The following is a 57,671-nucleotide window of genomic DNA, read 5'->3' as shown; positions in this document are numbered from 1 at the left end:
TCTGTCGGCGTGATATTTGCCAAATATCCGTGCCATTCTGGGTCATTGATCTCAACGACGCCATCGGCAACTTGCCTTACTGCAAGGCCTGCGGCTTCTGCGATCATACGGTAGCCCATGAAAGCCCCGGTCCGCACCGATCCGTAATCACCGCCGCTGACCGAATGTCGAATGCCCGAATCAATGCCCCAAAACTCGATGCCGTCAGGTATCGCGACACTTTCGCCAACCTCCGCCGGCTGGCAAACCATCGACAAAAACCTTCCCGCTTCTCCCGCCGCCGAGGTCATTTGATCCATGATACCGCACGGTGCCCCGACAACCAGATTCTCTACCTTCTGACAGAGTATAGCGAGTTCGCGTGCGTCGATCTCCAGATCAAATGCCGCCGCGATCGCCGTCATCGACACAACCTCGATCGCTGCCGATGAGCTAACACCCTTTCCCTCAGGTACTTTTGAATCGAGCAAGATGCTCAGTCCGCCGCGAAAACCCAAACCTTTTTCCCGCATCAGCACCACGAACGCACCCGCAATATAAGCGGCCCAACTATCCGACGGCTCGCGGCGAAAATACTCTCTCGCCGCGGCGTATTCGATGCACTCGCCGTTCGAAATTAGATCGCCGAGCGGCATCTGAAATTCGTGTGTTCGCGTCGTATCGCTGCCGAGGCTCCTGATCCGCACGAAAGGCTCATCAATTTTTTGAATTCCCGCAAACGCTGCCTCGGCTATGGGCATTTCAAGAACCTTCGAACCCGAATAGTCCGCAATGCCGCCCATCACATCGAGCCTTCCCGGAGAACGGGAGATGACGACCTCATTTCCGAAATCGAAAAACGCTCGATTCGCCTTCAGCGTTTCGATAAAGGCTTCGAGATCGGTCGAGCGTTCAATTTTTGCAGTAGTCGTCAACATCTATCAATTTCCGCCTGCAAATGTTTCTCGATCTGCACACGAATGCCTTCATTCGCATAGCCAACCCAGGCGACATCCGGTTCAACCGCGAGTCTAGCCCGCAGGGACTCTCCACGTTCATCGGTGACGATCACGCCAAGTTCACAGGCGATCAACTCAGTACACAGATCGTACGGATGGCAGCAAAGCCCTAGATTCATGCCTTCTTTTTCGAACAATGGTCGCAGATCGGCAACGAACCGGTCGTGTCCCGCCATGAGCTCATAAATCTGGCCGCCGGTCGAGATGTATTGATCTTCAAAGCACTGAGCTTTACCGGGCTGGACCTCGCCGAGTGCCGCCCTTACCACATTCTCGTAAATCTCCGTCGCCTCAACACCGACACCAGGAATGAATCGAGAGATCGTAGCGAAACCATGAGCGATCGATCTATTTACCGACGGTTTAAGCGTCACTTCGCTCGTCTCACCGCTGATCCTGTTGAATCGCTCTGCGTTTGCACCTTGCCCACGAAATGCCCATATCGTGTCGGAAAGGTACTGTTTTACGAGCGGAATTTCGGTCTGTATCGCAAATTCGATGTCGGCGAGATTCGTTTCCTCGCCTTTGTTTGGGGCGACCCCGGTCAATATCCACCCACTGCGCTTTTGGAACATCAAACCGCGTGTTCCGTCGATCGGATCAACGATTATTCGCCATTTCGCATCGGATTCTGCCGCTCCGTGAGGCAAAATGATTTCACCTGTTTCCAAACCTTCAGCGATTAGAACAACCGGCGTTTTCGACGCTATCTCTTTTTCGATGAACTCGACGATCAACTCCTCGCTGACCTGATCGACGGCATAGATCGTGTCGCCTTCTTCCTCACGAGCGACAGCGGCCATGCTTTCGATGGCCGTTTGCTCACAAGCGTCAACGACGACGGTCCGGATCCGTTCGTGCAGCCGCTTTAGTATTGGCAAGAAATCGCCGAGCTCCATATTTAACCGATTAACTAGCTTTGTAATGAACTGCCGGCAACGCACGAAGCTCAGCCGCCTTTTCCTCGGGTGAAGTGTCGCTCAAAAAATTACCTCCGCCGATCTCAGGGCCGGCAAGATATTTGAGTAAATTTGGCTTTCGCAGCGGTGGATGAAATTCGATATGAAAATGAAATCCACGATGATCGCCGCCGTCGGTTGGGGCATTATGCAGCGGCATAACATAGGGAAATGGCATTTTCCAGAGGTTGTCGTAACGAACCAACACCGCTTTCAACGCCTCCGCAAAATCCGCGACTTCGCGTTCGTTAAGTTCCGCAACACTGCGGCATGGCCGTTTCGGGGCGACGTAAACCTCGTATGCATAGCGAGCAAAATACGGCAGAAAACCGATCGCCGTTTCATTCTCAAATATCACGCGTCGTCCGTCTTTTTGTTCAGAGTCTATGATATCAGCAAAAAGCACGCGGCCGGTTTCCTTGAGATGTCGATCGGCAGCTTTCGCTTCAGTATCGATCGTCTTAAATACAAAATTCGTTCCGTATATCTGCCCGTGCGGATGTGGATTGGAAACGCCGACCGCTTCGCCCTTATTCTCGAATATCAGAACATGATCGATCTCGTTGCGGCTGCCAAGATCGCGGTATTCCCGCTGCCAAGCAGCGATAACTTCTTCAACCGCAGTCTTGTCCATCTCAGCGAGCGAAAGGCCGTGATTCGGGCTATAACAGATCACACGAGCAAGGCCGTTCGCAGGGCGATTTTTATAAATGCCAACCGGCTTGTCCGGCTCCATCGGAGCATTTTGGCCGACGCTTGGCAGGTCGTTATCGAATACAAATACACCCTTATAATCGTCATTATGAACGCCGCCGACACGCTCGTTTCTGGGGCACAGATAGCAATTTTCGACGTATTCCGGAGTATGCTTCTCGCGGCCCTCAAGCATCTCACCGCTCCACGGCCGGTTCTGCCGATGAGCCGCGACGATCACCCATTCTTCCCGAAGCGGATGCCAACGCTCTTCCCAAATTCCAGTTTTGGCTTTTTCTACCATTAAACAGAGCCTCGAACAGGGCAATAAGAAATGGAACACAGATAAATCGGATCGGGCGGATCAACACGGATACGAATGAAAAAACTTTCGGGTGGATCCGCGTAAATCCGTCGTAACCGTTTCATCCGCGTTCTATTGAGCGTCGCCCACTGGACTACGTCGCGATACGTGCCGCTTGCCGCTGTCTCAAAAGCTGATCCGTAACCACACCGATCAAAATAACCGCGCCCATCACGGCGAAATTTAGCGAACTCGGGATGCCCAACAGATTGACCAGGTTTTGCAGCACTTGCAGCAAAGCTGTGCCGATCAGAATTCCGATGATCGAGCCTTCGCCGCCACGCAAGCTACAGCCGCCAAGGACCGCCGCGGCAATTCCATAAAGCTCGTAGAAGTTACCGTGCGACGACGGTGAGACCGAGTTCGTGTAGAACGCGAGCAAGATACCGGCGATCGACGTCAGAAATGCACACAGGATATATGCACTCGCGACCACCATGTTCGAATTAATTCCCGAATATCTCGCCGCTGTCTCATTTCGCCCGACAGCAAACAGATAGCGGCCAAATATCGACCTGTGCAGCACGACCCACGCAACAATACTGATGCCGATAAGAATTATGAACGGCGTCGGAACCCCAAAAACGCTACCGGTCGCCATACTCTGCAGCGTTTCAAATCCGCTCGCGGCGCCAAACCCCTTCGTCTCGTCGCTCGCGACAAATCTCGCGAGTCCGCGATAAAACAGGAGTCCGCAGAGCGTCACGATGAACGGCTGAATTTTGACCTTAGTAATGAGAAAACCGTTGAAAACACCAAGCATAGTCGTGATCGCGATCACCAGAAGTACCGCCGCGATCGCCGGCAGATGCCATTCGACGAGAAAGATAGAGAGCAGAACGCCGAGCAACGCGAACACCGAACCGACCGACAGGTCAATACCGCCCGTGATGACCACAAGGCCGAGTCCGATACTGAAAATACCGTAGATCCCGATCAGCCGGGCCAGATTCTGCAAATTCACACCCGATATAAAACTCGGATTCAAGATCGCGAGCACAATACAAAGCACGACAAGCAGTACAAATGTTCCTAGTTCTTTTCTCATCTCTTTTCAATGACTGGAGCGGCAAGCACCCCTGCTTGCCAGCGGTGAATACCCACTAAATTGGATCGCAGAACAATTTAGCTTAAAGATTTAGATTGCGGAGGCCGCAGCGTGGCAAGCAAGGGTGCTTGCCGCTCCAGTCCTACGCATGCCCAACGGCAAGTCGCATTATCGCTTCTTCACTCGCATCTTCGCGATCGAGAATTCCGGTGATCGAGCCTTCGTGCATGACGGCAACCCGGTCACTTTCGCCGATGACCTCTTCCATATCGCTTGAGATCATGACGATCGCAACGCCGCTTTTGGCGAGGTCACGCATTAGTTGATAGATCTCGGATTTAGCTCCGACGTCGATGCCGCGAGTCGGCTCGTCGAATATTAAGAGCTTCGGCTCGAGCGACAGCCATTTCGCCAGTACAACCTTTTGCTGGTTTCCGCCGCTTAGGTTCGCGGCTTTTGATTCGACCGACGGAGCCTTCACGTTCAGCCGCTCACACATCTCTTTTGCCTTGGTTGTTTCCGCCGCCTTGCTCACCAATCCGCTCGACGAATACCGCGATAGCGCGGGCAGCGTGATATTCTCGCGAATTGGAATATCCAATATCAGCCCCGAATTACGACGATCCTCCGGGATCAGAAAAATACCATTCCGAATAGCATCATTCGCCGACGAAATGCGAATCACCTTGTCGTCGATATGCACCGTACCCGAAACCGGAACATCCACCCCAAATATCGCCTGTGCCGCATCCGAACGCCCAGCCCCAACCAAACCCGCAAATCCTAAGATCTCGCCTTTCCTCACCTCGAACGAGATCGCGTTATTAGGATAACGCCGCGTTCTGAGGTTTTTGACACTGATCGATTCGCTCGTCTCGTTCGAGTTTTGCGCGCGATTGTGCCTTTCGATGTCGCGCCCGACCATCATTTTGACGATGGCGTCGTGGCTGATCTCATCGCGTTCCAGAACACCGGCGTTTTTGCCGTCTCGCAGAACGACCACGCGGTCGGCGATCTCCTTTATTTCACCCAGACGGTGCGAGATGTAAATAATGCTGACGCCCTGGTTTCGCAGGTCTTTGATCACTTCAAGCAGCCGCTCTGTCTCGGTTAGTGTAAGGCTCGAGGTCGGCTCGTCCATGATCAGGATTCGGGCGTTGAGCGATAGGGCTTTCGCCAATTCGACCATTTGCTGCTGGGCGATGGAGAGTTCGCGTAATGGCGTTTTGCCGGGGATGTCGAGGCCGAGACGCTTCAGAAAAACCTCGGCATCGGCATTGAGTTTTGCGCGGTCGACCAGAAATCCAAACTGCTTCGGCTCGCGGCCGAGATAGACGTTTTCGGCGGCGGTGAGGTTGTCGAGTACGTTCAATTCCTGATGTACGAAGCCGATACCATGCAGGCTCGCATCCGAAACCGACCTGATCGCAACCTCTTTACCATCAACAAATATCTTCCCGTCGTCGGGCTGATAAACACCGCCAAGGATCTTCATCAGCGTCGATTTGCCCGCACCGTTCTCGCCCGCCAAAGCCACAACCTCGCCCGGGCGAACCGAAAAATCAACGCCCCCAAGCGCGATCACGCCCGGAAAGCGTTTGCCGATACCCTGCATCTCTAGAATCGGTTTGGCCATAGTCTAATTAAACAACGGATCAACGCAGATTAGCACGCATTAGGACAAGATTTCTCCTAAATAATGAGTTTTTTAATGGATTTTGATTTCCGTGTTGATCCGCGTCAATCCGTTGTTTAGATTTCTCCAATCACGCCCAATAATTCCGATCGAGCGAACGATAATTTATCGCCTCACTGATATGCCCGGGCTGGATGTTTTCGCTGCCCTCGAGATCGGCGATCGTGCGTGAGACCTTTAGAATTCGGTCGTGAGCACGTGCCGAGAGCCCTTGCCGTGACATCGCTCGCTCTAATAACTCTTCGCTCTGAGCATCGAGTTCGCAAAACTTGCGGATCTGTTTTGGTGACATTGCGGAATTTGAATAAACGCCATCGCCACCGAGCCTTGCGATCTGGATCTCGCGCGCCGCGTTCACACGTTCCCTGATCGTCGCCGAACTGTCGCATTCCTCGACATTTTTTCCGCGAAGCTCGTTGAACTTCACCGCCGGAACATCGATATGAATGTCGATCCTGTCCATCAGCGGCCCGGAGATCTTGCCAACGTAACGCTGGATCTGCATCGGCGAACATTTGCATTCGCGCGAAGACCCGAAATACCCACACGGGCAAGGATTCATCGACGCCACAAGCGTGAAATTCGAAGGAAATGTGAGCGAAGTCGCCGCCCGCGAGATCGTCACCGTCTTGTCTTCCATCGGCTGTCGTAGGACTTCGAGGACGCTGCGGTCAAATTCGGGCAGCTCGTCGAGAAACAAAACGCCGAGGTGAGCCAGCGAAACGTCGCCAGGTTTCGGTATAGAGCCTCCTCCGATCAGCCCGGCCTGCGAAACCGTGTGATGCGGCGATTTGAACGGCCGTTCGACTATCAAGCCCGATTTTCCGGTAAGTCCCGCCACCGAATGGATCTTCGTGATCTCGATCGCCTCTTCGAATTCCAGCGGCGGCAATATCGTCGGCAAACGCTTCGCGAGCATCGTCTTGCCCGATCCCGGCGGGCCGATGAACAGGATGTTATGTCCACCCGCACTGGCAATTTCCAATGCCCGCTTCGCTGACTGCTGGCCTCGGACCTCATTAAAATCAGCGGCGTATTTATTCTCACGCGATTTTAATTCAGAGAGGTCGAGTTTCAACGGCTGTATCCGCGTGGGTTTTCCCGTCATCAGATCGTGAGAAAGATCCGCGGCCATTCGCAGGTCTTTTATAGGATAGACATTGATACCGCTGACAACCGCCGCCTCAGGAGCGTTTTCCTCCGGCAGAAATATATGTTTAATGCCCGCCTCACGAGCCTTCAGCGTTATTGATAAAGCCCCGCGAACGGGACGAACACGTCCATCGAGAGAGAGCTCCCCGACACTCAAAATGCCCTCAACGCTCTCGATCGCCAGATCGCCGTTCGCCCCGAGTATTCCCAAAGCCATCGGAAGATCGAAGGCCGCTCCTTCTTTCTTAACATCGGCCGGAGCGAGATTGATCGTTGTCTTGTGAAAAGGAAAAAAGTACTTGCTGTTGGTTATCGCCGCCCGTACACGTTCTTTCGACTCGCGGATGGCCGTATCCGGAAGACCAACGATAGAGAAAGGCGGGATAACATCGCCCTCATTCTTAACCGGCTGCAGATTCACCTCGATATCGACGATCAACGCATCGATACCATAAACGCACGCCGATTGCGACAGGAAGAGCATAGTTGAGCAAATTGGAACAACCGAAGTCTATCCTATTTGCGCCGAAAAATAAAAACAATATCGCCCGGCGACTTCAATTTTGGTGCAGGGTTCTAATACGAAAAGAGACCGCTGGCTGTTTCCAAACAACCTAACGCGCTTGCCACACGTCAAACAGTATTACTATCGGAAAGAGTTGATTTCACTCTCGCAACCAGCATCGTTTGGCGGATAAAATATATGATCAGGAAACTCGGCGTTTTGGCGTTTGCATTGTTATTTGTTTTTGGGCTTTCAGCGGAGCTATCGTTTGCGCAGATCGCAGTGACAGCGGATCACGTGGCTGAGAGTTCGCTGAATGCGGTGGTGACGATTCAGCTGGCGGCTGACGGGCAGTCGAATGCGGTCGGGTCGGGGCTGATCGTCCGCTCGGATGGATATATTTTGGTGCCCTTTAGCCTCGTTCGCGGATCACGCGAGATACAGGTGCGGCTTCGCAATGGCGAGACGTATGACAAGGCCGAGATAGTCTCGACGGACGAGCGGCGAAACATCGCTATTCTCCGTATCAATGCAGTTGGTTTGAGCTACATCCCGAGCGGCACGACCGAAGAGTCACAGGTTGGCTCAAAAATGTTTGTCGTCGCGAGTCCAACCGGGCAGTCCGTTGTTAAGGCCGATCTCATGCTGAATTCCGTCCAGATGGCCGATTCCGTGCAGGGAGCGGGCAAAGGCTATCGGCTGCTGCAATTTGGTTCGATCGACGGCGTTAATCCTGCGGGCGGGCTTCTGCTCGATGGATTTGGACGTTCGCTGGGGATTGTCACGACGACACCGGACGTAAAAGGCGGGAACATCGCCGTTCCGCTCTCAAGCATTATCGGGATGATCCGCTCTGTGCCGGTCAATAATGTGGGGACGACCGCTGTGTCCACGTCGACTTACCCGGCGGCACCGGCTCCAACGCCATACACGATCCCGCAAAGTTCGGTTCTCGTGCCTCAACGCGGTGTCACACCATTAACGGCCAAGGGCCCGGGCTCCGCGGTCGTCAAACCGGCGACGGTTCCAGAGATCCTCGCCCTGTCAAAGACGATATATGTCACCAGTGGAACCGTATCGTTCAAGTCCGATCAGCTTGTCAACGAGCTGAACAAACGCAAAGAGATACCCGAATGGGGCCTGTCGTTCGTTGACGAACGAGATCTCGCCGATCTCGTACTTGAGATAGATCATGTCTTGCTGACGTGGAAGTACACATTCAAGATATACAGCCAACGCCTCGGCACGATCGTCGCCACGGGAAGTGTAGTCATCCTCGACGGCAACATCGGTGCACCCCCAATGGCCGAGCGAGTGATCGAAAAACTAAAAACCGCCCGCGGCCCCGAGAAGGCCGCTCCTAAAGTAGAACCGGAAGTGAAGACCAAGACCGAAAAATGAGAATTCTTCTGACTGGAGCTGCATGCATCCATGCTTGCCACACCGAGGGTTCCTCGGTGTTACGGTGGTGATTATTTCTCAAGTTGGTCGAAACAGCGGCGCGTAAGCAGTTTGCAACTGTTGGCAAGCAGGGATGCTTGCCACTCCAGTCCTTCGGAGAGCAAGCCTCCAGTTTGCATTTTCACTCACAATCCGGTCTAATACTTGTTTGCTCCTGGCAGCAAAATTTTCGCCGAAAGGAGGTGAGCAAATAAATGGCATATATTAACGTGAACAATAACGAATCTATCGAATCAGCATTACGCAGGTTCAAGAGAAAGGTTATCAGCGAAGAGATCATCAAGGATCTCAAGAAGCACGCTCACTTCATCCCGCCGGGTCAGAAGGCAAAGCTAAAATCGGTAAACGCCCGCAAGCGTAACCGCCGACGTTTCCGTCAGCAGCGTCCGATGGGTAACGGTACGGGCACCGGCACCGGAGCATCGCGTCCGCCGATGGGACAAGGCAACAGATAGTTAATAGCTAAAAGTGATCAGTTAAAAGGTGAAAAAGTACGGCATACGTGCATTCTTTTTCACCTTTTGGCTTTTTCGCTCTTCACTATTAACTTTTCACTTTTAGTTTTTAACTTCTCATGACCCGACCACGCATACTTTTAACCAACGACGACGGCTATCATGCGGATGGCATTTTGGCTCTTGAGGCGGCTCTGAGCGAGGTCGGTGACGTTTACGTTGTAGCTCCGGAATCTGAGATGAGTGGAGCTTCGCACAGCCTTACCCTTTCGCGGCCATTAAGGATCAGGCATCGCGGGGCACGGCATTGGACGGTTGACGGGACGCCAACCGATTGCGTCACGCTCGCCCTAAATCAGATCCTGCCAAAGGACGAATTACCGCACATTTGCTGTTCAGGTATCAATCATGGCGGAAATCTGGGTGACGACGCAACCTATTCAGGCACCGTCGCCGGTGCGATGGAAGCGACGATCCTTGGTGTCGCCGGGCTCGCATTCAGTCTTGTGGTGTACCGCGAGCAGGATTTCACCGAATCTGCGAAGATCGCCGCCGAGATCACCCGAAAGGCTCTCGCTGACGGAATTCCAAAAGGCACTCTGCTCAACGTCAATGTACCAAAAGGCGTTCCGAGGGGCATCCGCGTTACGAAACAGGGCTTCAAAGATGCTCGGCCCCACATTACCGAACACCTAGATCCGCGCGGAAAGCAATATTATTGGATCGGTGAGCTTCGCGACGGCTTTCACGCTGAGGGCGGAACGGATTTTGAAGCGATCGATGAGGGCTACGTCTCCGTCACGCCGATGAGAAGCGACCTGACAAACCACGCAGCTCTTGAAACTCTGCAATACTGGAACACGAACTAATGAACGCGGCTTCGAGGCCAAATCTGACTGACGAGATGACCATGCAGCGGCTTCGCATGGTCGATAAACTTCGCGACGAATACCACATCGCGGATGAACGCGTTCTCGAGGTCATGGCAAATTTACCGCGTCACCTTTTCGTTCCCGAAGCGATAAAATCACAGGCATATCGCGACAACGCCCTCCCGATCGCCGGCGGCCAGACTATCTCGCAGCCGTATATCGTCGCTCGAATGACGAGTCTTTTGGAACTTACTGGTTCCGAAAAAGTGCTCGAGATCGGCGCTGGTTCCGGCTATCAGACCGCGATCCTGGCTTCGCTCGCCCGCAAGGTCTTTTCGATCGAACGCCTGCACAATCTCGCCGCCGAATCCAACCAACGATTGCAAACGCTTGGATTCAGAAACTTTACGCTCAAAGCCGGCGACGGCACCAGCGGCTGGGACGCCTATATGCCGTACGATGCGATACTTGTCGCCGCCGGCGGCCCGGAGATCCCTGAACCGCTCGTCAAGCAGCTCAAGGTCGGCGGCAAACTCGTCATTCCGGTCGGCGAAGATCGAAAATCGCAAATGCTCATCCGCGTCACGCGAACTGAAACAGGCTCGACAGTCGAGAACTTCGGCCCGTGCGCCTTTGTCCCCCTAATTGGGGAATTTGGCTGGAATGGCTAAACTATAAGCCTTTGGTCTTCACTCGTTGGTTTTTCTGACAACTGACAACCGACAACTTCTTTATGGACTCAATCGTCGAATTTCTTTACACCTTAAAAGATTTTCTCAATCCAAAATTCCTGATCGACTATATGCTGAATCTGCTCGGCGTGTACGTCTATTTCGGTTTGTTTTTTATTATCTTCGCCGAGACAGGGCTTGCGGTCGGCTTCTTTCTGCCGGGCGACTCGCTGCTTGTCGTTTCAGGCCTCTTCGCTGCTGCCGGCAAGTTGAATGTTTTGCTTGTGATGCTGGCCTTCTTTCTCGGTTCAGTGATCGGCGACAGCACCGGTTACTGGACCGGCCGGGTAATGGGCAAAACTCTCTTTAACCGCGAAGAATCATGGGTCTTCAAGCCAAGCCGGGTTGAAAAAGCTCATCACTTCTTCGAGAAATACGGCCCCAAGACGGTGATCCTCGCGAGATTTGTTCCGATCGTACGCACGTTCGCCCCGATCGTAGTTGGTGCTGCCGAGATGCCGTACAGGCAATTCCTTCCCTACAGCATCTTTGGCGGATTGCTTTGGATCGGCAGCATGGTGCTTGCTGGTTACTTCCTCGGCGGTGTCGTGGAACGGGCCCTGAACATCAAGCTCGAAGATCATATCGAAAAAGTCGTCATCGTCGTCGTCGTCCTTTCACTGCTACCGCCGATCATAGAGTTTCTTAAACATAAATTTGGTAAAAGGCCTGACTTAGTGGACGAGATAGTTGAGGTCGTTGAGGATGACAAACCGGCCGCGTAAACCACGTTCGAAGTCGCGGCTTTAGCTGGCATAACCGCAGCGAATACCCACCTAAAGGTGGAACTTTGAACTCCGTTTGACTAAACCACCCGTGTGACCTACACTCAAACATTGATCGACGGGGCGTAGCGCAGTCTGGTAGCGCGCACGGTTCGGGACCGTGAGGTCGGAGGTTCGAATCCTCTCGCCCCGACCACTTATAAGAAAGGCAGCAAATCAAGCGGTTTGCTGTTTTTTTGTTTTTAGCCATGGATAACCAGAAACAAGACATCACCATTAGAACCGCCGCCGAAGGCGATGCCGTCCTGATCTCCGTACTCGCTTCGACGACCTTTTACGAAGCGTATTTCGAGCAGGATGAACCGGGTGACCTGGCGGGCTACATTCACGATTCATTCGAGATCGCCGTACTCGAAGCAGAGATCGCCGATCCGGCATCCCGCTTTTACATCGTTCTGCGTAATGGGAAAGCCGTCGGCTACGCGAAGCTCATAACCGGTTCGACGCACGCGAGTATCACTTCGCCAGATCCGGTTGAGTTAAAGCGGATCTACCTGCTTGAACGTGTTTGGGGCACCGGACTGGGCGAGATATTGCTGGAACACTGCATTAAGACGGCCAAAGAACTTGGCGCAGGGTCCATCTGGCTGGGAGTATGGGAAGAAAATCAGCGAGGGCAAAGTTTCTATAAAAAGCACGGCTTCGTGCAGACCGGAACGCTGGAGTTCCCATACGGAGATTCTGTTGGAATTAATCTCGTAATGGAAAAGCCGCTATAAACGTTTCCGTAGGCACAAAAGCCGTGTAGCAGAGGAATTTAGAATCTGTATCTAAACTGTGCGTTAAAGCTCCGTCCCGTACCATCTATTCCCCAGCTTGGATTTCGGTACGCTCGATCGAATATATTCTCAACCGACCAGAAGAATCCTGCCCTGTCGTTGATAGTGATGCCGCCGCGTATATTTGCGGTCACATAACCAGGCAAATACGTGTAAAGCGGCACTACCGTGTTGTCGTTGACGACCAGAACGCCGTTAATAGTGGCTCCGATCGGCAGCAGGCGATTCTGCACCTGAAGCTGAGTCTCGTTGGTCGCACGCAGAATTCCGCCGGCTGACGTACATCCGGTCGTACCCGGCGAGGTCAGGCCGTTGACGCACGCGCCGCGGCGGAAATAGTTCTGGATTTGGGCCCGCGAACGCGGAGCAGCAGTTCGGCGATCCGACAGGTCAAGGCTCGAAAGTCGATCCTGACGGTCGGCAAGCGTTGAGTAGCCTTCAACCCAGAATCGCGAATGGTTATAGCGAAGGCTGACAAACGCTGTCGGCGGCGGTGTTCCGCCCTCGATGTTTGGCGGCAGGCCAGTGGCCTTGTCGGCTGCTTTGATATAAGTGTAGTTACCTTTGAGGATCAGATCGCGGCGTAGTCTCGCTTCTGCTTCGTATTCCACGCCCCAGATCTTTGCTGCCGTAAAATTGGTACGAACGAGAACCGGAGCGGTGGACGCAGCGACAAACACAGTGCCGTTGGGGGTTTGGCTCGTGATCAACTCGCCGCCGAGCGATTTACCAACCGCTCCCTGCGGCAGAATTAAAGCCTGTTTAGTGATCGCGTCGACGATATCGAGACGGAAGAACGTCAATTCCGTATCGAACCGCTTATGCTGATAACGGAAGCTGAGGTCGTAGCTGTTGCTCTTTTCCGAACGCTGTTTTTCAACCGGCAATCCGGTCGAAATAGCCGAGGCACTGGCGGTTGTTCCGATCGTGCCGCCCAATTCTGAAGCTGAAAGATGATCTACCTCAAAGCCGTCTCCAGTCAGCCCAAGTGTTCCGAGATCGGTCATGCTCGGGTAGCGAAAACCACGGGCAACGTTGAACGCCACCCGGAAATGATCCGACGCCCGAACGACCGCACCGATGCGGCCCGATAGGTCCGCCGTCTTAAGATCATCATCCGCCCACAAACGCTTGCCGGAAACGATCGGCGATTCTTTTGAATTAACGTCATAGTGCATCCCGCTGTAACGCAAGGCACCCGTGACGCGAAAACGGTCAGGAACGACTTCCCACTGATCCTGAACGAAAATACCCTGTGAATCGAAAGTCGCTTCATCCGGTATGCGGGGACGCGAGATCGTGACGACATTAGTCACCGGGTTAACTATGTATGCCGGCGAATTCAGCCTTTCGGCATAAGCATCTCCGCCGATCAGCATCGTATTTCGGCCCCATTTCTTGTCGACAAAAAAGCTGGCACCATAGGTCGATGTGCGTTCGTATTGGTGCGTAATGTCGCCGTTTGGGTTTCCCTGGCCGCCTTGATTTACGCGTTCCTCGCGCTGGCTGTTGTAGGACGCGGTGAACGAAAAATTATCGAACGGTGCAAAACCCTGCTTTACGTACCGGATATAGCCAAAATCAAGCATCAAATTTCGCAGATCGGCAATTAGATTGCCGTCGCCGCCAAGTAGTTGATCAAAACGCTTGCCGTTGTCCTGCTGGCTTCGTTGATAGTGGAATATGATCTGCTGGTCGTCACGCGGTGCAAAATTCATGCGGATCGCACCGCCATATTGGTTAAAGCCGGTTCCCGGACTGCGATCGTAAAGTGTAGTCGACGGCAAGCCGAGAAAGCGGAGAACAGCCGAGTGAGTATCATTGCCGCCGGCAGTGCGAACATCGCCGATCTTGCGTCCGGCCAGGCTGACATACCCGCCAAAGCGGCGCGTGCCGTAGCTGAGCAATCCTGACGAACCGTAACCTTTGTCAGCCGAGCTGAAAACCGGGGTGAATTCACCGTGCCACTCCGGTGTTGCCGTGCCGAAACCTGGCGATTTGGTGACCAGATTGACCGTTCCCGCAAGCGAATCGGAACCGTATTGTGCACCAGTCGGCCCGCGAAGCACCTCTATCGATTGCAGATTGGTCGGCTCATTGAGATTCAAAAAGGTGTTGATGCCGCCGCGCTGTGCTCCATTTGTGTACCGCACGCCGTCAACGAAATTGACCACGTTTTTACCCGTCAGGCCGCGAATAACGATCGCACCGATCGTCGGGCTCGTTCGCTGATAATTCAGCCCCGCTTCCTCTTCGCCCGCTTGCGCTAGAACTGAAGTCGCTCGCTCGAGGATCGCCTCGGGATCAATGACATTGATCGCCTGCGGAATATCCGCGGCATTTGCCTGCTGGCCGATCTCAGCCGTTACCGAAACGCGGCTCTCGCCGACCTCAAGCGAAATAACCAGGCCGCTGATCCCCGAAGCTGCGACCGCAAGAGACTGCTCGGCGATCGCAAAACCGTTTGCAATAATGCTCAGCCTATAATCTGCAGGGGGCAGAGTCGAGAATGCAAATTCTCCGGAGCGATCAGTGACAGTCGTCCGGCTCACTCGGGCTTGAGCACTGCGCATCGTAACGATCGCACCGGCAACGACGTCGCCATTCTGATCCTTGACCGTTCCCGCGACATTCTGAGCGTTCGCCGATACAATCGACGCCAGTCCTAAAAGAAATGCCAACAAGAATGGCTGAAAATACTTATTCATAAATGTTTGCGATCCAGGTCCGCTCATTCGAGCAAGCCTGGAGAACGATCTGATTTTGCTTTGCTTAAATCCGAAGAATGAACAGTCTATAGGCAGAGTCTTATTACTACCACTAGTCGTAGAGTGGTAGTAAAAAGAAAACAAAAATAAGCCACTCAGCGGCTAATCGATCTGATATGTCGCAACGCTGGTCGGGGTTTCGAAACATCGAACCTTGTAAACGCTGACGCGATCGTCGGCGATGCGGGAGTTTAGATATTCCAGGAAATAACGGGCAAGATTCTCGGCCGAAGGATTAAGCTCTTCGTCAAAGGGCGGAAGTTCGTTGATATTCCGGTGATCGAGATACTTCACGATCTCGTCCGCCGCGGATTTGAGATCACCGAAATCGATCAGCAGGCCTATATTATTCAGCTCCGAACCACGGGCAAAGATCTCGATCTTATAATTATGCCCGTGCAAATTCTCACACTTTCCCTTGTACCCACGCAGTTGGTGGGCAGAGGAGAAATTGCGTTCGATCATTACTTCAAAAAATCCAGCCATACTTTGCCTAAATCATATCGCACGTTCGTCCGCTTGCTGAAATATCGCCGCGACGACCTCAACATCACCCGTTATCCGCATCCTCGGCAGGCTTTGCAGAAAGTCGCGGCCGTAGCCTTTCGTTCGCAAACGCGGATCGAGAATCGCAATGACGCCGCGGTCTGTTTTGCTTCTGATCAATCGGCCAATTCCCTGTTTTAGCGTGATCACGGCCTGCGGGACGCTGTAGTCGAAGAAAGAGCGGCCGCCGTTTTCGTCGATGTGCTTGCTGCGTGCCTGAACGAGCGGATCGCTTGGGACGGCAAAGGGCAGTTTGTCGATGATCACGCACGAAAGCTGATCGCCACGAACGTCGACGCCCTGCCAGAAGCTCGAAGTTGCAAACAAAACCGCATTCGGCGTCGCTCTAAATCGATCGATCAGCCCTGTTTTAGACATCGTTCCCTGCAAAAAGCATGGATAACCGACGCGTGACGAAACTAGTTCATACAACGCGGTCATTGACGAATTGCTCGTGCATAAAACAAAAGCGTGGCCGCTCGTAACCTGCAGAATTCTTATGATCTCAGCCGCCGCCATTTGCGTAAAATCCGGCGAACGCGGGTCGGGCATCGCCTTTGGCAAATAAAGTATCGCCTGATTTTCGTAATCGAACGACGACGGAGCTTCGAGCGAGTTCGTCTTGCCCGGGGCGAGGCCGAGGCGGTCGCGGATGAAATTGAAACTGCCGTTTGCCGACAGCGTCGCCGAGGTCAGAATGCACGTATCCACCTTATCGAACAGCTTTTCCTGCAAAAGCGTCGAAACGTCGACCGGCGAAGCCTGCAGATAAACGCCTCGACCGCGGCGTTCGAGCCAGTAAACAAAGTTTCGGTCTGCCTGTTTTACGATAAACCCGAGATCGAATCGCATCTGCCGAATACGTTTAACGACACTGTCTGCCTCAGGTAGTTTGTCGGCATAAACATCAACATCCGCTTCGAGACGTCCAAGCGAATCATCGAGCGCGTAATAAGCCTCGCCGAGCGGCGTTGCGATCTCACCACCATTCACACCCCTCGTATTAAATGCGTCCGGAAGCAGCGGAAAGCGGCCTTCCTGTCCGCGAGCCTGCGAGAGCCGTGACCAGAACATCTCGGAAAGGCCCGCGATCTTCGCGGAGACCTTCATTATCGCTGCGTTGAATATCGCATCATTTATCGGCAGCGAAGCCGCGTCGTGAACCAGTTCATCAACGCGAAAATTCGACACCTGAAACCCGAAGTAGTCCGCCGCGATGTCCTCGATCAGGTGAGCTTCGTCAAATATCACGGCTCCATAATCCGGCAAAACCTTGCCGAACTGATTGCCGCGAACGTTCAGATCGGCGAAAAACAGATGGTGATTAACGATCACAATGTCTGCCTTGTCCGCTCCGGCACGCATCCGCGTGATAAAACACGGTTCGTAATCGGGGCATTTCTGGCCGAGACAGGTTTCGGCTTTGGCGTTGACGCGGTTCCAGAATGGAAGATTCTCAGGCAGAAACGTCAGCTCGGCGCGGTCGCCGGTTTGGGTTTCGCGTGACCAATCGACCACCTCGCGAAAGCTTTCGACCTCGCCGACGCCGTCGAGGATCGGCTGATCGCCGCTTTTGTGCAGGCGATAGAGGCACGCGTAGTTCGAACGGCCTTTCATGTACGCCGCTGAGAATTTCTTCGGAAATATCTTCTGCAGCAGCGGAATGTCTTTCTCCATCAACTGCTCCTGAAGGTTCTTTGTGCCGGTCGAGATGATGATGCGTTTGTGGGTGCGGATCGATTCGTTGATGGCGGGAATGAGATACGCGAGCGTTTTTCCCGTTCCGGTTCCAGCTTCGACGATGAGGTGTTTTTTGTCGATGAACGACTTGGCGATCGCCTCAGCCATGCGGACCTGGCCTTCGCGATATTCGTAACCGTCATGAAAACGCGCTATCGGGCCATCCGGCCCGAAGACCGAACTGCCTAGCTCTACGCTTTCTTCCTGAGGTTTCTCACCCGCCATTTTTTTGACTCGCAAACGCCGCGAATCTATAATCTTAATGTTTTTATTGATTTAATTCGAAACCAAGCCCGGTTTTTCGCATCTTAAGAAGCAGTATTTTTTTAAGGGGATATTTAATGTCACGTAGTTTTGATTCGGGGACCGGACGTAAGTTTTTGTTCGTAATTGTACTCGCCGCCATTGTCGCGGCCATTTTTCTTTTGCCCCGAACGCCCACGCAAGCCGCAAAAAACCGTGTCGACCGGACTGAAAGCCATCAGGACGGAATAACGAATTACGATATCCGCACCGATAAACACGCGGTCGAAACGATCGCATCCTTCCGAAGCTCTGCCGGTAAGAATGCTCCGGAGATCGCCGACGCGCGCGACGCGATGGTTCGCGGCGAGGAAAAGCTCAAGCAAAGCGTGCCGACCCTAAAGGTCGAATACAATCGCGACCTTCAGATCCCCGAGGTCATCGCACCCGACGTGAAACAAGGCCGAGCCTTTCTAACGAAAGCGGCCGTCGGAAACCGCGCCGAGGCTCTACGATCTTTCCTTAATGCTAACGGCGACCTCGTAGGTGCTCGCGGAACGGCGCTCGATCAGCTCAAAGTTTTTTCAGACTACACAAACCCTGACGGCAACCTCTCGTATGTCGAATTCGACCAGGAGATCAACGGAATTCCCGTCTTCCGCGGCCAGGTTAAGGCTGGATTCACGCAGAAAGGCGAGATCATCCGAGTTATCAATAACTTCGCTCCGGGCCTTGATGAGAATGTACTCTCGACCGATTTCGGCGATCCGGCAGAAGCATTAAAAGCCGCCGCAGGACACATCAATAACGCAAAATACTCGCAAAGCCTGTTAGCACCTCTTGCCGAAATTTCGACGGCGTACAAGGTGATATTCGGCAAAGGCGATCTGGCCCCGACGGCCGAAAAGGTCTACTTCCCGACCGAGCCCGGCGTTGCTGTTCCGGCCTGGCGAGTACTGATCTGGCAGAGCGTAAATTCGTTCTACGTGATCGTCGATGCCCAAACCGGCACGATGCTCTGGCGAAAAAATATCACGGAGGATCAATCGCAGGCCGCGACGTACAACGTCTATGCCAATCCGAACGCGATGATCAATGTTGCGGATAACCCGTTCCCGATGACGCCGGGCACTTCGTCGCCGAACGGAATGCAGGGCTCAGCGATCTCACGCACCGCAGTCACGCGGATCGGTAACGAAGCTCCCTATACATTCAACAACCTCGGCTGGATAACCGACGGCAATAATACGCTCGACGGTAACAACGTCCAGGCGGGCCTCGACCGCGAGCTTCCGAATGACGGTTCGCTTAACGCCAATGCCATCGATCCGGGCAGTATTCCTGCAGGCTCGCCGAACCGCGTTTTCAATTTCCCTATCAATCCCGGCGTTCCGACCAATCCGTCTCTCAACACAGGCGACGCTCCGCTGCCCGACGGGCAAAACCCGCAGATCTGCCTCGAAGAGGGTACGAACGCCGTTCCGACCGACTTTCAAAAAGCCGTCGTTACTCAGCTTTTTTACATCTCGAATGTTTTTCATGACGAGACCTATCGCCTCGGATTTACCGAGGCGGCCCGCAATTTTCAGAACGATAATTTTGGCCGCGGCGGCCTTGCAGGTGACCGCATCTCGGCTCAGGCTCAGGATTGCAGCGGCATAAACAATGCAAATTTCACAACGCCCGCCGACGGAGCCCGGCCGCAGATGCAGATGTACCTCTGGCAGGCACCCAATCCGGATATCGACGGATCGCTCGATGCGGACGTGATCGTTCACGAGCTGACGCACGGACTGTCGAACCGGCTCCACGGCAACGGCGATGGCCTGCAGCTCGATATTGCCCGCGGAATGGGCGAAGGCTGGTCCGATTTTTACGCACACTGCCTGCTTAGCGAACCGACCGACCCGATCGACGGCATCTACACGATCGGAGCCTACGACACCTATCTTTACAGCAGCGTCGGCTTTAACAACTACTACTACGGCATCCGCCGCTTTCCCAAGGCTGTCATGTCCGCCGTGGGCGGCCCGCTGAATAGGCCGCACAATCCGCTGACGTTTCGTGACATAGATGCGACCACATCCGACCTTTCGGACGGTGCATTTAACCCGAGATTCAACACAACTGCGGATCAGGTTCATGCCATCGGCGAGGTTTGGAGCTCTGCCCTGTGGGAAATACGCGCCCGTATGATCCAGCGTCTCGGCTGGGCGGACGGCAATCGGCGAATTCTGCAGTTCGTCACCGACGGGATGAAGCTCGCTCCGCTCGGCCCGACGCCGCTCTCGGAACGCGATGCGATGATCGCTGCCATCTACGCGAGCGGGACCGAGGCCGATCTCGCCGACGCGTGGGCCGGATTTGCCCTTCGCGGGTTCGGTGCAAATGCGAGCATTCAGGCTCTCGGCGGCATCAGCACGGGCGGCAGCGGCCAGGTCCGCGTTACAGAATCATTCGATCTGCCTAACTTGAGTGTAGTTTTGACCTCGGTCACCGATTCTCAGGCGGGCGACGGTGACGGTTACCCGGAGCCGGGCGAGCGAGTTACGCTCAACCTGACCGTCACGAATTCGACCGGACGAACCGCCACGAATGTTTCCATGCGGATCGGCACCGATCCAACATCTGCGATCGGTGATCTAACAGGCAGGGCGAGTTCCTTTGCGGGTCTCGGCTATACCATCCCAAGCGGCACCGCCTGCGGGACCACGATCCCGGTAAACATCGAATTCAACAGCAGCCTCGGAGCGTTTACCTTCACCCGCAACATCTTCGTGGGTAAGCCCGCAGCGACGACGGCGTCGGAAAACTTTGACGGCGTAACATCCCCTTCACTGCCGAATGGATGGACTGCCGTCGCCGTTTCCGGCGGCGTGAATTTTGTAAATTCAACGATCACGCCCGATTCCGCTCCGAACGTCATGTATGCCCGAAATCCGACCACGGTCGGCGGCGGAACCGACCTGACCGGGCCGCCGATCTCGGTTACGTCTTCGGCCGCAACGGTAACGTTTCGAAACAGTTACAATACCGAAGCAGGATGGGACGGCGGCGTTCTTGAGATCTCGATCCAGGGCAGCGAATATCAAGACTTTCTAACGGCGGGCGGCACCTTCACCCAGAATGGCTACAACCGCTCGCTCGGCGGCGGCCGCAACAACCCGATCGCCAGCCGGCAAGGCTGGTCGGGAAATTCGAACGGATATCTAACGACGATCGCCCAGTTCCCGGCCGCCGCAAACGGCAAGATCGTCCAGCTTCGCTGGCGGTTTGGGGCCGATGATAACACCGCTGGAACGGGAACAGATCCCGGCTGGCGGATCGATAACGTCTCACTTTCGGGCGCCGGATTTGTGACGAGCTTTGTCTGCGCTTTGAACGCTCCGCCGGTTTCGATATCAGGCCGCGTCCTAACGCCGAACGGCATTGCCCTCAGAAACGCCGTCGTCATCCTGACCGATCAGCAATCGGTGCAGCGAAGATTCACGACCGGGTCTTTCGGGATTTTCAGTTTCGATCAGATCCAGGTTGGCCAAACGTACACCGTCAGCGTCGGCTCAAAACGCTATCGCTTTGCCCCGCAGATCCTGAATATAACCGGAGCGGTGACAAATCTGGATCTTGTCGGGCTCGAATAAGGCTTTTGGATCTTGCATTTCGGATCTTGGATCTTGGCTCTTGGATTTTGGATTTAGATTTTGGGCGTCGGTCTTTGGTCTTTGGTCTTGGTTTTCGGGCGTGGGTCTTGGGCCGCCTACTGCCTTCTGCCAACCGCCTGCTGCCACGGCCGCTGCCACGGCCAACTGTTAAACACTGTTTACGATTTCGATTGACTTTGCCGCTCTTGAGCAATATCCTTTCATTAGATCAATTTGCCAGACTTTTCGGCCTTCGCGGGCGTCAAAATTGTAGTATTTGGTCTTTATTATTAAGGGGTTTAATGGGTATGAAGATGGCTCTTGGCAGGACGGCTGTAGTAAAACTGCCGGTAATCGCATTTTTCGTGTGTCTTTTCGCTATCCTGTCGCTGGTCGGCAGCCGGCAAAGAGCGGCCGCTTCAGCATTCGGGCCGACGCCGACCCATACTAACGCCCCGGGCGAAGCCAATTGCACAGCCTGCCACGGAGATTTCGCTCTCAACAGTGGTGAAGGTATGGTCGAGATCACCGGCGTCCCGGCGACATACACGAGCGGCCAGCAGTTCAACATTGTGGTTACGGCGACCCAAGCCGATGCGGTTATCTACGGGTTCCAGTTCACAGCGATCGACAGCAACGGCCAGAAGATCGGCACATACGACATTCCGGCCGCAAGCGAAAACCGGATCCAGCTTTTGCAGGGCCTTGTCGGAGAAAATATGCTCCGCGAGTACATGGAGCACACATCCGGCGGGCTCACCAACGGCCAGTTCGGCTCTAATTCGTGGGCATTTACCTGGACAGCACCTGCGACATCTGCGGGCCGCGTAGATTTTTACGCAACCGCGAACTGTGCCAACAGCGACGGAAACACGGGCGGCGATTATATCTACTCGACCACCAAGTCAACGCTTCCGTCCGCAGCAACGCCAGTTTCGATCAGCGGCAAGGTAACAACGCCTTCAGGCCTGCCGCTGCGCAACACGAAAGTGATCATCACCGACCCGATGGGCGTTCAAACACCCGCGATAACAAGCTCATTCGGACTATACAGCTTCACCAACGTCCCGAGCGGCGCGAACTACACCCTCAGCGTCCAATCAAAACGCTACCGCTTCGCACCCAAGATCCTCACCCCGGCCGGAAATCTGACGAATGTCGATTTCATAGGGCTTGAATAATGCAAAAGCCCGTTAGCAACGGCAATTCCTTTCAATGCAAAAGCCCGCGCGCCAACAAGGGCGATTCATTCAAGACGGATACTCAGAAAGCCCGAAATATTAAAGTTGAACGTTTCGCCCTTGCTCACGCGCGGGCTTTTGCACCGACAAGTAACGCGTTCGAATGGTAAGGCTGCTTTGCACCCAAAAACGTTCGACCAATCTCGCATTTACCTCTACCAATCCGCACATTTTGGCCCGACAAACCCGCTTATTCCTTTGACCAATCAGGCCACTTTTCACATTTTCATGCAATGAACAGGGCGTTTTGTTTAAAGTGTGAAACGTTTCACACTTTTGATCGGCTAAATTCGTCCTCAGATAAAATTACACATTTTATTTCCCCCAAAAATTAACCGCGAGCTTCGCCCCGGGCAAGCGGGACGCTCGCGCTCCAGTCAAAAAAAGGCTGCCCTTGCGGACAGCCTTTTGGAAGGAAACAATTACTCGTTATGCGATCATTCTTTTGGTTTGATCGGCGAAGCTGGGCCTTCAGGAACTGCAAGGCCTGGTGACTGGAGGACGATCGGACCTGGTGTAGGAACCGGTGTCGGAGCCGAGTTCGACGCAGGATTGCCCATCGGCACTGGCTGCGAGATCACCGGTCCTCTCGGAGCGGTTCCGCTCTGGATCTGTGCGTTGTAGTCAGGACGCGTGATCCGCGGCGTAATGAAGAAGAGGATCTCGTTGGTGTTACGCTGAACGCCTTTTCTCTTGAACAGGTTACCAAGCAGCGGGATGCTAGCGAGACCCGGCGTGCGGTCCTGGCTTTCGCGTTCGTCGTCAAACAGAACGCCGCCGACAACCGTCGTACCGCCATCGGGAACGGTGACCTGTGTGGTCATGCTCTGCGTATTGATGGCTGGAGCAGCTCCGGCTGCGATCTGGGCAGTCGAGCTGTTTTCGGCAACCACGTTCAAGATAACTGTTCCCAGATCGGTGATCTGCGGTGTGATAGCTAAGCGAAGCGGCACATCGATGTATTCCGTCGTGGCAACCACGGCGGATCCGCTACCGGAATTCGGCTGGATGGTCGTGATCGGGATCTGAGTGCTGTTCTTGATCTCCGCCGGACGGTTGTTGAGAGCGGTCACACGCGGCGTCGCGATCACCTTCACCTGACCCTTCTTTTCACCGGCCGTGATCAGAGCACTGAGCTGAGCGGTTCCGAAGATACCGGTTGTCAGGCCGATCGCCGTGTTGGCGATATTGGACATAAGATCGTTATTGATCGAGCCGATCGGCAATCCGCCTGGGATCGGCAGGGTCGTCGTCGCACCCGGAAGTGTTCCGATCGAACCGCCGCTTCCTCTGCCGCCGGTCACGAGGCCTGCAAGCTGCACGCCGATATCACGGCTGAAGCTGCGCGAAGCGACAACGATACGTGCTTCTATCTCGACCTGCGGTTCTGGCTGGTCGAGAATAGCGATGAGCTGTTTGACGGCTGCCAGGTTTACCGGAACGTCCGTGATGATAAGCGAGTTGCTTCGCGAATCTATTTCGATCGAACCGCGACGAGACAGTCTTCGCTTAATGATCGGCAGCAATCCGTCGCCGCCGGACATACTTCCTGAGGCTCCGGACGCACCACCGCCTGCGTTTCCGCTGTCGGTTACGGTTCCACTGGTCGTGGTTCCAACCTTTAGAGATCCCGATGCCGTCGCATAGTTCAAGCGAATGAGTTCCGTCTGAAGCGGCGAAGTGTCGATCTGATTATTCTGACGCTCGCGGAGAAGTGCTCCTTCGCTTGCCAGGACTGTTCCGGAAGCAACGCGAAGAATGTTCCCGTTGACCTGAACGCCCAGTTCCTGAGCCTGCAGGATCGAATCGAGAGCTATGTTCCACGGAACATCTTTCACCTTTACCGTGACCGGCGTTTCCTTGACCGATTTGTCGATCACGAAATTGATGCCGTACTGGTCGGTGATGTAATTGAGTATTTCCCGGACATCGGCATTTACAACGTTGAGATCAATGACCTCGCCCTTGAATCCCGGGTCGCCGTACATTTTACCCTGGTTCTGCGGATCAACTTTTTGAGCCGAGATCGATAAGGCAAATGCTGTGACTAGAACTAATGCGGTAACGATCTTGGTGACCGTAACGCGTGTGTTGATAAGAGAATTCATTGTTTCCTCCGTAACTGGATCAAATCGTTTCTTTTGTGCAAGAAATCGAAACTTAAGTGGGACTTGGGAAAATTATTTTTTATTCTTCGCTACCTTGGCCGGTTTCTTCGCGATCTTGGTTGGCTCTTTCGGCGCTTCGGGCTGCGAGTTCATTTCATCGACCGGCGAGAGAAATGGGTTAGATGGTTTGACCGGCTTGGCATCCTTTCCGCTCGCTGTCGTGTTGCTGGCGGTTTCGGCCGGCTTATCCACCGGCGGCGGAGCGGCAGCAGTGGTCTCGGCCTTTGCTCCGAACTGCCTCAGTCCTTTGTTCTCGACCGACGCGATGAACTTTCCTTCGGCGACCTTGGTCACCTTCTTAAAGACAAGGCGGTTCTCATCGACAGCGACAAGCTGCCCGTCGAAGAATTTCTCGCCCGGATAGATCGTGTAAGAGAGCTTGATGGGCGTTGCTTCGACGATCGCAGCGTAGCCGCGAGGCGTTTTGAAGATACCTGTCACCGCCATTTCATTGAGCGTCAAAACGCTCGTGACCTTTGGCATCGGTGCTCCGTTTGCAGCAGCAGTCTCGCGAAGACGCTTGAAATACTCAATGCGTGCCTCGACCGACGGCGGTGCGTAGGGAATGACCGGCTTTTCGACCTTCACAGGTTTTGGCTTTGGCGGCACGACAACCTTTGGCTTCATAAATCCGGGCTTCTGGAACGGATCACGCTGAGCTGCGACCTCTGAAAAGGTTCCGCTCATGACCACGAACGCTGCGGCGCACGCGGCAAAGCTGACAAAGCGTTTTAATGTCGATGTGTTCATCATGGCTTTTTCTCTTGGGTTGGGTAGTAAAAACTATTTAGCTGGAGCTGCTGCAGGCGGGGCACCCTGAACTGCGGGAGGACGTGGACCGGCTGGTGCGGCGGCACCGGGAGCGGCTGGCTGTCCGGCCGGCGGCGGAACACTCGGTGCACCAGGTGCTCCCGGAGGGCCTGCCGGTTTAGGATTCAGATCGTTCGGGCCTGCGTAATAGGCTGTAAGCAGGAACTGAGCATGTATCGTCTTGGCATCTGTCTGCTTTGGCAGCTGATTGATCTTAAAATCGGTGATCGAGACGATTCTCGGCAGTTTTGCCATCGCGTCAAAGAAAGAACGCAGGTTGGTAAAGTTACTGTCCACCTCGACCTCGACAGGCTTAGCCATGATACCGTCCTGATTTCCCTCATCGCGAGGGTTAAATCGCATAACGGTCAGGCGGGAACTGTTAGCGGTGTCCTGCAAGCCCTGGAGAACATTGGTCAGTTCACGCTGTTCAGGCAAAAGCACCTTGAGTTCTTCATATTCCTCGGCCTTGCTGGCGTACAGAGCACGGAACTCATTGATACGCTGGGTCGCAACGCGTGCCGTCTCGTTCTTGGCCGTCAATGCCGCAACTTCGTCCGACAGCTTTGCTGTTTCAGCTCTCGTTTCGCTCGTGTAGAAATACCACACGCTCGTGTAGAGCAACGCCGCAACGGTGACGTGCAACATCAACTGGAAGTGCCACTTTAGATTTGTGATTTTCTCTAACATTTCGTTTTCCCTTTTATATTTGCTTGGTCAACCGATCAATTCTTTGCGACCTGAGGCGGACCGGCGGGCTGTCCAGCCGCAGTGGCCGGGCCCGAGGCAGAAGCGGTCGTCGGAGCGGTGCCATTGTTGGCTCCCGCCGCCTTTTCAGGCGTGTAAGCGGTGCGGATCTTGAATTGTACGATCGCTACTTTCGGACGTTCACCCGTGTCGCCGGGCTTCATCACGGCATTTTCGTTGGTGATCTCATTGCGGGTCGTCTCGATATTCAAGTTGGTAAAGAGTCCGTTCGAAAATTCGAGACTTCGGCCGAATTGCGTGACCTGAGATTCGTCAGGCGAGCTGCCGGAAACAACGATACCGTCCTTTCCCTGCTCGATGCTCTCGAGATAGAGCCCCGGGAACATCGCGATCCTTTCTCGCATCGCGTCCAGCACCGCCTGCGGGCCGGCCTGCGAGGCTCGCAGCTTTTTGATCGCTTCGATGCGGGCATCAATGCCGGCGATCTTGCCTTCGAGCTCTTTCTGTTCGTTCATCACGACTTCGAGTTCGGCAGCGATCGTCTTTTGTTCGGCGAGTTGACGCTCAGCTTCAGTTTTGGCCATTTGCGAACTGATCACATCCCAGCCAATAACGGCCGCAAGGAGAACAAACACGACCACGGACGTCAGAGCAAGGCGTGAAGCCGGGCTTGAGACCTTGCGATCGACAGCAACGATGGCTCCGTTTTGTCTTTCAGTAACAGAATTTAGTAGGTTGATCTTGATCATTGTTGTTACACTCCCCTAACTGCCAAACCGACGGCCACAGCCATTTCGGGCACGATCTCTCTAAGGTAGTCCGGGTCAAATTTCTTGCCATCGACCTTGATGTTTCGGAACGGATCGAGGATCTCGACCGGCAATTCAAGACGGTGCGAAAGTTCCTCGGCCAAACCGGTCAGCTTAGAACCGCCGCCGGAGATGAGGATCTTCTGCACGACTGTCTCGTTATCCTCGGTCGTTGCACGGTAAAAATCGAATGTTTTCTGAATTTCCATCGCGACGATCTCCGTCACGTTATTCATGAGCGGCTCGATAGATTTTTCTTCGATCCCGTCGACAGCGTCGACAACGCCGCGTTTGACGGCTTCAGCCTGTTGAAAATTCAGTCCGAGGCTTCTCTGAAGCACATCGGTGAACTGACTGCCGCCAACTGTGATGTCACGCGTAAAGAGCGAACGCGTTCCCTTAACGATGTTTACGTTCATCGTGGAAGCACCTATATTAAGGAGCGTCACGACCTGGTCGTCGGTCGGGTTGTAGTTGACTTCGTAGCAGTTCTGGAGAGCAAATGTGTCAACGTCGATCACAACCGGTGTTTTACCGGCCAGCTGGATCGCTTGTTTGATATTGTCGATGCGCTCGCGTTTGCAGGCTGCGATCAAAACATGTGTCGAGTCAGGCGTTTCGGCGGTCACCTGATAGTCCAGGCTGACGTCGGCGAGATCATAAGGGATATGCTCTTCAGCGTGCCAGTCGATAGATTCTTCTAGTTCTTCGCGGGTCATCGGCGGCAGAACGATGTTCTTCAGGATGACCGAGTGGCCGCTGACGCCGGTAACGACATTCGTCGCGGTAACCTGATGGTTATTACAAAGGCTCTGGATAACGTCCGAAACGACGTTCAGCTCCATGATCTGACCGTCGATGATCGTGTCGCCGGGCAGATTTTCAAAGCCAAGGCTCACCAAATTCAAATTGTTCAGCTTGCCTTCAAGCTCGACCATCTTTATCGAACTGGAACCGATGTCCAAACCGGCAATGCTTTTCTTTTTACCGAACATTATTTTTCTTGCTCCTTGTTAGCATCCGTCCGGATGCTTTCTTACCCGAAAAGTTTTCTTATTTTCCCACCCGCATCTGCGATCTTATTTCGAGGATTTTGCCACCAGCCGTTAGACCGAAAAGTAAGGAAGTTCGCTTCAAGGCAGGTCAACTCTGAGATGTGTGTCAAAACCGCATTTGTCGGATGTTTCGGTCACGAACCGTGACTCGCGTGGAACCTAACTTCAGAAAACTTTGCCGCTTCTGGTGGCGAAGGTGAGACGGTGGATATGCCGTCACTCTATAAAATTTACAGTAACGCTCAACGTCTGTCAACAATTTTTTACGTTGTTTAACGCAGAATGATAGGAATGTATTCAGCCTGATCGATAGCCATCGATCAAATTGAACGATTTATGATTTGGAATTGGTCAAACTAATGTCTGCGGCTCGCTATCGGAGGTAGCCGCCGAGAGTCCAAACGGTGGCGATGATCACTATCGATCCGACGATATCGAGCAGTATTCCGTAGCGCACCATCTTCATCAACGGAATATAGCCCGAGCCGTAAACGATCGCATTACACGGCGTCGAGACCGGAAGCATAAATCCGAGGCTCGCGGCAAGCGTCGCTCCAAGTGCCGGGATGAAAGGGTCAGCATTCTGCGATTGGGCGATAGCGATGACCACAGGAACCACCATATTGGCGGAGGCGGTGTTCGATGTCGTCTCGGACACAATGACCGCAACGAGGACGGATGCAACGAGCAGCCCGAAACCACCTGAAAAAGGAAGGATCTCCGTAAGGCCGCGTCCGACCGCCTCGGCAAGACCCGTCTGAAACGAGAGAACACCAAGCGCAAATCCGCCGCCGTACAAAAATATAACGCCCCAGTCTATCTTCACCGCATCGGCCCAACTAATAGCTTTTTCCCCGGTTTCATCGCCGGAAAGAACGAAAAGCAGCATTGCCCCGATGAGAGCACCGACCGATTCCGGTAAACGGCTGTTAAGCACCTTATACTGCGCGCTCTGTTCGCCCATCACGAGCGCGATAATGCCGGGAACGATCCAAAGAATGACCGTTACACCAAATGCTATCGCTACCGATCGCTGCCCGCGCGTCCACGGGCCGAGTTTATCGCGTTCGGCCGCCAGCATTTCGCTGCTGCCTGAGATGACCTTCACACCTGCCGGCGCGAGCTTGTTTAAGTAGAACCAAAGAAACAAAAATAGAATGACGACAACCGGCACGCCGATCTGCATCCAGTTGAAGAACGAAATATCCGTTCCGCCGAGGCTCCTGATAAAGCCGATGCCAATAACATTCGGCGGCGTTCCAATTGGTGTCGCCACCCCGCCGATCGACGCCGAGAATGAGGTCATCAACATCAGAGCGGTCGCGTAGCTGGGGTTGATCTTAATACCCGTCTCTTTTTCCTGCCGTTTTAAGAAAGAGATAATTGACAGGCCGATCGCGAACATCATTGCCGTGGTGGCCGTATTCGACATCCAGCCGGACATGAACGCGGTCACCGCTCCGAATGCGAACAAGATGCGCGACGGACGACCGCCAATGACCTTCCACGACAAAACGGTGAAAGCTACGCGCTTGTCCAAATGCCGGACAAAAAGCGCCCGTGCGAGAATGAACGACCCGATAAACAGAAAGATAAGCGGATCAGCGAAAGGAGCAAAAACCGTCTTAGCATCCGCTACCTGAAAAACAACCGCCGCCGCCGCTCCCAGCAAGGCCGTCGCCGTCATTGGCAGCGTCTCGCACAACCAAAGTACGATCACCGCTGCCATGATCGCCGCAAGGCGGTGTGCCTCAGGTTTCAGATCGTGAAACGGGAAAAAAAAGATAGCCAGGAAAACAGCCGGCGCTAGAAAATATCCGGCACGCTTTCGATAAGCCTCAAATTTAGCCTCGCCTGCACTGATCGTCTCAGGCGGCTCGAATGATTCTTCTATTGCTGGCATAGATCGTTGTCAGTGTTCGTTGGCTTTTCGTATCGTTGTCTTAGCGTTGTCGCATCATCTATGGGCTTGCTGAGGATCTACAACGGACGGCTTACCCTTGAGTTCCATTTTCGCCACCGATTCCAGATGCACCTCGTCCGGCCCATCCGCGAGCCTTAGGCTGCGCGCATATATCCAAGCCTGAGTCAGCGGATAATCCTGGCACACACCTCCTCCGCCGTGAACTTGTATGGCACGGTCGATGACCTTTAATGCCATCTTTGGGGCGACGGCCTTGATCATAGCGATTTCGCGGCGGGCGGCTTTGCTGCCAGCGGTATCCATCAGCCAGGCAGTGCGGAGAACGAGAAGGCGTGCTTGATCGATAGCACAGCGGGCCTCCGCGATCCATTGTCGGACGACGCCTTGGTCAGCGACAGGTTTGCCAAATGCAACCCGTTTTTTTGCACGCTGACACATCAACTCGAGCGATCGCTCGGCCACACCGATCAAACGCATACAGTGATGAACACGCCCCGGCCCGAGCCTTCCCTGTGCGATCTCAAAACCGCGTCCCTCGCCGAGCAGGATGTTCGACTTCGGAACGCGTACATTAATAAATGATATTTGCGAATGCCCGTTCGGTGCGTCGTCGAACCCGAAAACCTGCAAATTCCGCTGAACGATGACACCCGGCGTGTCCATCGGAACAAGTATCATCGACTGCTGTAAATGCTTCGGGGCGGTTTCGTCGGTCTTGCCCATAAAGATCGACAGCTTGCACCGTGTGTCACCGCCGCCGGTCGACCACCACTTCTCGCCGTTCAGAACATAGTCGTCACCGTCGCTGACGATCGAAGCCTGAATATTCGTCGCATCCGACGAAGCCACATCCGGCTCGGTCATTGAGAAACACGAGCGTATCTCACCATTCAAAAGCGGCGTCAGCCATTTCGCCTTCTGATCATCGGTGCCATATAAATGAAGCACCTCCATATTTCCCGTGTCCGGCGCCGAGCAGTTAAAAACCTCGCTCGCCCACGTCACGCGGCCCATGATCTCCGCCAACGGAGCGTATTCCAGATTCGTCAACCCTGACTCACTCGGCAAAAACAAATTCCAAAGCCCCGCTGCCTTTGCCTTGTCCTTCAACTTCTCGATCAACTCCGACGGAGCCCAGCGGTCGCCCGTTCCGATCTCCTCACCGTACGCCGTCTCGTTCGGATAAATATGCTCATCCATAAAGGCGTTGAGACGTGTTGAGATTTCAAGTGTTTTTTCTGAAGGTTCGAAATTCATGCTTCCAAAAGTACCACGATATTATTATTGTTCGAAAATTACGCTGCTCCATCTGTAGGGAAAACCTCTCAAACGATATTTTTTCTATGGATTGCAATATTTCTCTTGACTATTTGTTTTATTTATGCAACACTGTTTCAGCTTACGGATATTTGAAAACTAAATGGCTGATCTACAAGTTTGCTTTCGGCAAGGCAATACCCAATAATCTTCAGAAATTCGGCGCGTTTTATTTGAAGTTTTTGGTTCGTTTTCGGTGGCCTTCGATCACCGCTTGAGAAAAAATATTGTATGGCAGAAACCAACGCCGTCAGGCCCGGAGAAGAGATAGATGTGGTACGTCTGGCCGCGTTCCTCAGCTCAGAACTCGGACTCGACACGGATGAAATTGATGTAGAGCAATTTCCCGCCGGCAGTTCGAACCTGACATATCTCGTTCGCGTGGGACGCACAGAGTACGTTCTCCGCCGTCCACCGTTTGGCAACACGGTCAAATCGGCTCACGATATGCACAGAGAGTTTGACGTGCTCTCAAAGCTTTCGAAGGTCTATCTTCCGGCACCGAAACCGCTGATCTTTGCCAGGGACACATCGATCATCGGCTCCGAATTTTACCTGATGGAACGCCGCGAGGGTTTGATAATCCGGGGAAAGATCCCAGGGACGCATGCGAGCGAAGCCGCAGTCACAATGCAGAAGCCCGCACGAAGTAAGGGCTCTCTCGAGTCATCGGACCATGATGAAAATTCCTGTGACGCGAGATCAAAAGCCCCGACACGGACGAAAAGCGAGTTCGAAAATTCCCACGAGTTTCGCCAAAAGGTCTGCCGAAGTTTCATCCAAAACCTCGCCGACCTTCACTCGCTCGACTTCACAACGGCGGGCCTCGAAACTCTGGGACGCTCCGAAGGTTACAACCGCCGCCAGGTCGAGGGTTGGACAAAACGCTACTTCGCCGCCAAGACCGACGAGCACCCCGAACTCGAATCTGCGATCGCCTGGCTCAACGACAACATCCCGCCGGAATCCGGCGCGTCACTGATACACAACGATTACAAATTCGACAACGTCATGCTCGACCCGACCAACCTCACGCGCGTCACTGCCGTGCTCGATTGGGAAATGGTCACGATCGGCGATCCGCTAATGGACCTCGGCACTACACTCGGCTACTGGATGTCCAGTGACGCGCCGGAATGGCTCATGAACATGCCCTTCAACCCACGCGTCCTGATGGAAAATATCACCCGCCGCGAACTCGTAGAAATGTACGCCGAAGCCCGGGGACACAACGTTCCCGACATGCTCTTCTACTACACCTTCGGCACCTTCAAGATCGCAGTGATCGCTCAGCAGATCTACGCGAGATACGTAAAGGGTTTCACCAGGGACACAAGGTTTGCAGGATTCGACAAATTCGTCGGAGAGTTGGGACGCATCGCTGCCGGGGCGATCGAGAGAAAAAGTATTTGATCCGATGAAACTACTATCCGCGTCCATCGCCGTTTTCTTGCTTGCCGGTTCGATAGTCGCGCAGACGGCATACATCCGCGTAAACCAAGCAGGCTATCTCCCGGGCGATACCAAAACCGCCATAGCATTCTCAAAAGAGCCGATCGCGGGTAAGTTCTCTGTCAGGGAAATACCAACGAAAGCGGTAATTATCACCGGCGACATTCGCCCGGCTAACAATGCAAACTGGGACGCACCGTTTCCAAACCATTACACGCTCGATCTGACCCCGCTGACAAAAACCGGCAGATACTTAATCGAACTTCCCGATACAGCGACTCGGTCACAGGAATTTTCGATCGGCCCCTATCCCGGCTATCACGAAGACCTCCTGTTTTTCATGCGTCAGCAGCGATGCGGTTACAACCCGTTTCTCGACATGGTTTGCCATCAGATGGACGGGCGTTCTTTCAATGGGCCGATGCCGGATGAGACGTTCGTTGACGCAAGCGGAGGCTGGCACGATGCCGGCGACCAGCTCAAATATCTGATCACGGCAAGTAACGCTACCGCTCGGATGCTGCTCGCGTATGAGTTGGAAAAGGCAAAGTTCGGAGACTTCGTCGATGACATGGGACGCGACGGAGCCAACGGAATTCCCGACATCCTCGACGAAGCAAAATGGGGCCTCGACTGGATCCACAAGCTCCACCCGAAAGCCGATCAGCTTTTTCATCAGGTTGCCGATGACCGTGACCATCGCGGATTCAAGATGCCGAACAATGACAATGCGGATTACGGTTGGGGAGCGAACAGTTATCGGCCAGTCTATTTTGCCGACGGCAAGCCGCAGGGTCTGAGCCAGTGGAAGAGCAAGTCAACCGGCGTCGCAAACATCGCGGGCCGCTCAGCCGCCGCGATGGCAGCCGCTTATAGGATCTGGAATTCCGACGCCAGAGATAAGGAATATGCCACCAAATGCCTGAAGGCAGCAGAACAGCTTTACGCAATGGGCAAACGGCAAGAGGGATTTCAGCAGGGCAATTCGTTCGGCGCCCCGTACCGCTACAACGAAGATACGTGGGCGGACGATATGGAATACGGTGCCGCCGAGCTATACAAAACCACCCGAAAGCCCGCCTATCTTGCGGACGCGATCAGATACGCCAAGCTCGCCGGAACGACATCGTGGATGGAGTTTGAAAACTCAGAGATGGGACCGGAAATGTCGCGGCATTATCAAATGTATCCGTTCACCAACGTCGGACATTTCGCTCTCTACCCGCTCGTCGACGCCAAGACAAAACGCGAATTAGCAGGTTACTACCGCAACGGAATTGAGCGGATCGTCGAACGCGGCACGACCAACACCTACGGCATCGGCGTACCGTTCCTTTGGTGCTCAAACAATCTGGTGGTTGCGTATATCACGCAGGTCCACCTTTACGAACTAATGACCGGCGACAAGAAATATCATGCATCGATGATCGCCCACCGCGACTGGCTGTTCGGGCGAAATCCGTGGGGCACGTCGATGTTCGAGGGGCTGCCGGTTGGCGGCGATTTTCCTGAGGATACTCATCTGCCGACAACTCAGCTCTTGAAAAAACAGGTCCGCGGCGGCCTGGTCGACGGTCCGATCGCCGCCTCGACCTACAAGGGCCTGATCGGCCTGACGCTGACAAAACCAGACGAATTCGCCGCCTTTCAACCGCGTGACATCGTCTACCACGACGATGTCGGCGACTATTCGACCAACGAACCGACCATGGACGGAACGGCGGATGCGATACTGATGATGGCGATGTTCAGCGAACGAGCAAAACCGGCAAAGCGTGCCGAGGCCATTCCCAATGCCAAATTCACCTACGACCAGGGCGGCATTACACGCGGCGACAGATCGTCGAAACGAATGGCACTCGTGTTGACAGGCGACGAATTTGCCGAGGGCGGAACCGTAATCGCCGACACTCTCAAGAAGCATGGCGTCAAAGCTTCGTTCTTCCTGACCGGACGCTTTTACCGCACCCGCACGAACCGTCAGATCATCGATCGGCTGGTAAAAGACGGGCATTATCTGGGGCCACATTCCGACCAGCACCTGCTGTACGCTGACTGGAATGACCGCAAAAAACTGCTCGTCACCCGCGACCAGTTCGAGCGGGACCTGAATGACAATTACGCGGCAATGCGGCCTTTCGGGATCGACCGCACGGAGGCAACGCTTTTTATGCCATCGTACGAATGGTACAACCAGGAGATCAGCGACTGGACAGCGGCGAGGGGATTTCGGCTGGTAAACTTCACTTCGGGCATGCGTTCGAATGCAGATTACACGACCGACGACGATAAGAATTACATCTCGAGCGATGCGATCATGACGAGGATAAAAGAATACGAAGCGAAAGATCCTAACGGCCTCAACGGATTCATTCTGCTAACCCACATCGGCTCCGGGCCGAAGCGGACGGATAAATTTCACGACCGTGTTGACCATCTGATCGAGTGGCTTAAAACCAAGCAATACGAGCCGGTTCGTATTGATGAACTGCTTAAATAGCTTTGATCTTTGACAACTAATTCCCCGCCGTCCGCTCACGCCAACTCTGCGTCGGGCCGCCTTCGTCAACGCGGATCATTGAGATGGCTCGGGGCGATGGGCAGACCAACGCACAGAGGTTGCATCCGACGCATTCATCCTCGACTACGAACGGGAAGCGCTTGCCGTCGACTTCCTCGAACACAAAGCTTTGATGGGCTCCGTCTTCGCAAGCGACGTAGCAGAGATTGCACTGGATGCAGTGTTCCTTATTGACGCGGGCTTTGACGTCGTAGTTGAGATCGAGATTGCCCCAGTCGGTTACGCGGTGGACGGATTTGCCGATGATGTCGCCCACGGAGGCGTAGCCTTTGTCGTCGAGGTAATTGTTGAGGCCGTCGATCATGTCCTCGACTATGCGGTATCCGTAATGCATCACTGCGGTGCAAACCTGGACGTTTCCGGCTCCGAGCAGCATGAATTCGACCGCGTCACGCCAAGTGTTGATACCGCCGATGCCCGAGATCGGAATATTGAATTCGGCATCGCGGGCAAGCTCCGAGACCATGTTCAGAGCGATCGGTTTAACCGCCGTCCCGCAATAACCGCCGTGGGCTGCCATGCCGTTGACGTTTGGGTACGGGATTAGCGTATCGATGTCGACGCCCATCACCGAGTTGATCGTATTGATCAACGAAACCGCATCCGCACCGCCTTTCTGAGCAGCCCGGCCGGGCGGCACGATGTGCGTGACATTAGGAGTGAGTTTGACGATGACGGGCAGGTCGGAGACTTCCTTGACCCATTCGGTGACCATGCAGGTGTACTCCGGAACCTGGCCCATCGCGGCTCCCATCCCGCGTTCCGACATACCGTGCGGGCAGCCGAAATTGAGTTCGAAACCATCGCAACCAGTGTCCTGTGTACGCTTAGTGATCTCCTGCCAGGCTTCTTTTTTTGACTCGACCATCAAAGAAGCGATGACGGCGTGATCAGGATATTTTTTCTTGCATTCGTAGATCTCTTTGAGATTTACCTCAAGCGGTCGATCCGTGATCAGCTCGATATTATTCAGCCCGATCATCCGTAGCGGCCCCTGATCCAGCGAAGCCAGCCGCGAGGAAACATTGGTAATAGGCTCACCCAAAGTCTTCCAAACCGCACCGCCCCAACCGGCGTCAAAAGCCCGCTCGATCATCGACCCCATATTGGTCGGCGGCGCGCTGGCAAGCCAGAAAGGATTGGGAGATTTAATGCCTGCGAAGTTTGTAGTTAGGTTTGCCATCTTAATTAATAATGGCGTCTCCGATTCAATCATTGGTTAACCGCAGATGACGCAGATGACGCAGATAATTTTTAGATTCGAGAGCTTTCGACTTTGCGTTCGTTTCCTAATACAACCCTTTTGAACTCGGGTCTCGGACCGAAATTCATAACCAGACCAACCTCAATTTTGGTTGCTTTAAGATAATTCAATAGTTGAGCGACATGGGCTGAATCGATATTCTTGGCGGTCTTCAGCTCAAGTAGGATCAGCTTGTTTACCAGAATATCAGCGTCAAAATCACCGACGCGTGTACCGCGAAACCAAACTGGAATGGCGATTTGCTGATGAACCTCAAATCCCTTGCTACGAAGAGCAAGAGCTAGCGAATTTTCATAAACGGACTCTAAGAACCCATGGCCAAGCTCATTATAGACTTCATAGAATGTTCCAATGATAGCCTGTGTCAGGTCGGAATGAAGAAATTGCTCATTCGGCATAGTCCCTCAAAACATATCTGCGTCATCCGCGTTATCTGCGGTTAAAATCGTTTAAAAACCGACGTCGATCGCAAATCATTTGCCGGTTTTTATGGCAGCTGCATTCTGATCAAAAACCTTGACCGCTGCCAAGACGGTTTCGACGCTATGGACATAGAACGGTTTGGTCAAGGTCGGATAATCGTCGGTCGGTTTGTGATAGTCCTTGTGATCCTCGACGCCGAAGTAGATGAATGGGATCTTTTCACGGTGAAATGAGCCGTGGTCGGATTGGAATGTCCAGTCATCACGCTTCTGTTCCGGGGTGTCGTGGCCGAATAGGAGTTTGACCTTGGCATCCTTAACAAGCGGCTCGATGTAGGGTTTGAGAAACGGGTTATGGTATGAACCAGAGGCGTACAGCTCATTTTTGTCGCTATGGCCGACCATGTCCATGTTGATATTCATGACGATTCTCGCGGCCGGGACAGGCGGTTCGGAAACAAATTTTTTGCTGCCTACTAACCCCGATTCCTCGGCGTCAAAAGCAACGAATAACAATGAAGTTTGGGGCTTCTTCTTCTTAAAATACGAGGCCATTGCAAACAGCGCCGCGGTGCCTGAAGCATCATCGTCCGCCCCGTTATAGACTTCGCCGTTTCGAGTACCTACGTGGTCGTAGTGAGCTGAGATGACGATGTATTTCTCGGGATGTTTTGTTCCTCGAATAACACCATAAACGTTCGCCCCCTGACGCTCGACCTTGTCGCGGCCCGTGATAGAAAACGGCTGTAGATTTTTACCGTCAATGTCGGCCAGGCCGGATTCTTTGAAGCGTTTTACAACGTATTCGCGGGCCTTGGTCCCGCCCGGAGTTCCAAAGCCTCGGCCCTCCATGTCGTCCGCAGCGAGGACCTCGACATCGCGGAGTAATTGTTTTGAGTCGAAAAGTTTAGAGGAAGGAATCTCAGAGTTTTGAGCAAAGATGGAAACCTGTGCGATGGCAAGGAGGGCAAAGATAAAAGCTATTTTTTTCATTAATTGGATTAAGCTAAAGTTATTTAGAACCCGCGAATTTCACAGTCTCGCCGGTGAGTGAAAAATGAATGCCCTGAGCGGCGAGTTTGCCCATCTGGGCGGCATCGACCGCTTCGGCTCCGCCGTTGGCACAGTCGCCGCCGGCGAAGATTTTGGGGTCAGAGGTTTGCATATTTTCATCGACGACAACGCGGCCTTTTTCGTCGGTTTGGACGCCGATCACGTCGGTAAAGAACGATGACATTTTGGTCTGACCGATGGCTTTTATTACCATGTCGCAATCGATTTTAAATTCGGAATTGCCCTGACGAACCCGCATTCCCATCACGCTTGAGATCCCGCCGATCTCGACCGGCGTGGTTTCCCACATGAATTCGATGCCGTCTTTGCGAGCGAGTTCCATTTCGTATGCGTACGCCGGGGCATCTTTTTCGGTACGACGATACATCAGCGTGACCTTTTCCGCCCCTAGACGTTTTGCCTGCGTAACGGCGTCAATCGCAGTATTTCCAGCACCGATAACTACTACGTTTTTGCCAATTGGAATGTTTTTCCAGTCGCGGGTTTTGATCTGTTCGATAAATGCCAGTGCATCGTAAACGCCGGGAAGATCTTCACCGGGAATGTTGAGTTTGTTGGTCGCTCCGAGGCCAGTGGCGAGGAAGATGGCATCGTGGTTCTGCGAAAGTTCTTTAAATGCAATGCTCGACCCAGTCGCTATCGCTCCCGGTTCTGACCCCGTGATCCCGGTATTCAGAATGAACTTTACGCCCATTTTCTCGACCTGCTCGACCTCGGCTAGCGAAACTCTCTTCGGCATTTTGTACTCGGCCATGCCGTAAGTATCGAGCCCGCCGGCCTGGGACCGCTTTTCGTAGACAGTCACTTCATAGCCGAGGCGGGTCAGATAAGTCGCACACGAAAGCCCCGCTGGCCCTGAGCCGACGATTCCGACGGACTTTCCGTTCGACTCGCCTTTGGTGAATATTTGCGTGTTATTTGATAACGCGTGATCCGTTGCATACCGCTGCAACCGCCCGATCTCGATCGGCTTTTTCAGAAGAGTTTTTTCAACACATGCACCTTCGCAAAGCACCTCTACTGGGCAAACGCGGGCACAAGACGCACCTATCGGATTGGCGTCAAAGATAACTCGCGCAGAACCTGTCAGATTGCCGCTCGCGATCTTTTTGATGAAGGATGGAACGTCGATCCCGGTCGGACAAGCTTGAATGCACGGAGCATCGTAGCAATACAAACACCGGTTCGCCTCGTGCATAGCCTCAGCCGAACTGAGTGCAGGATTTATCTCAGCGAAATTCTGCTCGATCTGGGTGATGTCGAGCGGTGAGCAGAACGTGTTCTCCATACTAGATCTTTACAAAGTATTTTCCGTTAAACCGATAGGTAATAAACTTATTCGTCACTCTGCCGCCGTTCGGGAATTTCTTGTCTTTCAATACGATCGGGAAACTAAACTGCTTTTTCGTTTCATCGTACGAAAACAGCTTGACTGGTCGCTCGGGCCTGTCAACTACGGAGAAAAAATCATAGTCAAATCCTACGGAGTTTCTCATCGCGGTCGTTGTGCGGATCAGACGTAGATCAGTGTTCAGCTTTGCTCCCTCGATCGCAAAAGCTTCCAGATCTTGGTGCATCATAGCATTCGATAAGATCAGATTTGAGTTAGCAAGGTACGCCTTCCCAGTTCCGGTATTAACCTCAAATATCTGCGAGTAAAAACCTCTGGCAGCAAAATCACGCGAGGCCTGATACGGCTTTGAATAGACCTTTCCACGGCTGTTCTTATATTGATAAATACCGTCAAAGAACTTCATCGTGCCGCCAGTTTTGGTATCCCACGAGTATATCCGGAATCTACCGTCCTTAGAGGTTGCAATGTACATCTGCCCATCAAGTTCGCTGAAACTATACTTCAACGTCGAAGCACGCTTTCCATACTTGATGAGTTTTTGTTTTAAGAGCTTGTTTTCCCGATCGAGTGCTTTTTCATTGCCGACATTTTTTGACAGACGGTTGAGGTGACCCCGCAATTCAGAGGCGATGGCCTTATTAGTCTGCGCAACCCCGCTTATCGAAATGATGGATATCAAAAAAACGAAAGCGATTATTCGATAAAAATTCATATCTCTATCAGCCGGCAACTATCGGGCCGTAAGCATCGGGCCTACGATCGCGGAAAAATTGCCACGTATTGCGGACTTCTTTGATCTTGTCCATATCAAGGTCGGCTACGATCAGCTCGTCCTGGTCGCGTGAGCCTTCGACCATGATCTGCCCGCGAGGATCACAAAAATAGCTTTGGCCGTAGAATTCACCAATGTTCCAAGGAGCTTCAACCCCAACACGATTGATAGCCCCGACGAAATATCCATTTGCAGCTGCGTGAGCAGGTTGTTCGAGTTTCCAGAGATATTCCGAAAGCCCGGCAACTGTTGCAGACGGATTGAAAATGATCTCCGCTCCGTTCAGGCCGAGACACCTCGCACCTTCCGGGAAGTGCCGATCATAGCAAATATAAACGCCGATCCGCGCGAATGCGGTGTCGAAACAAGGATAACCAAGATTGCCCGGACGGAAGTAGAACTTCTCCCAAAACCCGGGAGCGACGTGGGGAATGTGCGTTTTACGATACTTGCCCAAATACTTTCCGTCGGCATCGATCACTGCCGCGGTGTTGTAGTAGATACCTGCGATCTCTTCCTCATAAACAGAGACCACGAGAACCATTCCAAACTGCTTCGCAACGTCCTGCATGAGCTGGACAGTCGGCCCGTCAGGCACGCGTTCAACAGCATCGTACCAACGAGTCTGCTGCTCCGCCATAAAGTACGGCGTTGCGAATATCTCCTGAAAACAAAGCATCTGGACGCCCTGCCGAGCGGCATCCTCGACGAACTTCATCTGGTTATCAATATTCGCTTTCTTGATCTCCGCGATCGGAGCATCAGTCGGGGCTACATTGTGTGCCTGGATCAATCCGCATTTGATGATTCTTGACATAATTCTTCCCCTATTTTGCTGAGGTAAATTTTGATGCATCGACCGGCACGTTCATTTTCACCTCACCAAGCTTTCGGGTCCAGCGAATGTGCGGCATCGCGTAGTGTGTGGTCGCCGGCATCTTGATCCCGCCGAAATCCTTGTAATCGGCGTAGTCGACCTGATAAACAAAATTGCCGAATAAGGTACGCGATGAAACGGTTCTACGTACAAGCAATCCGGTCGCAACATCAAACGAGAGCCGTTCATTCAGGTTATTCGCGGTCGTTGCAAATACGGTATAGACCTCGCGGCCGTCGATCTTTTCGAGAGCTCGAAATTCCAATTTTGGATAGATCGTTTTTATATTAGCCGGGAAAAAGAGCTGGCCTTCGCGTTTGATCTGCTCCGCTTCGTCCGGCTTCAGTTCGATCGGGGCGGCATCTCCAAATTTCTTTCCGTCCGTGCCGTCGAATATCTCGGTCACGACAGATTTACCGTACATAGTGTCACTCCGATAGGCTTTATCACTCAGCCAGATCGTTTCGGCTTCGGTCGTCTTACCATCGGGCTCGACGCGGGTCGCGGTGATCGCTCGTGACTTTGCTTTTGCCAGCTTTTCTGCTCCGCCAAGGGCCGTCAAATATTTTGTGATGATCTGATCCGCAGTCGGCTTAACCGCAGGCTGCGCCGGACGCGGTTCTGGTTGGGGCATTGGAGCGAGCGGAAAGCTTGGCTGCGGATGCGACTTGCCGTTGTGGCACGAGTTGCAGTTGATCTCAGGACGGCCATTAAAATTGGCTTTGTTAAGATCAAACACCATTTTGATCATCTTTCGGGCGGTGTCTTTGTGTTCAAAGCCCTCTTTTTCATAGTCCGCATCGTTCGAAGCATGACAGAACGAACAATTCACGCCGAGCGAGGCCGAGATCATATTCATGACCTTACCCATCTGATCGGCAGGCATATCGTTAAGGACCTTAATACTCTTAAATTTCTGCCCGGCGGTCTCAACCTGATTCGTTTGAGCGCTTGACCTTCCTATATTAAAAATAAATCCGGCAACCACCGCTAAGCAGATAACTATTACTAACTTTATCGTAACCATTTTCGACATATCTAATTTAAGGCTCCTTAATCTATAGAAAATACGAGCCGCGTTACGACTCTCTAAACTTGTTCGCGATCTCGGGAAAAACGGACGTTAACACTATCGCACAGGGTATCAGCTCATCCAATTGACGCCCGCCTCCGGGTTCCATTTTGTCGTCGTCTTTTTGAGCTTGGTCCAGAATGGGATCGAGCTTTTGCCGGTAATATCGCTCGCACCGAAACGCGAATCATTCCAGCCGCCGAACGAGAACGGTTCTCGCGGCACGGGCACGCCGATATTGACGCCGATCATTCCCGCACTGGCGTGTTCCATGACGTATCTGGCGAGGCCGCCGCTCTGCGTAAAGACCGCAGCGGCGTTGCCGTACGGATTGGCGTTCTCGATCTTAAGTGCCTCATCAAGCGTACCGGTCCGCATGATCGAGATGACCGGGCCGAAGATCTCCTCGGTCGCAACCGACATATCGGGCGTGACGTAGTCGATGACCGTCGGGCCGACGTACGTGCCGCCCTCTTTACCCTCAACCACTGTCCCACGACCGTCAACGAGAATTTTCGCCCCGTCGCGCTCGGCCTGGGTGATATAACCCTCTATCCTTTCTTTTGCCGCTCTGGAAATGACCGCACCGAGATTCTTGCCCGGAATGATCTTGCGTGCCTCAACGACGATCTGGTCGATGATCGGGTCGACGTTGCCGACCGCCAGCATCGCCGACGCCGCCATACAGCGTTGACCGGCACAGCCAGACATTGACGCGGTTACGTTCGAGGCTGTCATCGACGGGTTTGCGTCGGGCAGCACGAAAAGATGATTTTTGGCACCGCCGAGAGCGACGCAGCGTTTCAGATTGTGCGTGCTTTGCTGATAGACGAGCTTCGCGACCTTGGTCGAACCGACAAAGCTGACCGCCTCGATGTCCGGGTGAGCACAGATGCCCTCGACAACGTCCTTGCCGCCGTTGATGATGTTGAAAACGCCGTCAGGCAGGCCCGCCTCCTGGAGCAGTTCGGCCATGCGAATGACCGACAGCGGCACAAGCTCGGAAGGCTTCATTATCATCGTGTTGCCAAGTACGAGTGCGTTCGGCATCGTCCAGTTGGGCACCATCAGCGGAAAGTTGAACGGTGCGATCGACGCGACAACGCCGACCGGAAAATGCTCGATCCGGCATTCGACGCCGCGGCTAACCTCCAAAACCTCATTAGAAACAAGCTGCGGCATCGAACAGGCAAATTCGGTCAGCTCGATGCTCTTATCGACCTCGGCTTTGGCCTCGTCCCACGTTTTGCCGTTTTCCTCCGCGATCAGGGTTGTGAGTTCATCCGAATTTTTCTCGAGCAGATTGCGATAGCGGAAAAAGACCTGGACTCGCTCCTTGATCGGCTGCTGGCCCCACGATTCGGCAGCGGCTTTAGCGGACGCGACGGCCCGACTAAGCTCTTCAGTCGTAGACATCGGCACGGTCGAGAGCAAATTACCATCGATCGGCGAAATAACGTCGAGGTCGGCCGTCGAAACACTTTCGACAAACTGACCGTTAAAAAAATTTCTAACTCTTTGGTACTTCATAAGTTTCTCACCACATAAGTGCGGAGATCACTGAGGCTTATTGATCGCCTCACCGGAAAGACAAAGGCTCTCTACTCCGTGCCCTCTGCGTCTTGGCGATGAATATCTTTCGGCGGCAATGCAGCCATCAGTCCCCAATGGACAAAGAACGCAACACCGAAGCCGACAAACCACGCGTAGTCGTAAAGCGTTCTGAGACTTGGAATTATCAACCCTATCCATGCAAAAAAGCAACCTAAAAGCGTCGCAAAGATCGCACGCCAATTCCATCCGCCATAGCTGCCGTGGCTGCGGTAAAGGTCGCCGAGGTTCAGATCTTTCCGGCGAACAAGCCAATAGTCCGCGATCAGCACACCCGCGATCGATCCCAAACCGCCTGAATAGCCGACGAGCCAGCCGAAAATGTAACCGCTCGGGTCGGCAAGCAGCTTCCAGGGCATCATTAAAATGCCGATAATACCTGTTATCAACCCGCCGGTGCGGAACGATATGAGTTTCGGAAAAGCGTTGGCAAAATCATTCGCGGGCGAGACGACGTTGGCGGCGATATTGACCGACAGCGTCGCGACGACGACGGTAAACATCGAGATCGCCACGACCACCGGCTGTGAGAACTGTCCGACGAGTTTGACCGGATCCCATGCGTCCGCCGGATTCATATGCGGAAATACCACGACGGCCGCGGACGTGATCAAGATGCCCATCGCGGCAAAGACCACCATCGTCGTCGGCAATGCCACGGTCTGGCCGATGGCCTGTTCACGCTGGCTTTTACCATACCGCGTAAAGTCGGGCATGTTTAGCGACAGTGTTGCCCAAAAGCCGATCATTCCCGTGAGGCTTGGGATAAACACCGGCCAGAAATCTCTGAGCGTATTGAGCTTGCCCGGTTCGTGCAAAAGAAATCCGATGCCGCCCGCCTGATATAGAATCCACGCGAGCAGGATGCCCGTCATTACCAGCACGTACGGAGCGGCCCAGTTTTCGACGATCCTTAGCAGGTTCATTCCCTTATAGATGATGAGAATGTTCATCGCCCAAAAGATCAGGAACGAAAGCCACTCGGTCGGCGTGTGTCCGCCGATTACCGGCCCCAGCAGCGTCGCCCAACCCGGAATGAACGCCGCAAAGAACGTCTGCAACGCCTGCCCGCCGATCCACGCCTGAATGCCAAACCAACCGCAGGCGACGATCGCACGCATCAACGCCGGCAGATTCGAGCCACCAGTCCCGTACGCCGCACGTGCAAATACCGGGAACGGAATGCCGTACTTCGTGCCGGGATGCGAATTGAGCAGGATCGGAGCGAGCACAATAACATTCCCAAGCAAGATCGTAAACAGAGCCTGCCACCAGTTCATGCCCGCCGAGATCAACCCCGACGCCATCATATACGTCGGTATGCAGTGTGCCATCGAGATCCAAAGTGCGGCGTAGTTGTACGTCGTCCAATCTCGTTTCGCGACCGGAACCGGAGCGAGGTCTTCGTTATATAGAGACGAGCCCTCGATCTCCCGAAGTGCTTCGTCTCTCAGTTCGACGCGTCCGTCGTCGTGTTGTATCGTGTCCGTCATATCGCTATTTTATCTTCAATGATATCAGCCATTCCGGCATCGCCTGCAGCTGATCGCCGTGATCGGCACCCGTGTTTCCGGCGTAACCGCGTATATGAAAACCTCTCACATCGACCTCGCTCAACTGCTGCATGCCGACGGGGCCGGCCTTGAGCTTTGGTTTCCTTTTTAGCCCGAGAGTTGAGAGCAAGTGATCGACACACTCAGTCGTGCTGGCATATGTACCGGGAAATATCTCGGAGTGCGAGATCATGAAGTTCTTATTGCCGGCAACCGCCTCGCGGGCGAATTTCACGTACGAATCCAGATCGTCAGTCTTGATCACGCCGCCGTCGGCGAGGCGCTTTCCTTCGGGAACATAGCTCGCGTGAATGCCGTCGAGCAGCAGCACATTGTCCACCTTTAGGAAATTCACATCCTGCCGGAGTATCGCCCGTATCGCGCCATATCCCGCCGAGAATCCGACGAGCGTTATCGAGGACCAGCCTTTCTTTAGATCCAGTTTGCTGCTTGCCTCGTCGATCAGCCGCTGAAACATTTCGGGCTCGGTAAATGGCTCGCCGTAGACCCGCGAACCCGAACCGAGGTTGACGGTTATCAATGCCGCTTTCGGAAAGTGCTTTGCGATGTGATACTCCATCAACCACGATACGCCGTGAAAGTGGATGATGAGCGGCACGGGTTTGTCATTCCTTACGTTTGGCCCGGCAAACAGAACCGCACCTTTCAGAGCGGCGAGTTCCGTCCGACGCCCGGAAACCTCGACCTTTTCAATCCGCGGATGCGGCCGCGTAGTATCGGTAATCGGCGACGGATTCTGAGACGCTTGCTGGGCATTTGCGCTGCCCGCCACCAGGCCCGCGAATAGACCTGAGAGCAAAATCAAAATGACACGTTGACTACTGCAGAACCTCATGGACTTCTATTCCGGGATCCTGACTCGTTTGACCAATTCCTTAAATCGCGGGTCGTCTCGCACGAAGTCCCACCTTTTATTGATGTTTAGGTTGATCAGTTGATTGAAACGCTCGTCATACGCTTTGTTCAGATATTCGATCGTCTTATCTTTGTCTTTGCCCAAAGAATATGCGTTGGCAAAATCCATGGCTTTAACGTATCCATTGGGGTCTTTTGCCTGTTTGGTATTTAGTTCTTCGAGGCGTATTTCCTGCCGCATCCGCCCGAAACCATCCCAGCCGCCTTTTTCGTAGGCTTCTTTCAATTTTGCAATATTTTCGGGTTTGGCATTAGCTAGGCTCTCTTCGACAGCCTGATCATATTTGCCTTGAGCTACATAAACACTAACGTTGACAGCTTGAAAACGTGTATCATTCGGAAAGAGCTCATTGAACTTCTTGTTTTGTAAAAGCACTTCGTCAAATCGTCCGGCACGCAGCAGATTCTCTACCATACCCACATTGAACGGTAATGAAAACGGATCGAGTTCGAGTGCCCTTGAATTTTCCCTGATCGCTTCGTCGTGCCGGCTGCTGGCGGTTAATAGTTCGGCATACCATTGATGAGCAGATCCGTAATTCGGATCAAGTTCGATCGCCCGTTTGAATGCTTTTTCTGCACCTGCAAAGTCATATCCATAGTCTTTATGGACTACTGCAAGTGATGCGTGGGCTTCCGCCAAGTTCGGATCAAGTTCGAGAGCCTTGAGTGCCGCTTGCTTGGCTTGCGGCATATACTCTTTCGGTCTGAAATCGCCGTTGATGGGAAACAAGGCATAAGTATCGGCTAATCCGGTGTAAGCCAGAGCAAAGTTCGGGTCTTTTTCGATGGCTTGTTTAAAAAACACGATCGCCTTTTCAAATTCAGGTATCTGCCGCTTGTTCCAATGGTAACGACCTTGCAGATAAAGCTGATACGCTTCGTTGTTATCGGTGTATTTCTTGGCCAGCTTTTGCTCGCTTTCGCCCGATAGTTTTAGCTGCAGTTTGCTCACGATCTCGGTGACGATCTCGCGTTGGGTGGTCAATAATTCCGACAGTTTCCGTTCATACTGCTCGCCCCACAGCAACTTGTTGACACGGGCATCAACCAGATTAACGCTGATCGTCAAGTTTTCACCGCGTTGGGTGATGCGTCCGGTCATCACCGCATCCACGCCAAGTTCGGAGGCGATCTTCGCAACATCGGTTTCCTTACCCTTGTATCGCATCACCGAACTCGTCGGACTTACTTTTAGATCCGGCAGCTGCGAAAGCCGATTCATCACCGATTCCGCCAAACCATCAGACAAATAATCCGTGTCGGCATCCGAATTCCTATTCTCAAACGGCATCACCGCGATGGAATTGATCTGTTTGGCTGAACTGCGTCCGTAATACAGGTAACTGCCGACGCCGAGAGCGGTAACTAGAATTATCCCCAACACGCCTGCTATCAGCGAGTTGCTGCGCGATGCGGTTTTAGGGCGCGACTTGTCGATAGCGTTGGGAAGTATTGCTGTCGCATCGGTATTCAATATCTGAGCCCGCGTCGGAGCCTCGCCTTGAGCCGCGGTCGAGTGCAGGATCGCGGTTTGCGGTTCGTCCGGTGACAACCCAGTCGCTATCGGTCCCGGTTCTGACAATATCGCCGTGGGTGAACCATCGGGCGATGGCACCGAGCCTTGAACGAGAGCATTGCCATCCTCAAGACAATACAGCAGCGTGTCGTCGTAATAATCCCGCCTACATTCAGGGCATCGTTTCATAAAATTTAATGGCGGTCGGGCATCACTCTATTATCTAAAATCCTTTAACAGCACGACGTCGTTAGTTTGCGACCCACGCGTGACGGCGATCTGTTTTCCGTCGGGCGAGTAGGCAAAGGCGAAGATCTGTTCCGATTGAAAGTTAGTGACTTGTTTAGGCTGGCCGCCATCCAACGGGAAGCTCCAGATATTTGAGACACCTGTCGGGGCGTCAACATAGTAGACAGCACGTCCGTCGGAACGAAATCGTGGAAAGATGTTCGCGGCCGTCTGGGGAATTTCAAAACGCTGCGGCTCGCCTCCTTGCCAGACGGTCAGGTTTCGGCGGGCGATCCCGTCAGCGTCTTTTTGCGAATAATTCAGACCCGCCCAGCGTCCTTCTGCATCTCCGGCCTTGGCCGGCTCGGGCTCTCCTCCCTCGATAGGCACTTTCCACGTGTTATTGTCCTCTGCCCGAAAGATAACCGAACGGCTGTCAGTTCCGATAAGAGGCTGGAAGATACGAGCCTCCTTGCCGGACAACTGTTTCGGGCCGCTGCCATCCATATTCATCCGCCAAAGGCTTAGGGTCCCGGTGCGGCCGGATAAGAAAACGATGTAACGTCCATCAGGTGAGACGGCGGGGAGTATGTCCGCCTGCGGATCATTGGTCAGCTGCTTCTGATCGCCGCCCGCGGCCGACATGATCCAGATCTCCTGGTTTCCGCTCACCTGCGAGACATATACGATCCTGTTATCCGGTGTCCAGCAAAGCCCTTCGCCCTCGCTGCCCTTGCCAAATGTAAGCTGCCGGGCCTGGCGTGCGTCGCCCTCGGGCGCGAGCCACAGATTCGTTTGTCGATCGGACTGCAACGTGACAAGTGAGCTGCCGTCGCGGGTGAGGCTGACATCGTCATAATCATTAAGGTCGCGCGTGAGCCGCTGCGTCTGCCCGCCCGGGTATGAGATCTGCCAGAGCTGAGCATTATCGCCGCTGCCCTGCTCCGGCGCATTCATCACCAGACTGTCGGTACCGACCCATCCGAGGCGGCCGTTGCTGGCTCCCAGCATGCTCCAACGCTGAGAGGTAAACGCTTTTTCTACGCCATCAGCAACGCTGATCGCCACCGCGGTTATATACCCCCCAGTGGGTTCGAGCCCGCCCACAGCGCAGGCTATGACCTTGCCGTCTGGCGACCAGGCCGGTGCTCCTAACAGGCCCTCCGGCCTCGTTCTAAACGCCAACCGTCTTTCGCCGGTGCCGTCGGAGTTTGCGATCCACAGCCCGGTGTTCTCGTCGCGTCGTTGGTTCCAGCGGAAAAATGCCAACTGCTGGCCATCCGGGGAAAAGGTTACCGGGCTGTCGACATCCGTGATCAGGGTGGCCGGTGCGCCGCCAAGAACGGGAATGCGAGCAAGGGTTCCGGTGCCCGCTCCGACGTCCCTGGATACGAAATAGATATAATTACCGTCCCGGGAAAATGTGATGCCCCAATAGTTCACTGCCGCCGGTGCGAGTATTTGTACGTTACTGCCGGTCGCCGTTTGCCTGATCCAGAGGCTTTGCTTTCCCGCGTCGTCCATCGAATGCACGATATAATTGCCGTCCGGCGAAATGGCGGCTCGGTTCGCTTTGCCCGTCGCCGTCACTCGGGTGATCCTCATATTAGCCGTGTTTGAGAATCCCTCCGTCGTTCCCCGCCAATTGATTAACTTATAGACGCCGAAAACCGCTCCACAAACAATGATCAGCAAAATAAGTACGGCAAGCAGCCGCTTATTGAAGCCGCGTTTTGCTGCGTCGCTTACCCCAGGCGGTAAGACCGCAGTCTGGTCAGTCGTATTGATCTGCGCACGAGTCGGGGCCTCGCCTGGGGCAGCCGTCGAGTGCAAGATCGCTGTCGCCGGCTCGTCCATCGACGCCGGGCCGAAGAGCAAGTCGGAGCCGTCATCAAGACAAAAGCTCATCGAATCGTCGTTGTAATCTCTACCGCATTCAGGGCATCGTTTCATAAGATTCTATTCGGGAAACCCAACTTTCTTGACCAATTCCTTAAATCGCGGGTCGTCTCGTAGAGAATAAAATGGTACTCGAATTTTGAGTTCCGCGATCTGTGGTTCGCGTTGATCATACGCTTTGTTCAGGTATTCAAACGTTTTATCTTTGTCCTGAAGACGGGCATAGGTTTCCGCAATTCGAAAGGCTGGCAGATAAGCATTTTTATCCTTCTCCAGACTTGATCTCTGACTGTCCAATTGAATGTCTATTTGCTTTTGCACAAAACCCTTATAGCCGCCTTTTTCAAAAGCTAGTTTGAGGTCTTTAATGGTTTCTGGACTAAGGCCAAAAAGTAGTTTTAGTTGTATAAGGCGCTGCTCAATGGCTTCCGGATACATACCCTTGGCTTCATAAACGTCGGCGAGGTTATTGCGAGGACTCGCTGCGTCCGGAAACAACTCAATGGTTTTCTTAAAATGAGCAATTGCTTCGTCCCGCTTGCCTCCAAAATCAATCACTCTACCTTTTTGGTTATTTATGACCATCGACAACGGGTCAAGTTCAATAGCTTTATTTATCTCCGATATCGCTTGGTCGCCATTTCCCGAAAAATGATAGACCTCTGCAAGCCACTGATAAGCTGACGGATACTTCGGATTGAGTTCGATTGCTCTCTTTAGCTCTCTCTCAGCACCTTTAAGATCATAATCATAGTTGGTCAAGATCTGACCGAGCGAGGCATGTGCTTCCGCCAGATTTGGGTCAATTTCGAGGGCTTTCTGTGCCGCCTGTTTTGCAAGCGGCATATATTCGCTTGGCCTGAAATTGCCGTAATACGGCATCAAAGCCAGCGTATCGGCGAGTCCCGTTTGGGCGAGGGCATAGTTCGGGTCAGCAGCGATCGCTTGCTGGAAATACTCTCTTGCTTTTTGAAAGTCATCGGTATTTCGTTTGTTCCAATGAAAACGCCCTTTTAGGTAAAGCTGCTGTGCCTCGGAACTGGTCGTGTTAGTTTTGCTTACTCGCTCCTGTTCGTTCGCCGTTAATTTCAAACGAAGTTTATCCGAAACGGTTTTGGCGATCTCGCTTTGCAAGGAAACGAGATCGTTCATCTTGCGGTTATAGGTTTGACTCCAGATCGCATCGAGTTTTTTCGCATCAACCAACTCCAAGGTCAACTTCAGATCGTCACCCCGTTGACTAACTCTGCCAAGCAAAACCGCCTCGACCCCCAGCTCTTCGCCCACTTCCTTTACCGACTTTTCTTTGCCTTTGTAGTAAAAAACCGTACTCCTGGCTTTGACGGACAGGTTAGGGATCTCAGTCAAACTGCTGATAAGCGATTCAGTCATTCCATCGCTCAAATACTCAATTTCGGCATTCCCGCTCTCATTAACAAACGGCATCACGGCGATCGATTCGATCTGTTTTGTTGGAGCGAAATATTTGTAACCAAAGAATCCACCGATCAGAACAACAGCCGCGAGTGCAACGGCGACCAGCGGCTTCGCCGCTCGATGTGCGGAAAGGCTGTGCCTTTCCGAAAGCCCACCCAAAGATCCCCGAGGCTCCGCCCCCGCTCCACGAGGAAAAACGGCGGTCTGTTCAGTAGTATGTATCTGCGCACGAGTCGGAGCTTCGCCGGATGCGGCGGTCGAGTGGAGTATCACGGTTGGCGGTTCGTCGGCTGAGAACCCAGTCGCTATCGCGCCCGGTTCTGACTTCGCCGTCGCCGGGCCCTCGAGAAGCGCATTCCCGTCGTCGAGACAATAGAGCAGCGTATCGTCGTAATAATCCCGTCTACATTCAGGACATCGTTTCATAGGTTTTCACGAATGGAATTAGCACGCCATTCTAACCTATTTTCTGCCATTTCGTACGGGTATACGCGATTTGAAAGCCATTTTTCTGGGCGTTTTTTTGTGATTGGCTGCCTGGAGCGGCACCCATTATTGCTAGGCTGCAGCCTTTGGATACAGCGAATTGGAGACGGTCTTCGAGGAGAGCGGTTTGGGCACCTTGATTGCGGCCACTAACGATCGTGCTCGCTCCGGCCAACATCGCGACGTCGTCATAGATGAATAACATGCCGGTCGCGATCGGCTGACCATTGAGCTCGGCGATATAGGGATAAGACCCTCGGCATGAGGCACTGACCGAGCCGAAATTGAACATAAAATCGCCCAGTTCCTTGTGCTCGGCCGTCCATGCGTCGGCAGAGGTTTTTGCCCACAGCTCAACTTCGTTCTCGTCTATAACACGCGTGGCCAGGCCCGGAATTCGTTCACGTTTTTCGATGGCTGCATCGAGCTCGCGGTACATTACGCTCGTCAGTTCGATAGGCCGGTAACCGCGGCCGCTAAGTAATTCCATCAGCGAAAAATCCACTAACGGGCTGACCTCGTGAAAGACAGGTGCGTTGTGCTTCAAAAAAAAGGCCTCGATCTCGTCAAGATGCTCGTCCGTGGCTCCCTCAAAAATGCCCAGCCCGAAAGTCTGCGTCAGCGGCGATTCCGGGCTGTCGAACATCGCGTACGCCCCGCCAACCTCGATCCACGCGGCACCATTGGCAGGATCGAGCCGGGCCCGCGTGTCAACGAAATCCGCATTTGCGCGAGCTTCGGTCCGTTCGAGCTTCTGAGAGAGTACTATATCGGAAAATATCATTTTGAGTTTTCGGTTGGTTTTGTTCCGGCAACATTTATCGAAGCTCTCCTCAGGTCCTCAGCCTTCTCAGGATTGTTGGTAAGCAAAACGACCGACTTGACTTTCATATCAGCGAGAATTTCTGCAGCGGGCCGAAAACTCCGTGCATCAGCCTCAAAACCGGCTTTCTTATATGCATCGGCCTGGCTCAAGCCAGCCTTTTTGAACGGAATACTCTTCATCAGCGCAAGGTGTCCGTTTCCCTTTCCTTCCTGATCTAAATAGATGATCACGCCGGAACCCGCTCTCTCGATCGCAGCTTGCGCCGCAGCCATTTCGTCAGCACATTCACACTCGATGCTGTTGAATACATGCCCGCCTATGCAAGCTGAGTGGATGCGGCAAAGCACGCCTTCCCGCCCCTCAACCTCGCCCATAACGAGCGCGATCGACTCGCAGATCCCATCGTAATACAGAACCTCTGAGAAATTTCCGAACTTTGTCTGCAATTCCCTATCCGCAAGCCGAATGTTCATTTTTCCGATTTTATAACGAATCGGCCGCTCGTGAAAGCGAGAACCACAATTCCGTCGAGCGTAAGCAACGTCTCTTATTGCTTGAATTCGATCGCAGCCTGTGCCGCTGCGAGCCTTGCGATCGGTACGCGAAAGGGCGAGCAACTCACATAGTTCATGCCGATCCTATGACAGAATTTTACGCTGTCGGCATCGCCTCCGTGCTCACCGCAGATACCTATCTTTAGCTTGGGCTTTATCTGTCGGCCGCGTTCGATTCCCATCCGCATCAGTTCGCCAATACCGTCTGTGTCGATGGTCTGGAATGGATCATAAGGCAAAATTTTTAGATCGAGATATTTTGGCAGAAATCCGCCGATATCATCACGGCTGAAACCGAAGCTCATCTGGGTGAGGTCATTGGTTCCGTAGCTGAAGAAATCCGCCTCCTGTGCCATCAAACCCGCGCGGATCGCCGCCCGCGGCGTCTCTATCATTGTGCCGTATAGATAAGGTATTTTCTTCAGCCCCTGTTTCTCACAAACCTCTTTATAAATTCGGTCAACGATCTTCTTCTGGTGTGCAAGCTCGTTCACCGTGCACGTGACCGGCACCATTATCTCAGGAAGTGCTTTCTTTCCGGCCTTGATCAATTCGGCAGTCGCTTCGAGTATTGCTCGGACCTGCATCTCGGTAATTTCGGGGTAGCTGATTCCCAGCCGTACGCCGCGATGGCCGAGCATCGGGTTGTTTTCGTTTAAGGCTAATACTCTTCGCTTTAGAACGCTCAAGCTGATCCCGAGCACTTTACTGAGATCCTGTAGCTTCTGCTTGTCGTGCGGCACAAATTCATGCAGCGGCGGATCAAGCAGTCTTATTGTAACCGGCCGGCCGTTCATGACCTTGAGCGTATCCTTGACGTCCTTTTTGACGAATTTGAACAGCTCATTGAGCGCCTGCCGCCTTTCCGCCTCGGATTTGCTGACGATCATTTTCCGCAGCAGAAAGAGCGGCTCCTCGCCGCCTTCGCCATAGAACATATGCTCGGTTCGGAAAAGGCCAATACCCTCGGCTCCAAATTTCAATGCCTGCGCAGCGTCCTCCGGCGTCTCGGCATTGGCTCGAACGCCAAGTACTTTCACCTTGTCGACGAGTTTCATCAAGTCTTTGTAAGACTTATTCTTGTCAAGGTCGATATCGACGAGTGCCATGCTGCCCTCATAGACGAGACCTTTTGTGCCGTTCAGGCTCAGCCAGTCACCTTCGTGGATGACCACGCCATCCTTTGCTCTAAACGTGCGAGCTTCGTGATTGATCTCGATGTCGCCGCATCCCACGATGCAGCACTTGCCCCAGCCACGCGCTACCAGTGCGGCATGTGATGTCATACCACCCTTGCTTGTGAGGATCGCCTCAGATTTGTGCATTCCGTCCACATCCTCGGGGGATGTCTCCTCACGCACCAGGATCACTGCCTCACCTTTCTTGGCCCAGGCCACTGCATCTTCGGAGCTAAATACGACACGGCCTTTTGCTCCTCCGGGACCAGCCGGAAGGCCTTTTGCGATCGGTTTTGTGATCAACTCGACCTTCGGGTCAAGCATCGGCAGCAGTAGTTCGACCAGTTGATTCGGGCCGACCCTCATCAGTGCCGTATTTAAGTCAATCAGTTTTTCGGAATACATTTCGGTTGCCATGCGAACAGCCGCCACGCCGTTTCGTTTTCCGACCCTGCATTGCAGCATATAAAGCTTTCCATTCTCGATGGTGAACTCGATATCCTGCATGTCCCTGTAATGAACTTCAAGCCGGTTTTGATACTCATGAAGTTCGTCATACAAAGCAGGCATCAACTTCTCAAGCGTCTTGAACTGCTTGCTCTGTGCATTTTTCGAATATTCATTCACTGGAGCCGGCGTCCTTGTACCAGCAACAACGTCCTCGCCCTGAGCATTAACGAGGTATTCGCCGTAGAACTTGTTCTCGCCATTACCGGGATTACGCGTGAAAGCCACACCCGTGCAGCAATCGTCTCCCATGTTGCCAAACACCATGGCCTGAACATTCACCGCCGTGCCCCACTCGTCCGGAATATTCTCGATGGCACGATACTCGACGGCGCGCTTACCACTCCAACTGCTAAAAACCGCACCGATCGCACCCCACATTTGCTGCCATGGATCCTCGGGAAACTCGGTTCCCAAGACCTTCTTGACCGTTTTCTTAAAATCCTTTACAAGGGCTTTTAGGTCAGAGGCCGTCAGGTCAGTGTCGCTCGCGTAGCCCTTTTTATGCTTGATGTCTCCGAGCATTTCGTCCAAGACCTTTCGCACGCCTTTCCCGCCTTTTGGCTCAATGCCCGCTCCCTTTTCCATCACGACATCGGCGTACATCATGATCAAACGCCGGTAGGCGTCATACGCGAACCGTTCGTCGCCGCTTTTCACGATCAGTCCTTTGATAGTCTGCTCATTTAGACCAACATTAAGCACGGTTTCCATCATTCCGGGCATAGAACGCCGGGCACCGGAACGGATCGAGACCAGCAGCGGGTTCGCCTCGTCCCCAAACCGCTTCCCGGTCAGCTTTTCGACCTTGCCAAGAGCTTCGTCGACTTGGGCCTTGAGGGTTTTGGGATACGCCTTCTTATTGGTGTTCAGATATGTGCAAACTTCCGTCGTGACAGTGAACCCCGGCGGAACCGGCAGTTTCAGCTTAGGATGGCCTGCCATTTCAGCAAGGTTGGCTCCCTTGCCGCCGAGAAGGTTTTTCATCGATTCATTTCCGTCAGCCTTGCCGCCGCCGAAGAAATAGACGTATTTTTCGTTTTTCACAGATGTAGCCATAGATCAATTCAACTCCTATGCCTAGCGTAAGACTGTCTGGCCTTTGAATTTATGACGCATGTCACAAATGGGTGTTTGGAGTATAATAGGGATCATTCCGGAGAATTATTTCTCAGCCAAAGCAATGCCCGCTCGAGGTTGGTGAAGTGTTTTACCCGAATGCCGCGCGATGCTGCAACAGTTTCAAAAAGCTCGGTCAGTTCACCCGGCTCAAAATTATCAAAACACATTGCCATCCAGAGTTTTGGCACCGTCGCTGTTTTTTGTCCGGCATCAATGACCTCAGAGGTTTGAAAAACGCCTTCGGGAGCTTTGCCTTCGACCAAAACGCGGCGGGTTTTGTGTTCAGCGGCCATACGGCCGATCATTTCCCAGAGGGTGTTCCGCTGATTCGTGCTAACCTCGAACCCCTTGCCAAGTTGTACGTGAATATGATCCCCGCGAAATTCGACCGCTACGCCGCCTTCGATTGCGAGAGGTGTAAGCCAGAATGAGACTGGATCATTGTGAGTTGGCATCCGAATTTAGATCGCGGCACATTCGCCGCGTTTTATGAATTGCCCGTCACCGGCTTTGCCTTTGTGCTCACCATTTTCGATCACAACGCGCCCGCGTGACAGAACTGTTTCGACGCTACCTTTGATCTTCCACCCTTCGTAGGACGAATAATCGACGTTCATGTGTTCGTTCTCGACACCGAAGGTCGTTTCGCCGTTTGGATCGAAGATAACGATATCTGCATCGGAACCGACGGCGATCGTTCCCTTTTTCGGGAACATACCGAACATCTTCGCCGCCGCCGTCGAGGTCAGCTCGACAAAACGGTTGAGCGAAATTCTGTTCTCGACCACGCCGCCGTTGTAGATCAGATTCATGCGGTTCTCGACGCCCGGAGCACCGTTCGGGATCTTTGTAAAATCACCTAACCCGAGTTCCTTCTGCTCTTTCATGCAGAACGGGCAATGGTCGGTTGAGATGACTTGCAGGTCGTCCATCTTGAGGCCCTTCCACAGCTCGGCGCAGTTATGCTTCTCACGCAAAGGTGGCGTCATTACGTATTTCGCACCTTCCCAGCCATCGCCGTAATCGTCGATCGAGTGGAAAAGATACTGCGGACAAGTCTCCGCAAACGCCGGAATGCCGCGATCTCTCGCCTGTCTTACCTGATTCAAAGCATCCGTACACGAAAGGTGAACGATGTACACCGGCGACTCGGCCATTTCGGCAATGGCGATCGCACGATGGACTCCCTCGGCCTCGGCGATGGTCGGACGAGTCAATGCGTGATACTTCGGAGCAGTGCGGCCATCGGCCAGAAAGCGTTTGATGATCTCATTGATAACGATGCCGTTCTCGGCGTGCATGCAGATCAGCCCGCCGCGTTGGCCCGCCGCCGACATCGAACGAAAGATCGTCGCGTCGTCCGCCAAAAACACGCCCGGATACGCCATGAACAGCTTGAAAGACGTGATCCCCTCGTCCATCAGCTTGTACATCTCTTTTTCGTCACCATCCTCAAAGTCGGTCGTGATGAGATGAAAC

General features: G+C 53.4%; 44 protein-coding genes and 1 tRNA gene (2 of these 45 running past the window's edge). 11 read left to right on the top strand and 34 right to left on the bottom strand.

All coding sequences use genetic code 11. The features are described 5' to 3' along the window. From IPG22_12590 to IPG22_12565, 6 genes are all read right to left on the bottom strand, one after another. On the bottom strand, positions 1-917 hold the 5' portion of the coding sequence (locus tag IPG22_12590) for a GHMP kinase (GenBank protein MBK6589123.1). The gene continues 514 nt to the left of window position 1, outside the view; 917 of the gene's 1,431 nt are visible here — the first part of the coding sequence; its start codon is at positions 915-917; its stop codon lies off the left edge, out of view. Beyond that, on the bottom strand, positions 911-1,897 hold the full coding sequence (locus IPG22_12585) for an inositol monophosphatase (protein MBK6589122.1): 987 nt from the start codon (positions 1,895-1,897) through the stop codon (positions 911-913). Before IPG22_12585 ends, IPG22_12590 begins: the two co-directional genes overlap by 7 nt. 10 nt (positions 1,898-1,907) lie before the next feature. Further along, complete coding sequence (gene galT / locus IPG22_12580) at positions 1,908-2,954, bottom strand: galactose-1-phosphate uridylyltransferase (GenBank protein ID MBK6589121.1); 1,047 nt, start codon at positions 2,952-2,954, stop codon at positions 1,908-1,910. Between the two features lie 154 nt (positions 2,955-3,108). Beyond that, the gene (locus IPG22_12575; GenBank protein MBK6589120.1) at positions 3,109-4,062 is read right to left on the bottom strand and encodes an ABC transporter permease; all 954 of its coding nucleotides are present in this window, start codon (positions 4,060-4,062) and stop codon (positions 3,109-3,111) included. A 142-nt stretch (positions 4,063-4,204) separates the two neighbouring features. Then, the gene (locus tag IPG22_12570; protein ID MBK6589119.1) at positions 4,205-5,698 is read right to left on the bottom strand and encodes a sugar ABC transporter ATP-binding protein; all 1,494 of its coding nucleotides are present in this window, start codon (positions 5,696-5,698) and stop codon (positions 4,205-4,207) included. A gap of 130 nt (positions 5,699-5,828) precedes the next feature. Further along, entirely contained in the window at positions 5,829-7,394 is a 1,566-nt protein-coding gene (locus IPG22_12565) for a YifB family Mg chelatase-like AAA ATPase (GenBank protein ID MBK6589118.1), read from the bottom strand. Positions 7,395-7,613: 219 nt separating this feature from the next. Between IPG22_12565 and IPG22_12560 the strand changes: the two genes are divergently transcribed. The 7 genes from IPG22_12560 to IPG22_12530 all read left to right on the top strand — a co-directional run bounded on the left by IPG22_12560 (position 7,614) and on the right by IPG22_12530 (position 12,438). Beyond that, entirely contained in the window at positions 7,614-8,816 is a 1,203-nt protein-coding gene (locus IPG22_12560) for a trypsin-like peptidase domain-containing protein (protein MBK6589117.1), read from the top strand. Between the two features lie 254 nt (positions 8,817-9,070). Further along, positions 9,071-9,331, top strand: coding sequence for a 30S ribosomal protein S21 (locus IPG22_12555; protein ID MBK6589116.1), 261 nt, complete (start codon positions 9,071-9,073; stop codon positions 9,329-9,331). 119 nt (positions 9,332-9,450) lie between these two features. Further along, positions 9,451-10,200: a 5'/3'-nucleotidase SurE gene (surE, locus tag IPG22_12550; GenBank protein MBK6589115.1), complete on the top strand. Its 750-nt coding sequence runs from the start codon at positions 9,451-9,453 to the stop codon at positions 10,198-10,200. A gap of 35 nt (positions 10,201-10,235) precedes the next feature. After that, positions 10,236-10,874: a protein-L-isoaspartate(D-aspartate) O-methyltransferase gene (locus tag IPG22_12545; GenBank protein ID MBK6589114.1), complete on the top strand. Its 639-nt coding sequence runs from the start codon at positions 10,236-10,238 to the stop codon at positions 10,872-10,874. A 62-nt stretch (positions 10,875-10,936) separates the two neighbouring features. Then, positions 10,937-11,659, top strand: coding sequence for a VTT domain-containing protein (locus IPG22_12540; GenBank protein ID MBK6589113.1), 723 nt, complete (start codon positions 10,937-10,939; stop codon positions 11,657-11,659). A gap of 119 nt (positions 11,660-11,778) precedes the next feature. Further along, positions 11,779-11,855 (top strand) — tRNA-Pro (locus IPG22_12535). A 52-nt stretch (positions 11,856-11,907) separates the two neighbouring features. After that, complete coding sequence (locus IPG22_12530; protein MBK6589112.1) at positions 11,908-12,438, top strand: GNAT family N-acetyltransferase; 531 nt, start codon at positions 11,908-11,910, stop codon at positions 12,436-12,438. A 38-nt stretch (positions 12,439-12,476) separates the two neighbouring features. On the opposite strand, the gene IPG22_12525 is transcribed toward IPG22_12530, so the two are convergent. From IPG22_12525 to IPG22_12515, 3 genes are all read right to left on the bottom strand, one after another. After that, positions 12,477-15,206 carry a TonB-dependent receptor gene (locus IPG22_12525; GenBank protein MBK6589111.1) on the bottom strand — a complete coding sequence of 910 codons (2,730 nt, stop codon included), beginning with the start codon at positions 15,204-15,206 and terminating at the stop codon, positions 12,477-12,479. Between the two features lie 162 nt (positions 15,207-15,368). After that, positions 15,369-15,752, bottom strand: a complete 384-nt coding sequence (queD, locus tag IPG22_12520; protein ID MBK6589110.1) for a 6-carboxytetrahydropterin synthase QueD — start codon at positions 15,750-15,752, stop codon at positions 15,369-15,371. A 12-nt stretch (positions 15,753-15,764) separates the two neighbouring features. After that, on the bottom strand, positions 15,765-17,777 hold the full coding sequence (locus IPG22_12515) for an ATP-dependent DNA helicase (protein ID MBK6589109.1): 2,013 nt from the start codon (positions 17,775-17,777) through the stop codon (positions 15,765-15,767). Positions 17,778-17,893: 116 nt separating this feature from the next. Here IPG22_12515 and IPG22_12510 point away from each other — a divergent pair, with 116 nt between their 5' ends. Next, positions 17,894-21,436 carry a M36 family metallopeptidase gene (locus IPG22_12510; protein ID MBK6589108.1) on the top strand — a complete coding sequence of 1,181 codons (3,543 nt, stop codon included), beginning with the start codon at positions 17,894-17,896 and terminating at the stop codon, positions 21,434-21,436. A gap of 308 nt (positions 21,437-21,744) precedes the next feature. Then, the gene (locus IPG22_12505) at positions 21,745-22,617 is read left to right on the top strand and encodes a carboxypeptidase regulatory-like domain-containing protein (GenBank protein ID MBK6589107.1); all 873 of its coding nucleotides are present in this window, start codon (positions 21,745-21,747) and stop codon (positions 22,615-22,617) included. Positions 22,618-23,114: 497 nt separating this feature from the next. Here IPG22_12505 and pilQ read toward each other — a convergent pair whose 3' ends face one another. The 7 genes from pilQ to IPG22_12470 form a co-directional block, all read right to left on the bottom strand. Continuing rightward, on the bottom strand, positions 23,115-24,785 hold the full coding sequence (gene pilQ, locus IPG22_12500; protein MBK6589106.1) for a type IV pilus secretin PilQ: 1,671 nt from the start codon (positions 24,783-24,785) through the stop codon (positions 23,115-23,117). 72 nt (positions 24,786-24,857) lie between these two features. Continuing rightward, on the bottom strand, positions 24,858-25,598 hold the full coding sequence (locus IPG22_12495) for a hypothetical protein (protein ID MBK6589105.1): 741 nt from the start codon (positions 25,596-25,598) through the stop codon (positions 24,858-24,860). Between the two features lie 30 nt (positions 25,599-25,628). Then, positions 25,629-26,345 carry a type 4a pilus biogenesis protein PilO gene (gene pilO / locus IPG22_12490; GenBank protein ID MBK6589104.1) on the bottom strand — a complete coding sequence of 239 codons (717 nt, stop codon included), beginning with the start codon at positions 26,343-26,345 and terminating at the stop codon, positions 25,629-25,631. Positions 26,346-26,380: 35 nt separating this feature from the next. After that, entirely contained in the window at positions 26,381-27,112 is a 732-nt protein-coding gene (locus IPG22_12485) for a PilN domain-containing protein (protein MBK6589103.1), read from the bottom strand. A gap of 5 nt (positions 27,113-27,117) precedes the next feature. Continuing rightward, on the bottom strand, positions 27,118-28,167 hold the full coding sequence (pilM, locus tag IPG22_12480) for a type IV pilus assembly protein PilM (protein MBK6589102.1): 1,050 nt from the start codon (positions 28,165-28,167) through the stop codon (positions 27,118-27,120). A gap of 433 nt (positions 28,168-28,600) precedes the next feature. Beyond that, positions 28,601-30,130, bottom strand: a complete 1,530-nt coding sequence (locus tag IPG22_12475; protein ID MBK6589101.1) for a DASS family sodium-coupled anion symporter — start codon at positions 30,128-30,130, stop codon at positions 28,601-28,603. Positions 30,131-30,184: 54 nt separating this feature from the next. After that, positions 30,185-31,408 carry an acyl-CoA dehydrogenase family protein gene (locus IPG22_12470; protein ID MBK6589100.1) on the bottom strand — a complete coding sequence of 408 codons (1,224 nt, stop codon included), beginning with the start codon at positions 31,406-31,408 and terminating at the stop codon, positions 30,185-30,187. A gap of 291 nt (positions 31,409-31,699) precedes the next feature. On the opposite strand from IPG22_12470, the gene IPG22_12465 reads away from it, so the two are divergent. Both IPG22_12465 and IPG22_12460 read left to right on the top strand, forming a co-directional pair. Then, on the top strand, positions 31,700-32,881 hold the full coding sequence (locus IPG22_12465; protein ID MBK6589099.1) for a phosphotransferase family protein: 1,182 nt from the start codon (positions 31,700-31,702) through the stop codon (positions 32,879-32,881). 4 nt (positions 32,882-32,885) lie between these two features. Then, positions 32,886-35,420 (top strand): glycoside hydrolase family 9 protein, encoded by a 2,535-nt coding sequence (locus IPG22_12460; GenBank protein MBK6589098.1) that lies wholly within the window; start codon positions 32,886-32,888, stop codon positions 35,418-35,420. A gap of 16 nt (positions 35,421-35,436) precedes the next feature. Here IPG22_12460 and preA read toward each other — a convergent pair whose 3' ends face one another. The 18 genes from preA to hydA form a co-directional block, all read right to left on the bottom strand. Continuing rightward, complete coding sequence (preA, locus tag IPG22_12455; GenBank protein MBK6589097.1) at positions 35,437-36,684, bottom strand: NAD-dependent dihydropyrimidine dehydrogenase subunit PreA; 1,248 nt, start codon at positions 36,682-36,684, stop codon at positions 35,437-35,439. Positions 36,685-36,755: 71 nt separating this feature from the next. Then, on the bottom strand, positions 36,756-37,163 hold the full coding sequence (locus IPG22_12450; protein ID MBK6589096.1) for a GxxExxY protein: 408 nt from the start codon (positions 37,161-37,163) through the stop codon (positions 36,756-36,758). A gap of 75 nt (positions 37,164-37,238) precedes the next feature. Next, positions 37,239-38,180: a M28 family peptidase gene (locus IPG22_12445; protein MBK6589095.1), complete on the bottom strand. Its 942-nt coding sequence runs from the start codon at positions 38,178-38,180 to the stop codon at positions 37,239-37,241. Between the two features lie 19 nt (positions 38,181-38,199). Beyond that, positions 38,200-39,549, bottom strand: coding sequence for an NAD(P)-dependent oxidoreductase (locus IPG22_12440; GenBank protein ID MBK6589094.1), 1,350 nt, complete (start codon positions 39,547-39,549; stop codon positions 38,200-38,202). Between the two features lies 1 nt (position 39,550). Beyond that, entirely contained in the window at positions 39,551-40,327 is a 777-nt protein-coding gene (locus IPG22_12435; protein MBK6589093.1) for a hypothetical protein, read from the bottom strand. A gap of 7 nt (positions 40,328-40,334) precedes the next feature. Beyond that, positions 40,335-41,204 carry an acyltransferase gene (locus IPG22_12430; GenBank protein ID MBK6589092.1) on the bottom strand — a complete coding sequence of 290 codons (870 nt, stop codon included), beginning with the start codon at positions 41,202-41,204 and terminating at the stop codon, positions 40,335-40,337. 10 nt (positions 41,205-41,214) lie between these two features. Further along, on the bottom strand, positions 41,215-42,291 hold the full coding sequence (locus IPG22_12425) for a c-type cytochrome (protein ID MBK6589091.1): 1,077 nt from the start codon (positions 42,289-42,291) through the stop codon (positions 41,215-41,217). A 117-nt stretch (positions 42,292-42,408) separates the two neighbouring features. Further along, a complete protein-coding gene (locus tag IPG22_12420) occupies positions 42,409-43,866 on the bottom strand; it encodes a CoA-acylating methylmalonate-semialdehyde dehydrogenase (GenBank protein MBK6589090.1) in 1,458 nt (485 codons plus the stop codon). 71 nt (positions 43,867-43,937) lie between these two features. Beyond that, positions 43,938-45,440, bottom strand: a complete 1,503-nt coding sequence (locus tag IPG22_12415) for an NCS1 family nucleobase:cation symporter-1 (protein ID MBK6589089.1) — start codon at positions 45,438-45,440, stop codon at positions 43,938-43,940. Between the two features lie 4 nt (positions 45,441-45,444). After that, entirely contained in the window at positions 45,445-46,356 is a 912-nt protein-coding gene (locus tag IPG22_12410; GenBank protein ID MBK6589088.1) for a hypothetical protein, read from the bottom strand. Between the two features lie 6 nt (positions 46,357-46,362). Continuing rightward, positions 46,363-48,144, bottom strand: a complete 1,782-nt coding sequence (locus tag IPG22_12405; protein MBK6589087.1) for a tetratricopeptide repeat protein — start codon at positions 48,142-48,144, stop codon at positions 46,363-46,365. Positions 48,145-48,174: 30 nt separating this feature from the next. Next, positions 48,175-50,136 carry a PD40 domain-containing protein gene (locus IPG22_12400; GenBank protein ID MBK6589086.1) on the bottom strand — a complete coding sequence of 654 codons (1,962 nt, stop codon included), beginning with the start codon at positions 50,134-50,136 and terminating at the stop codon, positions 48,175-48,177. Positions 50,137-50,142: 6 nt separating this feature from the next. Continuing rightward, a complete protein-coding gene (locus IPG22_12395; GenBank protein MBK6589085.1) occupies positions 50,143-51,945 on the bottom strand; it encodes a tetratricopeptide repeat protein in 1,803 nt (600 codons plus the stop codon). Positions 51,946-51,976: 31 nt separating this feature from the next. After that, on the bottom strand, positions 51,977-52,789 hold the full coding sequence (locus IPG22_12390; GenBank protein MBK6589084.1) for a GNAT family N-acetyltransferase: 813 nt from the start codon (positions 52,787-52,789) through the stop codon (positions 51,977-51,979). Beyond that, positions 52,786-53,304 carry a GTP cyclohydrolase gene (locus IPG22_12385; GenBank protein ID MBK6589083.1) on the bottom strand — a complete coding sequence of 173 codons (519 nt, stop codon included), beginning with the start codon at positions 53,302-53,304 and terminating at the stop codon, positions 52,786-52,788. Before IPG22_12385 ends, IPG22_12390 begins: the two co-directional genes overlap by 4 nt. 74 nt (positions 53,305-53,378) lie before the next feature. Further along, positions 53,379-56,129, bottom strand: coding sequence for a pyruvate, phosphate dikinase (locus IPG22_12380; protein ID MBK6589082.1), 2,751 nt, complete (start codon positions 56,127-56,129; stop codon positions 53,379-53,381). 92 nt (positions 56,130-56,221) lie between these two features. Beyond that, positions 56,222-56,647: a hypothetical protein gene (locus IPG22_12375; GenBank protein ID MBK6589081.1), complete on the bottom strand. Its 426-nt coding sequence runs from the start codon at positions 56,645-56,647 to the stop codon at positions 56,222-56,224. A gap of 6 nt (positions 56,648-56,653) precedes the next feature. Next, positions 56,654-57,671, bottom strand: partial view of a dihydropyrimidinase gene (gene hydA / locus IPG22_12370; protein ID MBK6589080.1) — the 3' portion only. 362 nt of this gene lie beyond the right edge of the window; only the last 1,018 of its 1,380 coding nucleotides appear in the window; its start codon lies beyond the right edge, outside the window; its stop codon occupies positions 56,654-56,656.

The organism is Acidobacteriota bacterium, from assembly GCA_016703965.1.
Lineage (GTDB): Bacteria > Acidobacteriota > Blastocatellia > Pyrinomonadales > Pyrinomonadaceae > OLB17.
This window is presented reverse-complemented; position numbering and strand designations above follow the sequence as displayed.

Coding starts and splice junctions, on each gene's coding strand:
- pilM (MBK6589102.1), bottom strand. CDS start 28,167: ATGTTCGGTAAAAAGAAAAGCATTGCCGGTTTGGACATCGGTTCCAGT.
- IPG22_12560 (MBK6589117.1), top strand. CDS start 7,614: ATGATCAGGAAACTCGGCGTTTTGGCGTTTGCATTGTTATTTGTTTTT.
- IPG22_12410 (MBK6589088.1), bottom strand. CDS start 46,356: ATGAGGTTCTGCAGTAGTCAACGTGTCATTTTGATTTTGCTCTCAGGT.
- IPG22_12585 (MBK6589122.1), bottom strand. CDS start 1,897: ATGGAGCTCGGCGATTTCTTGCCAATACTAAAGCGGCTGCACGAACGG.
- IPG22_12445 (MBK6589095.1), bottom strand. CDS start 38,180: ATGAAAAAAATAGCTTTTATCTTTGCCCTCCTTGCCATCGCACAGGTT.
- IPG22_12565 (MBK6589118.1), bottom strand. CDS start 7,394: ATGCTCTTCCTGTCGCAATCGGCGTGCGTTTATGGTATCGATGCGTTG.
- preA (MBK6589097.1), bottom strand. CDS start 36,684: ATGGCAAACCTAACTACAAACTTCGCAGGCATTAAATCTCCCAATCCT.
- IPG22_12450 (MBK6589096.1), bottom strand. CDS start 37,163: ATGCCGAATGAGCAATTTCTTCATTCCGACCTGACACAGGCTATCATT.
- IPG22_12555 (MBK6589116.1), top strand. CDS start 9,071: ATGGCATATATTAACGTGAACAATAACGAATCTATCGAATCAGCATTA.
- IPG22_12485 (MBK6589103.1), bottom strand. CDS start 27,112: ATGATCAAGATCAACCTACTAAATTCTGTTACTGAAAGACAAAACGGA.
- IPG22_12400 (MBK6589086.1), bottom strand. CDS start 50,136: ATGAAACGATGCCCTGAATGCGGTAGAGATTACAACGACGATTCGATG.
- IPG22_12380 (MBK6589082.1), bottom strand. CDS start 56,129: ATGGCTACATCTGTGAAAAACGAAAAATACGTCTATTTCTTCGGCGGC.
- IPG22_12375 (MBK6589081.1), bottom strand. CDS start 56,647: ATGCCAACTCACAATGATCCAGTCTCATTCTGGCTTACACCTCTCGCA.
- IPG22_12540 (MBK6589113.1), top strand. CDS start 10,937: ATGGACTCAATCGTCGAATTTCTTTACACCTTAAAAGATTTTCTCAAT.
- IPG22_12435 (MBK6589093.1), bottom strand. CDS start 40,327: ATGAATTTTTATCGAATAATCGCTTTCGTTTTTTTGATATCCATCATT.
- IPG22_12405 (MBK6589087.1), bottom strand. CDS start 48,144: ATGAAACGATGCCCTGAATGTAGGCGGGATTATTACGACGACACGCTG.
- IPG22_12470 (MBK6589100.1), bottom strand. CDS start 31,408: ATGAATTTCGAACCTTCAGAAAAAACACTTGAAATCTCAACACGTCTC.
- IPG22_12430 (MBK6589092.1), bottom strand. CDS start 41,204: ATGTCAAGAATCATCAAATGCGGATTGATCCAGGCACACAATGTAGCC.
- IPG22_12510 (MBK6589108.1), top strand. CDS start 17,894: ATGTCACGTAGTTTTGATTCGGGGACCGGACGTAAGTTTTTGTTCGTA.
- IPG22_12515 (MBK6589109.1), bottom strand. CDS start 17,777: ATGGCGGGTGAGAAACCTCAGGAAGAAAGCGTAGAGCTAGGCAGTTCG.
- pilQ (MBK6589106.1), bottom strand. CDS start 24,785: ATGAATTCTCTTATCAACACACGCGTTACGGTCACCAAGATCGTTACC.
- IPG22_12460 (MBK6589098.1), top strand. CDS start 32,886: ATGAAACTACTATCCGCGTCCATCGCCGTTTTCTTGCTTGCCGGTTCG.
- IPG22_12525 (MBK6589111.1), bottom strand. CDS start 15,206: ATGAATAAGTATTTTCAGCCATTCTTGTTGGCATTTCTTTTAGGACTG.
- IPG22_12395 (MBK6589085.1), bottom strand. CDS start 51,945: ATGAAACGATGTCCTGAATGTAGACGGGATTATTACGACGATACGCTG.
- IPG22_12385 (MBK6589083.1), bottom strand. CDS start 53,304: ATGAACATTCGGCTTGCGGATAGGGAATTGCAGACAAAGTTCGGAAAT.
- IPG22_12465 (MBK6589099.1), top strand. CDS start 31,700: ATGGCAGAAACCAACGCCGTCAGGCCCGGAGAAGAGATAGATGTGGTA.
- IPG22_12570 (MBK6589119.1), bottom strand. CDS start 5,698: ATGGCCAAACCGATTCTAGAGATGCAGGGTATCGGCAAACGCTTTCCG.
- IPG22_12495 (MBK6589105.1), bottom strand. CDS start 25,598: ATGATGAACACATCGACATTAAAACGCTTTGTCAGCTTTGCCGCGTGC.
- IPG22_12415 (MBK6589089.1), bottom strand. CDS start 45,440: ATGACGGACACGATACAACACGACGACGGACGCGTCGAACTGAGAGAC.
- galT (MBK6589121.1), bottom strand. CDS start 2,954: ATGGTAGAAAAAGCCAAAACTGGAATTTGGGAAGAGCGTTGGCATCCG.
- surE (MBK6589115.1), top strand. CDS start 9,451: ATGACCCGACCACGCATACTTTTAACCAACGACGACGGCTATCATGCG.
- IPG22_12575 (MBK6589120.1), bottom strand. CDS start 4,062: ATGAGAAAAGAACTAGGAACATTTGTACTGCTTGTCGTGCTTTGTATT.
- IPG22_12530 (MBK6589112.1), top strand. CDS start 11,908: ATGGATAACCAGAAACAAGACATCACCATTAGAACCGCCGCCGAAGGC.
- pilO (MBK6589104.1), bottom strand. CDS start 26,345: ATGTTAGAGAAAATCACAAATCTAAAGTGGCACTTCCAGTTGATGTTG.
- IPG22_12390 (MBK6589084.1), bottom strand. CDS start 52,789: ATGATATTTTCCGATATAGTACTCTCTCAGAAGCTCGAACGGACCGAA.
- IPG22_12425 (MBK6589091.1), bottom strand. CDS start 42,291: ATGGTTACGATAAAGTTAGTAATAGTTATCTGCTTAGCGGTGGTTGCC.
- IPG22_12420 (MBK6589090.1), bottom strand. CDS start 43,866: ATGAAGTACCAAAGAGTTAGAAATTTTTTTAACGGTCAGTTTGTCGAA.
- IPG22_12475 (MBK6589101.1), bottom strand. CDS start 30,130: ATGCCAGCAATAGAAGAATCATTCGAGCCGCCTGAGACGATCAGTGCA.
- queD (MBK6589110.1), bottom strand. CDS start 15,752: ATGGCTGGATTTTTTGAAGTAATGATCGAACGCAATTTCTCCTCTGCC.
- IPG22_12545 (MBK6589114.1), top strand. CDS start 10,236: ATGACCATGCAGCGGCTTCGCATGGTCGATAAACTTCGCGACGAATAC.
- IPG22_12440 (MBK6589094.1), bottom strand. CDS start 39,549: ATGGAGAACACGTTCTGCTCACCGCTCGACATCACCCAGATCGAGCAG.
- IPG22_12505 (MBK6589107.1), top strand. CDS start 21,745: ATGAAGATGGCTCTTGGCAGGACGGCTGTAGTAAAACTGCCGGTAATC.